Here is a 57,671-nt window from a genome sequence, read left to right as displayed (position 1 = left end):
ACTGACAGCAAAGATGCCAATGCTTATTGGAGAAAGCTGAAGCAGAGGCTCAAAAAAGAAGGTAATGAAACCGTGACAAATTGTCACGGGTTAAAACTTCGTGCCTCAGACGGCAAATTGCGCATGACTGACGTTGCCGACACTGAGCAACTCTTCCGCATTATCCAGTCGATTCCTTCACCGAAGGCAGAGCCTTTCAAGGTATGGATGGCACAGGTGGCAAGCACTCGTTTGGAACAGATGCAGGATCCTGAAAAGAGCATAGACCAAGCCATTGTTGACTACAAACGTTTGGGATATTCCGATGCTTGGATAAACCAGCGTATTAAGTCTATAGAAATCAGAAAAGAACTCACCGATGAATGGGCACGCACTGGTGTACAGCAAGGCCTGCAATATGCTTCTCTTACCGACATCATTACCCAAGAGTGGAGCGGAATGACGACCAAACAGTACAAGAGTTTCAAAGGCTTGAAGAAGGAAAGCCTGCGCGACAATATGACCAACATGGAGATAGCTCTCAATATGCTTGCCGAGGCATCTGCCACGGAGTTGTCCAAACAGCGCAACCCTAATGGATTCCATCAGCAGAAGCAAGTTGCTAAGGATGGTGGCAGCGTGGCGAAAGCGGCACGCACGCAGTTGGAGTCAAAGCTGGGACACGGAGTGATAACACAGGCTAAAGCCAGTGATTATCTGCCAAATATAGAAGATAACGATGAATAAGAATATTTTTGCTGTCCGCTAAAACTCTAAAGAGCACAAATACCTCGCCCGGAGTCCTCTGAAAATGGGATTTCGGGCTTGTTTCTTCAAAAAGTAAGCCCCACTCTAATCAAAACTTGGAGAATGTTATTGATTGAGTGTAAAAAGCGTTAGGTTATGACCACAAATAATCAACCTCTAATGACCGATTTCCTCTATAAATAGTATATTTTTATCCTACTGGTGTAAAAGGGGTTTTATATATGTTTGGGTTTATAGTGGGTTGTTGTCTTGCGCTGCTGCAGCGTTGCGCTTGCGTCTCAGCTCTTCGACCGAGTCGGTAAGGTTGACGATGCCTGTGGTGGGGTCGAGCCTCAGATTGTATTCCTCGTGGCTGCGCTTCCAGCGGTTGTGGGTCCAGAGATAGCACTCGGGCTGCCGGCGTATCGACGCCTCAAGCAGCTGGAAGTAGCGGTCGGTGAGCTGCCACTCGGTGGTCTGCTCGGGATGGTCGGTGATAGGCACGAAGTGGGCCTCGTAGTATCCGCGTCGTATGCGGCGCACGTCGATGTAGAAGACTGCCTGCCGGGTGCCTCGCATTATCTTCTCGGTGCCCGTGAGCACAGGCGTATCGTGGTGGAGGAAGTCGAGCCAGTGGTGGATGTTGTTCCAGAAGGGTATCTGGTCGGATATATATCCCATGATGATAGGCTGGTGCTCGGCACGGTAGCGCGCGATGCGTCTCAGAGTCTCTGCCATAGGTATGCTCTCAGACCCGAAGCGCGAGCGCAGATGCAGGAAGAGGCGGTCGAACTCCTTATTCTCCAGTACATGGTATATCTGTGTGCACTGTGCTGCCTGTGTCACCCACAAGGGTAGTGAGGTAATCCACTCCCAGTTGCAGAAATGTCCGAGATAGATGCCCACGGACTGTCCGCGCTCGATGGCCTCGTTGACCTTGTCTGTTCCGGTGAAGCGCATGTGGCGCATCATCCATCGGCGGTTGACGGAGAGGAGCTTGATGGTCTCGACCAGATAGTCGCAGAACCATGAGTAGAAGCCCCGTTCTATGGCGCGGCGCTGTGTCTCGGACTTCTCGGGGAACGACTCTGCCAGATGCCTGCGCACGAGTCGCTTGCGGTAGCCCACAACGTGGTAGACGAGCAGATAGAAGAAATCTGACACGATGTAGAGTACCCGTAGCGGGAGCAGCGAGAGCAGGTAGAGCAGTCCGAAGATGAACTTGTATAAGATACGCATCATAGTGGTAGTCGTGGGGTTAAACTTGCTGCATGTCGTGCAGCTTCTTGTAATAGCCGTCTATCTGGAGCAGCTCGTCGTGGGTACCCCGCTCTACGATACGGCCCTCGTGGAGCACGCAGATTTCGTCGCTGCTCTTGATGGTAGAGAGTCGGTGGGCTACGGCGATGGTTGTGCGCGTCTTCATGAGTCGCTCCAGCGCCTCCTGAACCAGTCGCTCGCTCTCGGTGTCGAGCGCCGAGGTGGCCTCGTCGAGGATGAGTATGGGCGGGTTCTTGAGTATGGCGCGGGCTATGCTGACGCGCTGTCGCTGTCCGCCGCTGAGTCGTCCGCCGCGGTCGCCGATGTTGGTATCGAAGCCGTGCTCAGACTCGGTGATGAACTCATAGGCATTGGCTATGCGTGCGGCGCGCTCTACCTCTTCCTTGGTGGCGTTGCTCACGCCGAAGGTGATGTTGTTGTAGAACGAGTCGTTGAAGAGGATGGCCTCCTGGTTGACATTGCCGATGAGCTGTCGCAGGTCGTGTATGCCCAGGTCCTTGACATTGATGCCGTCGATGAGCACCTCGCCCTCCTGCACATCGTAGTAACGGGGGATGAGGTCGAGCAGGGTAGACTTGCCCGAGCCGCTCTGTCCCACGATCGCGATGGTCTTGCCCTTGGGTATGACGAGGTTGATGTCGCGCAGCACCCACTGCTGGTCGTAGCGGAAGGACACGTGGCGGAACTCAATCTGGTGCTCCAGCCCGCTGATGTGTACGGGGTCGCTCTTCTCGCGGATGTCGATTTCGGCATTGAGTATGCGGTCGATGCGCTCCATGCTGGCCAGACCCTTGGGGATATTGTAGCTGGCGCGCGAGAACTCCTTGAGCGGGTTGATGATGGAGTAGAGGATGACGAGATAGTAGATGAATGTGGGGCCCGTCATGACGTGGCTGCGCAGCACCATGATGCCGCCAAACCACAGCACGATGACAATCATGAGTGTGCCCAGGAACTCGCTCATGGGGTGGGCGGCCTGCTGGCGCACCTGCACGCGGGCGAGGTTGTCACGGTAGCTGGAGTTGGTGCGGTCGAAACGCTGGTTCATCTTCTCCTCGGCGCAGAAGGCCTTGATGATGCGCAGTCCGCCGAGGGTCTCCTCGACCTGGCTCATGGTGTCGCTCCATAGCGCCTGGACCTTGATGCTGCTGGCCTTGAGCTTGCGTCCCACCACGCCCATGAACCATCCGAAGAGGGGCACGAAGCAGAGGGTGAAGAGGGTGAGCTTCCACGAGATGAAGAGCAGGGCGCAGAAGTAGAAGAGTATAAGGATGGGGTTCTTGATGAGCATGTCTATCCATGCCATGATGCTGTTCTCAATCTCCTGCACGTCGCCGCTCATGCGGGCGATGATGTCGCCCTTGCGCTCTTCGCTGAAGAAGCCGAGCGACAGCGAGGTTATCTTCTTGTACAGCGAGTTGCGGATGTCGCGCACCACGCCTGTACGCATAGGTATGATGGCTGCCGAGGACAGGAAGTAGGCGGCCGTCTTGAGGAAGGTCATGAAGGTGAGAATCAGACCTATCAGCAGCAGAGTGGTCACGGGGTTGGTGATGCTGATCAGTTCGCGCACGTAGTAGTCGGCATTGTTGGACAGCACGTCCTTGATGTTGCCGCTGCCCCAATCCATGAGGTGGGTGGCTGTGGCATGTCCCTTGACGTCGAAGAGTATTTGCAGGATGGGGATGATGGCTGCAAACGAGAAGATGTTGAGTATGGCTGCCAGGATATTGAATATCACCGAGCCTACCAGATAACGCTTATAGGGCGGTACGAACCGTCTGATAATTTGTAAAAACTCTTTCATAATTACAAAGGTATGTCATTTATGAATATAAAACAACAAAAGGGGTAATGTTTTTTACGCCTCGGCGTGTATTTCTTCGCCGAAGAGTGTGGCGCTGGTGCTGCCGGTGATGCGCACGCGTATGGTTTCGCCCACGTGGTGGGTGCCCTTGTCCACAACTACCGCCTTGTTTTGCGGGGTGCGTCCCATGAGCTGTTCGCGGCTGCGCTTGCTCACGCTCTCGAGCAGCACGTCGAACTCGCGGCCCACATCCTTGCGGTTCTGCTCGGCGCTGACCTCGGTCTGGAGCTGTATGAGCTGGTTGAGTCGGGCAATTTTGACCTCCTCGGGCACATTGTCGGGCAGATGTTTGGAGGCGTAGGTGCCGGGTCGCTCGGAGTACTTGAACATGAAGGCGCTGTCGAAGCCCACCTCGCGCACGAGCGAGAGGGTGAGCTCTTGATCTTCCTCGGTCTCGTCGTGGTAGCCCACAAAGAGGTCGGTGGATATGCCGCAGTCGGGTATGATGCGCCGTATGGCGGCTATGCGCTCCAGATAGTCCTCGCGGGTGTACTTGCGGTTCATCAGATGGAGTATTTTGTTGGAGCCGCTCTGTGCCGGGAAGTGTATGTGGTGGCAGAGATTGGGCTCCTCGGCAATGGCGTAGAGTATGTCGTCGGTCATATCCTCGGGGTTGGAGGTGGTAAAGCGCACGCGCATATCGGGCACCGAGCGCGCCACAAGCCGCAGCAGCTGGGCGAAGGATGTGGAGCCCTCCTCGCGCTTGCCGGCGGGCGAGAGTCCATAGGAATTGACGTTCTGGCCAAGCAGCGTCACCTCGCGGAAGCCCCGGTCGCGCAGGTCGGCAACCTCGCGCAGGATGCTGTCGACATCGCGTGAGCGCTCGCGGCCTCGGGTGTAGGGCACGATGCAGTAGTGGCAGAAGTTGTTGCATCCGCGCATGATGCTGACAAATCCGCTGATGTGGGCGAGGCCTATACGCTGCGGGATTACATCCCGGTAGGTCTCGGTCTTGCTCAGGGCGATGTCGATGGCATTGTGGCCGGTCTCGCACTGCGCCATCATGTCGGGCAGATTGAGATAGCTGTCGGGCCCGCATACCAGATTGGCGTGGTGGTGGTCAATGAGTTCGTCCTTGACGCGCTCTGCCATACATCCCAGTACACCCAGGATGAGGCTGCGGCCCTTCTTCTGCTCGGCATGGAGGGTCTCGAGGCGGTTGTATATCTTGTTCTCGGCGTTCTCGCGTATGCTACAGGTGTTGAGGAAAATGGCGTCGGCGTCGGCCTCATTGTCACACAGGTCATAGCCCGCCATCTTCATGATGGAAGCCACCACCTCAGAGTCTGCCACGTTCATCTGGCATCCGTAGGTCTCTATATACAGTTGTTTCATTATCTTGAATATTCTATAGGTTTTCTATCTGTGTCTGCGTTCAATCATGCCGCGCGAAACGGCCATGAACAGGGCGAAGAAGAGGGCTCCCGTGGCCAGACCTGCCAGTGCGTCGATGGCGTAGTGGGCCTGGATGTAGACCGTGGCGAGGCAGAGGAACACGTAGAGCGGCAGCAGGCATATCAGGAGCTTGCGGCTGCGCACATGCCACAACAGGAGCATGCACACGGTGGATATGCCCACATGAGAGCTGGGGAAGGCTGCCGTGGGGCGTTCTCCGGCGGCTTTGGCGTCTTCGACCATCTGGTAGAAGATGCCGTCGGTATAGCCCGGAGTGGCGAGGCAGTCGGTGTGGGTGCTGAAGTAGTGGCCCAGGTTGGGGAACACGCCTTCGGCGATATGGCGCAGACCTACCGCCTTATAATAAAAGGTGGGGCCCACGACCGGCACCAGGTCGAAGATGACATAAAAGGCCATAAACGATGCCATGATGACGAATATGCAACGCTGGAACTCGGCATAGTGGCGGAGGAAATAGACCAGAGCCACGCAGGCTATCATGGGGTAATAGGCGGCGTAGCCCATGCTCATCAGCTCGGAGATGACGGGCGAGGAGAACTTCTCGGCAAACACCAGCGCGGGCTGGAAACCAAACAGCGCCTGCTCCCACTGGGCAAAGACGTGGTCCAGATTGGGCAGCACGCGGTTGAGCTCATAGGTATCGGGATACCACCATGCCAGCAGCGCCATCTGTCCCACAACTCGGGCAAACATAGTGGCACGGCAGGGCACGATGCGATAGACTGTCCACAGGGCAGCCATCATCGCCACCACGCGCATGCGGCCCCAAATCATCGAGTCGGGGTTGGCGAGCTTGGTATAGGTAAACAGGATAAAGAGCAGGGTAAACACCAGATAGCCCAGCACCACCCACTCCATCGCCAGGAGTCCGCGGCGCGGCTGTTTCTCTATGCGGAAATAATCTAACAGTTTTTTCACTTCTTGTATGTATTATGATATGCAAGCCGATGGCTTCAGAGCCATCCCTCTTTCTTGTACCAGTCGATGGTTTCGGCCACGCCGCGGGCGAGGTCGTAGTGGGGGTGGTAGCCCAGCTCGTCCATAGTGGGCTCGATGTCACAACGCCAGTTGCGCTGGCGCAGGATGTTGAACTTATCGTGGTTGAGGGCTGAGATGCGTCCGGTGGAACGCGCCACGAGTTCGCCTATGGATGTCACAATCCTCAGCACCCAAACCGGCGCAGTGATGCGTATCCACCAGGGGTTGCCCAATGCCTTACGGATAAGGTTGCTGAAATCGGACGAACGATAGACATTGCCGTCGCTGAGGAAGTATTTGCGACCGTTCATGCCGTGGTCGAGGGTGAGGAATATGGCTTGCACCACGTCTTTGACATAAACAAAGGTGATGTCCTGACGCTGGAAGCCTACGGCGAAGTCGATGTGGTTGCTGATGGATTTCGCCATCATGAAGTAGTCTTTCTCCCGAGGGCCATAGACGCCCGTGGGTCGGAGAATGACGTATGGAAAGTTGTTGCCTACGGACTCGAGGAACCTTTCGGCCTTGAGTTTGCTCTTGCCGTAAGCAGTATTGGGGCGGGGGTAGTCGTGCTCGGTTATCTCCTGATAGGGCTGCTCTTCGCGTATGGCTCCCATCACGCTGAGCGAACTGAGATAAACAAAGCGGTGGATGGGCATCTGCAGGTTGAGTATCGCCTTGACCAGCCGCTTGGTTCCCTCGGTGTTGACCTCATAGAACGTGTCCTCGTTGAGGCACTTCGTGGCTCCGGCGGCATGGATGATGTAGTCGAAGGAATGGGGGCTTAACGCCTCTTCCAATCGCTCTTGCGAAGAGAAGTCCAGCTCGATAAAGTGGATACGTGGGTCGGCGAGATACTTACGCGAACTCGATGGGCGCACGGCTGCCCAGGTCTCCATGCCAAGGCGCAATGCCTCCTCAACGATAAAGCTGCCTATAAAGCCGCTCGCACCCGTTATAAGTATGTTCATTAATGGTGAATTATGTAATCAGTATGCAAAATTACATGAAAATAAGCGTATTACAAAATAATTGCACCATTTTGTTGGTTTTTGCCCCATTCGCCACCACATTTGGGGGCTTGCGCCCCCTGTCTCCCATGCCTGTGGGTGGCGTCTTGGTGGTGGCGGCGATAGTGGCTACTTCTTGATATGACGATGGGGAATGTCCCACTTCTGGCACTGCTCGCACCAGGCGCGCTCGGTATTGCCGGTATAGTTGGGCTCGTCCACGCGCACATCCATCTTCTTTCCAGCCGGCTTGCGGGTATTTTTCCGCTGCTGCCCACTGCTTGACGGGCTGTTGCTTCGCATCTCCCGGGCGCGGCGGTTATTGTACTCAGCTTCCTGTCGCTGGTGGTTGGCGTCATACTCAAACAAACCATGCTGGGCATGGTATCGATTGATGTTGGCTTCATGTTGCCTGTATACCGACTCGGCAATGGGGCGGTCGTACAGTTGTTGCTGCCCTTTGAGCGGGATATAGATAATGTGGCTCCAGTCTTTGGCTATCTTTATGGTCGGCGCATCGATGTAGGCGCCCTGGCTATAACTAAGGAATCCCGGTTGGTAGAAACGTCCACCCACGACGATGTAGTCGCTCTCATACTTCACGTTGTCGGGGCCGAAATCGCGGGCAAGGATACCCAGGTTGTAGGCTCGGAGCTGTATCCAGCAGCCACCATTGGCGTGGCCCGTGATGTTGAGGCTCACCTCGCCAGCCTTGCCGCCCGATTTGGCATAGAAGTAAGTGGTGTTGGAAGCGGGTAAGGTTCCGAAGGCGGGATGGACGATGCCTGCCGATGTCTGCGCCACGTGACGTTTAGCCTGCGACTGCGTGGCCGCACTGCGTGGAGTCTGCGTGGAAGTAGAGCGATTTCCATTCCGCGCCTGTGCCTGCTGTCGTTGCCTATTGGCAGTCTCCTTGCGCTGTTGCCGAGCCAGCAATCGGTCTTTCTGAGCCTGGTCGGCCTGTGCCATGGCCAGCAGGTTCTGCGTCTTGGCCGTCTTGGGTATCTCGGTGATAAAACACTTGTCTACACGGGCGATGAACTCGTAGAAGGGAGCCGTTATCCGAGTCTTCCACAGTTTGTCGTTGTCGTTGGCACGTGCCAGATAGGGCCCCAAGTACTTCACCATGTTCTTAGCCATGTGCTTGACCATGTGCTTGGGTTTCTTCTGTTCCGGGATGACCGTCTGCCCCATGGCATCGATTACCACGATGGTGCCCCGGTCGGTCTTGCAGGTGAAGAGAGCCGTCCGCTCAATCTGTTCGGGTGTACACTGAGTGCCCTTGTACTTGGTTTGGGTGTAGATGTCATCATCCAGATACAGGTTGTCTATATCGGCGTATATGGGAGGTACAATGACCTCGCCGGCCATGTTCATCAGGCCGTAGTGACGGTCCTTTACAAACCGTATCAGCCCTATTATATTCTCGTTGTGACCGTCAGCGTTGTTGCGCAGAGGGTATGGCCATACATCGTACATACGGTCACCATACTGTCGGTCTCCATCTACAGGGCCGTTGCCTATGCGCTGCATGTCGGCACCCAGTATGTCCCATTTGCCATTGTCCTTGCGTCGGCAGAAGAGCAGTTCGCCCTCCCAGTCGGTGCCATAGTCCCATATCTTTATCTCACTATAAATGTCGCTGATGCGTTGGCCTCGGGCATTGATAACATAGCAGTTGGGGTGGTCATTGATGATAATGTAGTAGGGCGTAATATCGGCAAAGGGATAAGTGCCGTTTCCCACAATGTTAAAGTCGCGGTCTATAATATAATAGTCGTTGCTCCCCTTGTACCGTGCCTCGCCTAAATAGCATCGATAGGGGAAGAAGAGGAAATCGAAGTAAGGCTGGACAACCCATTGGCCAGAGCTGTCGACGATACCCTGCAGGCCATTGGGGCCTTTCTTGGTGGTGCAGGAAGGTAACTTCCACTTGTCGAACCGTGACTGTGCGCTGGAGACTACTGTCGACAGACCCAGAAGGGCAATGAGTAGGCTGCGTTGAATGGAGATTGTGGGCATAAGCTATATTTTATAGAGTTAGATATACTGCATCAGCACATCCCATACACAGATGATATGGCACACCGAACCGAGGAGCACGAAGAAGTGGAAGATGGTATGGTTGTACTGCCGCTTGTGTAGCGTATAGAAAAGCGCGCCGGTGATATAGGCCACTCCCTCGGCGATAAGCCATACCACTGCCGAGGTACTCACGGCGTCCATCAGCGGCTTGAAGGCTGCCAGCACCGACAGGCCCATCAGCACGAAGCACAGAGTTTCGAGGTTGCTGTGGGCCTTGAGCTTGCGAAATGCCATGATGGTGCCGGTGATGGCGCAGAGCCACACGAAGACAAACAATCCCCATCCCCAGTAGCCCTCATCGCGCAGAGCCACGAGGGTGATGGGCGAATAGGAGCCGGCTATGTGCCAGTAGATGGCAGCATGGTCCCATCGGCGCAGCCGCTCTTTCCATACAGACTTGGCGCTGAGGGCGTGGTAGACGGTGGATGCCGTATAGGAGCAGAGCATGCCAAAGAGGTAGAGTATCACGCCCGCCGTGGCCCAGCCGTTGTGGGCCTGGGCGCACCATACCAGAAAGATGGTGCCTATCACCACGCCGAGCATGATGCCGCCGGCGTGGCTCCACGAGTTCCAGAGTTCCTCTGTGTGCGTGTACTTTATCTTCATCTCCTATGGCGCATCTTGACCACGGGCTTGTCATTGCCGACAAGCGTGAAGTCGAGTTGTTTCTTTTCGAGATTGGTCTTGGCCACCTGGATGCGCACAGCGTCGCCCAGCTGGTACTTGTGGTGGCGACGACGGCCCACGAGGCAGAAGTTGCGCTCGTCAAACTCGTAGTAGTCGTCGTCCAGGTCGCGCATGGGTATCATGCCTTCACAGTGGTTCTCGTCTATCTCGGCATAGATGCCATAGGCTGTGATGCCGCTGATGTGGGCGTCGAACTGCTCGCCCAGGTGGTCGCCCATAAATTCCACCATCTTGTACTTGATGGAGTCGCGCTCGGCGTTCTGTGCCACCAGTTCCATGTCAGAGCAGTGCTCGCAGAGCTCCTCATAGTGCTTGGCGTTGGCCGAACGGCCGCCCTCAGCGTAGCGGGTGAGCAGGCGGTGGACCATGGTGTCGGGATAGCGGCGGATGGGACTGGTAAAGTGGGTGTAGTATTCGAACGCCAGACCGAAGTGGCCTATGTTCTTGGTGGTGTATTTGGCCTTCATCATGGCTCTCAGCGCCACCTTCTGTATCAGGTTCTGCTCGGGGTGTCCGTCACATTCCTCCATGAGTCGGTTGATGCTCTTTGCCATGGCTTTCTTGGTGCCGTCGGTCTTTACCCTGTATCCGAACTTGGCTATAAACTCACGCAGCGTCTCCATCTTTTGTGGGTCGGGGTTGTCGTGTACGCGGTAAGGCAGCGTTTTGGCCTTCCTGCCTTTCGCCGTCTTGCCCACGCTCTCAGCCACAGTCCTGTTGGCGAGCAGCATGAATTCCTCTATCAGCTTGTTGGCGTCCTTTGAGCGCTTGAAGTAGCAGCGTATGGGTTTGCCCTTTTCGTCGATGTCGAAGCGCAGTTCCTCTGAGTCAAACTTCACTGCACCATTCTTGAACCGGGCAGCGCGCAGCCTCTTGGCCAGTCTGTCGAGAGTCACTATCTGTTCGGCGTTCTCGCCACGGTATTTGCCGTCCTTGGGCTTGGGAGCCGGTTCGCCGGTGCCATCCACCACTCCGTTGTCTTCCAGTATCTTCTGCGCGTCTTCATAAGCATATCTGCGGTTAGACCGGATGATGGTATGCACGATGCGGTAGTCTCTTACCATGGCGTCTTCGTCGAGGTTGAAGACCACGCTGTAGCAGAGCTTGTCTTCGTCGGGGCGCAGCGAGCAGACGAAGTTGCACAGCCGCTCGGGCAGCATGGGGATGGTGCGGTCTACCAGATAGATAGACGTGGCGCGACGCTCGGCCTCGCGGTCTATGATGTCGCCCTCGTGCACATAGTGAGACACGTCGGCGATATGTACGCCTACCTCCCAGAGTCCGTTGTCGAGGCGCTTGATAGACAGCGCGTCGTCAAAGTCCTTGGCGTCCTTGGGGTCTATGGTACAGGTCCAGGTGTTGCGGAAGTCCTCGCGCTCGGCCTCGTCCTGCTTCGTGATTTCGCCCGTTATCTTGTCGGCGGCATCTTCCACAGCCTTGGGGTAGCGGTAGGGCAGTCCGTACTGGGCGAGGATGGTGTTCATCTCCACATCGTTGTCGCCACACTTGCCCAGGATGTCCACCACTTCGCCTATCATGTTGGTGTGCTCCTCGTCGGGCCAGCTCACAATCTTTACCACCGCCTTGTCGTCGGTCTGACCTTTCTTCAGCCTCTTCTTGGGGATGAGTATGTCGCGCGCCAGATTGTCGTTGGTCTTCAGGAAGGCGATGTCCTTGCCTACCACCAGCTTGCCCACGAAGGTGTCTTTCTTGCGCTCCAGTATCTCTATCACCTTGGCCTCCTTGATATGGTTCTGGCGACGCGCCATCACCGATACCCTCACCTTGTCGCCGTCGAGCGCGCCCATGGAGTTGCGCTCCGACACGAAGATGGGCTGCTCGCCGTCGGAGGGTACGAATGAGTTCTTGCCGTTAGACTTCCGTCTGAATACGCCTTCCTGTACCTGGCCCTTGGTGTTGAGCTGATACGAGTTGATGGACGTGCGCACGAGGAAGTCGTCCCACGCCATCTCTTCCATCGTGTCTACTGCCAGCATCTTGGCAGGATGGGTGTCCAGGTGTAGGGCTCTGAATATCTCTTTGAATGTATAGACTCGTTCCGGATTTGCGGAGAAGAAATTAACCAGCATCTCGGACAGCTGCCGTTTGGTGATGCGCTTCCCGCCTTTCTTTGCTTTTCCCATAATGGTAGTGTTTTAGAATTATATTGCAAATTAAGGGAAAAAAAATGATATAACGAAGAAAAAGTTGATAAATTTCGGTTACACCCTCGTCAGCCCTGCCGTTATGGTGACGACGATGCCGCCCTCCGCCATATATATTAATAAGGTGTAGGCAGTCTCCTTGCCCCTTGCCCTTGCCCCTACGGTGGCGGCAAGCCCCTCTGATGGCGTCGCCAGCCCCCCGACGCGCGCCGAAATTAGGAAAATGCACATAATCGTCACTCCCTCAGTCAATTTCTTGGTAGAAAGCATCTCGCAATTCAAGTTTTTTATCTAACTTTGTCCCATACGAATATTTATAACCACTTTTACAGAGCACAACTAATTCATGAAAAAAAGAGGAATTACCACATTGTGGCTTCTGATGGTGGCGCTGGTCATGATGGCCAAGAGCTATACCGTCACATCGCCCAACGGGCAGCTTACCGCCCAGGTAGAGGTAGGCACAGTCATCAAGTACAGTCTCAAGGACGCCAGCCAGCAGCTCGTGCTGCCCTCGGCCATAGCCCTCAAGACCGACAGAGGCACATGGGGAGAGAACTCCCATCTGCGCCGTGCCGTGAAGACAACCCACCGTGGCCAGATAGCCGCCTTTGCCTACAAGCGCAACGAGGTGAGCGACTGCTACAACCAGTTGCGCCTCCAGTTCAAGGAGGGATTTGACCTCATCTTCCGCCTCTACGACGAGGGCATGGCCTACCGTTTCGCCTCGACCCTCAAGAGCGAGGTTACCATCAACGACGAGCAGGCGCAGATGCGTTTTGCCCGCGACTGGAAAGCGCAGATACCCTATGTGCGCGACAGTGGCGACCGCGAAGACCAGCTCCACAACTCGTTTGAGAACAACTATACCCACACCGCGCTGTCACAGCTCATGGACACCCGCCTCATCTTCACCCCGCTCATCGTCGAGGCCGACAAGGGCGTGCGGCTCTGCGTGGCAGAGAGCGATGTCGAGCACTATCCCGGGCTCTTCTGGCTGGGCAACGGCAAGACGCCCGAGCTCACCGGCGTGTGTGCCCCCTATCCCAGCGGCATCAAGATTGGAGGCTACCGACTGCTCGAGCAGCTGCCCACAGGTCGCGAGAACTATCTCGTCAAGGCCCATGCGCAGCAGCAGTTCCCCTGGCGCATCATCTGCTATGCCACTGCCGACGAGCAGTTGCTCGACAACGACATGGTATACCGCCTTGCCTCACCCTCTCGCCTCGCCGACACCTCATGGATACGCCCCGGCAAGGTGGCTTGGGACTGGTGGAACGACTGGGGAGTATACAAGGTAGACTTCCGGGCCGGTATCAACACCGAAACCTATAAGTACTACATCGACTTTGCCCACCGCCACGGCATAGAGTACATCCTCCTCGACGAGGGATGGGCCAAGCGCCGTCGCAACGACCTCTTCGCCATCGTGCCGGGCATAGACATCAAGGCCATCGTAGACTATGGCAAGGCCAAGGGCGTCGGCGTGATCCTCTGGGCCGGCTACTATCCCTTCGACAAGGACATGGAGCGCGTGTGCAAGCACTACTCGGAGATGGGAGTCAAGGGCTTCAAGGTCGACTTCATCAACAGCGACGACGCCCGCATCGTAGACTTCCACTACCGTGCCGCCGCGATGACCGCCAAGTACCACCTGCTCATCGACTTCCACGGCACCTACAAGCCCACCGGACTCAACCGCACCTATCCCAATGTCATCAACTTTGAGGGCGTCAACGGACAGGAGCAGACCAAGTGGTGTACCATCAAGGAGTACAACCAGCCTCTCTACGATGTCACCGTACCCTTTGCCCGCATGCTCGCCGGACCTATGGACTACACCCAGGGAGCCATGATCAACGGCACCCAGACCACCTATGCCCCCAACAACTCACGGCCTATGAGCCAGGGCACCCGCACCCACCAGCTGGCGCAGTATGTGGTCTTCCTCTCGCCCCTCAATATGCTCTGCGACTCGCCCACCCACTACAACCAGGAAGAGGAGTGCACCCGATTTATCGTGTCGGTACCCACCGTCTGGGACGAGACCATCCCGCTCAAGAGCGAGATAGGTGAGTATGTGGCAGTGGCACGCCGCAAGGACGGCAAATGGTTTGTGGGTGCGCTCACCAACTGGACCGCGCGCGACCTCACCCTCGACCTCTCGCCGCTCAACATCGCCGGTCGCCAGGCCGACGCGTTCTACGACGGCATCAATGCCGACCGTTCGGCAGAAGACTACAAGCGCTGCCAGATTACCATCCCCGAGGACGGCAAGCTCAAGGTGCACCTCGCCCCCGGCGGTGGATTTGTCATGGCGGTAGAGTAGGAGAGCGCCACTATCTCCGCCACGGCGGAATGCCCCGATACAGAGCCTCGGGCGTAGCATACGGGTTTGCCCGATTGCCCCGAGGCCGATACTGATGGAAATACGGATATCGCTGATTTGCCTGATAGCATTTGCCAAGAATATCAGACCAATCAGCGATATCCGTATTCGTTTTGTAGGAGCAGATATAGATGCGGTGATTGGTTTAGGGGTTGATACTTGTGCTGGATGCGGGGACGGGTGATTGGTTTGTGGTTGATGCTTGTGATGGATGCGGGGGCGGGTGATTGGTTTGGGGTTGATGCTTGTGATGGATGTGGGGTTTCCGATTGGTTTGGGGTTGATAATTGTGATGGATGTGGGGTTGGGCGATTGGCCTGATTTTATGGGCATCATCCCCAAGGCATAGCAGGTCCATTCCAGCAGCAACTCTGTAGGAGTTGCGATTTCCCAGCCCAGGGTTGCGGGCGAAGCACGCTACCCTGGGTATATATACAATAAGGTATAGCAATGCTGTAAGTATTGCGTTTAGCCGAAGGCGTTACCCCGACGCAAACCCATCGCTACCTATATGTAGGGGAATTATCCAACTGAGTATAACGCCTACGGCTAAGCGCAACTCTTACAGAGTAGCAATATTAGTGGGTGCATTACCCAGGGTAGCGGGCCATGCCCGCAACCCTGGGCTATGTAATCGCAACTCCTACAGAGTTGCCGGGGGTTGCGTACCATCCACAACGGACTAACCATACATGCCCCATCGGTTCGCACCATCCACAATGTGCTAACCATACATGACGCATAGGTGCGTACTATCTATAATAAATGGAGGCCCGTCAGCAGCGGCAACTCCTACAGAGTTGCCAGGGGTGCGTACCATCCACAACGGACTAACCATACATGCCCCATCGGTTCGCACCATCCACAATGTGCTAACCATACATGACGCATAGGTGCGTACTATCTATAATAAATGGAGGCCCGTCAGCAGCAGCTACTCTGTAGGAGTTGCGATTTCCCAGCCCAGGGTTGAGGGGCGAAGCACCTCTACCCTGGGTAAGGATATAAAAAGAGATGGCAACTCTGTAGGAGTTGCGATTAGCCGAAGGCGTTACCCCCGACGCACCCCCATTCCACTTCACATATTATCAGACCACCCCCAACGCAGATAATCATAAAAAATGTTTGATTTCTGTAATACATATTCAAAAATATGCGTAACTTTGTCTGTGAAAACAATATACGCGATATGAACGACAACCACAACAGCCGACGGGGAGGACGACGCGAGGGCGCCGGACGACCATCGACAGACAGCAAACTCTTTACCTTCAGGGCACCACGACAGGTGGCGACGCTGATAGACAGCCACCCCAACAAGAGCGAGTTTATCACCCGATGCATCCGACAGGCTGCCAGCGCCACCACAGCGCTCGGGCGGATGGGCACCGTGGTGAGCGCCACCGAACTGGACGACCTCGCGCTGCCCTACTTCGACATAGGGCTGGTGGCGGGCTTCCCCATACCGCTCGACAACGACGAGCGCAGCCAGGACATCAACCTCCTGCGCATGCTCTGCCCCAACCCCGAAGCATCGTATCTCATACGCGTCGAGGGCAACTCGATGATAGACGCCGACATCCACTCGGGCGACATCGTCATCGTAGACAAGAGCCGCCGCAACCCCTCGGAGAGCGAGGTGGCGGTATGCGAGCTCAATGGAGAGTACACCCTCAAGCGCTTTGTACGGCGGGGCGACGAGGGATGGCTCGTTCCCGCCAACCCCGACTTCCCCGAGATACGCGTGACGCCCGCCGACTCCTTCAGCGTATGGGGTACGGTGACGTATATCATCCACCGGCCCAGAGACTGACGATATGTGGGCACTGGTAGATTGCAATAGCTTCTTCTGTTCGGTAGAGAAGGTGTTCCACCCGGGACTCCAGGGACGACCCGTGTGCGTGCTGTCGAGCAACGACGGCTGCATCGTGGCGCTCACGCCCGAAGCCAAGGCCGTGGGACTGCGCCGCGGCGACCCGCTCTTCAAGGTGAGCGACATCGTGGAGCGCCACCAGGTCAGGGTGTTCTCGACCAATATGCAGCTCTACGCCGCCATGAGCAAGCGGGTGACCAACATACTGCGGCAGAGCATCATGCGCGTCGAGAACTACAGCATCGACGAGAGCTTCTGCGACCTCGGAGGATATGAGCGCCACCACAACCTGACGGAGATGATGCGCGACATAGCCGGGCGCATACGCCTGTGGACCGACATACCCGTGAGCGTGGGCATAGCCCCCTCCAAGACCCTCGCCAAGATGGGCAGCAAGTTTGCCAAGCAGTATTGCGGCTACCACGGCGTGTGCTGCATAGACAGCGACGACAAGCGGCGCCGCGCACTGCAGCTCTTCGACCTCGCCGACGTGTGGGGGATAGGACGCCGTACGCTGGAGCGGCTCAACTATTACGGCATACACTCGCCGCTGCAACTGGCAGACAAGAGCGAGGCGTGGGTGAAGAGCCATCTCGCCAAACCGGGAGTGCAGACATGGATGGAACTCAACGGCCAGCCCTGTATAGACACCACCGAGGTGAGGCGCAACCAGACGGTGACCACCTCGCGCAGCTTCGGCAGCATGGTCGAGAGCATGGAGCAGCTCAAGTCGGCGGTAGCCACCTTTGCCGCGTCGTGCGCCAACAAGCTGAGAGGTCAGCAGGCCGTGGCGCGACAGGTCACGGTGTTTATCGCCAGCAACGCCTTTCGCGACGACCTGGCGCAGTATGCCAATGCCGCCACCGTGACGGTGCTCACCCATACGGCCGACACCATGGAGATAACCGCCGCCGCTCTCCAGGCGCTGGCGCACATCTACCACCACGGGGTGATGTACAAGAGGGCAGGGGTGACGGTGAGCGACATCATCGCCGCCCACGCCGCCACAGCCGACCTCTTCGACCCCATCACCAACAGGGCAGAGCGGGCACAGCTCATGGCAGCCACCGACAACATCAACCAGCGCTACGGGCTGAAGACCATCAGACTGGCAGCCGAAGGCGACGAGCAGCAGCCTTGGAAGGTGAAATGCGAGCACCGCAGCCCCAACTACCTCACGGATATCAGAGACATACTCGTAGTGGGATGACCCTACGCGCCGTGCAGACTACCATGGCCGGCGCGCACCGTAAGTTACGAGCCCTCGTGTCGTACGAAACGAGCCCACGTATCAACCGTCACGAGCTCACGTATCAACCGTCACGAGCCCGCCATGACCATCGCCATGGCAGCCAATGCGGTCGCGACAACCCTAAGGACGGTCGCGCCGTTCCCCGAGGCCATCATAATCATTACCATGACAGTTATTATTTTTGCAGAGTTGGATATAAGGATTGCAGCGTTGGCCATAAATAATGCAGAGCAGCCAATAAGTGTTTCAAGGTTTGATACACATTTTCCCACGGTGTTCAAATGTAAATGCAAATCGATTGATTTGAGCGCATTTGGCCGGTACGCACCCCCGGCAACTCTGACGGAGTTGCGATTACATAGCCCAGGGTTGCGGGCCATGCCCGCAACCCTGGGTAATGCCCCCACTAATATAGCTACTCTGTAAGAGTTGCGCTTAGCCGTAGGCGTTATACTCAGTTGGATAATTCCCCTACATATAGGTAGTGATGGGTTTGCGTTGGGGTAACGCCTTCGGCTAATCGCAACTCCTACAGAGTTGCTATCTTTTTTTATATCCTAACCCAGGGTAGAGGTGCTTCGCCCCTCAACCCTGGGCTGGGAAATCGCAACTCCTACAGAGTTGCCGCTGCTGACGGGCCTCCATTTATTATAGATAGTACGCACCTATGCGTCATGTATGGTTAGCACATTGTGGATGGTGCGAACCGATGGGTCATGTATGATTAGTCCATTGTGGATGGTGCGAACCGATGGGTCATGTATGATTAGTCCATTGTGGATGGTGCGAACCGATGGGGCATGTATGGTTAGTCCATTGTGGCTGGTACGCACCCCCGGCAACTCTGACGGAGTTGCGATTACATAGCCCAGGGTTGCGGGCATGGCCCGCTACCCTGGGTAATGCCCCCACTAATATAGCTACTCTGTAAGAGTTGCGCTTAGCCGTAGGCGTTATACTCAGTTGGATAATTCCCCTACATATAGGTAGCGATGGTTTTGCGTCGGGGTAACGCCTTCGGCTAATCGCAACTCCTACAGAGTTGCTATACCTTATTATAAATATACCCAGGGTAGAGGCGCTTTGCACCTCTGCCCTGGGCTTGGAAATCGCACCTCCTACAGGGTTGCTGTAGGAATGTGGCTGGTATGTGATAACTGGCTCTATGAGAGCCGTGACGGTTGCGGAGTTTTGGGCCGCATCATGCGCCGTGCTGGCGTACGCCCATGCGGGCTTCGACTACGTTGACGATGTAGTCGCCCAGCTTCTCGCACTCCTGGATGATATCCATATACATGGTACCACAAGCGTAGGAGTAGGCGTGTTCGTTGACATCGTTGATGTTCTGGGTCTTGAGCTGTCCGCGATAGTTGTTGATTTCGGTCTCAAGGTTGAACGAGGTGTTGGGGTCGAAGTTCTCCTTGTGGCGCTTGAACATGGTGTTCATCTGGGTAAGTGCCGAGTCGATGAGTCCAAACATCTGATGCGTGTGGTCGTACTGCTTCTCGGTGAAGTCTTCCTTGCTCTTGAACTTGCGGTTGAGGGTGCGCGCAATGTTGTAACAGCTGTCGCCGATAGACTCTATTTCGCTTATCTCGCGCAGCATGGCGCGTATCTTGGCCTTGGTCTCGTCGCTGAGGTGCGAGTCGCTGACGTTGTCGAGGTAGTTGCCTATCTCAATCTCCATGTGGTCTGATATGCCTTCATACTTCTCGATGCGCGAGAAGAGCTTGATGAACTTATCGCTATCCTTCTCGTAGAGCAACTCATTGACCATGCCAAACATGCGCTGTATACGCTCCGAGTAGCTCTGTATTTCTTTCTGCGCCTCAAGCACTGAGAGCTCGGGGGTCTTCATGATACCGCTCTGGATGAACCGCAGGCGGAAGTCTTCGTCCTCGGCATTGGGTTTCGGCTTGATGAGTCGGCACACGAGTCGCTCTATCTGCGGGATGAACCACACGAGGATAGAGGTGTTGGCGAGGTTGAAGGTGGTGTGGAAGGCAGCGAGCACGAAGCTGAGCTTGGCGGCGTTGGCGAGGAAGCCGGGGTCGCCCTGGTGGAGCGACTCGTCGTAGCCCACAAATCCGCAGACCATGTCGACAAACGGGCGGAACACGAGCAGTATCCAGCACACGCCGAAGAGGTTGAACACCATGTGTGCAAGGGCGGCACGGCGGGCCTGGGCGTTGGCGGTGAGCGCAGCCACATTGGAGGTGACAGTGGTACCGATATTCTCACCCATCACCAAGGCTATACCCTGATAGATGGGCAGCACGCCGGTAGAGCAGAGTATCATGGTGATGGCCATGATGGCTGCCGAGCTCTGCACACACATGGTGAGCAGACTGCCGATGATGAGGAAGGTCACGGTGGTGAGCAGGCTGTTGGGGTCGAAGCTCTGGAAGAAGTCGAGTACAGCCTGGTTGTGGGAGAGGTCCATGTCGATACCCGTCTGGCGCAGGGTGCCCAGTCCGAGGAACATGAAGGAGATACCGAAAATGAAATCGCCGACCATCTTCCGCTTCTTGGAATAAATCAAGATGATAGCGATGAAGAAAGCCGGCCATACGAAGTCGGTAATGTTGAAAGAGAAACCCGCGCTCATAATCCATGCCGTAAGCGTGGTGCCGATATTGGCTCCCATGATGACGGAGATGGCTTGGGCCAAAGTGAGCAAACCGGCATTGACAAACGATACCGTCATTACGGTAGTGGCGGTAGACGACTGTACCGCGGCTGTAATAAACGTACCGGTAAGGATGCCCATTAAACGGTTGGTTGTCATGGCGCCAAGGATATGGCGCAGCTGTGGTCCTGCCATCTTCTGCAGGCTGTCGCTCATCGTTTTCATACCAAACATAAGCAAGGCTAATGAACCGATAAGCTTAAAAAAAATCCAAATCGACATATTTTTGATAAAAAGTTTGTAAGAAGTCGATAATAATTACTAATTTAGCCCTGTCAATCAAAAGAATCTATCCAATGATGAAACAGATGCTACTTATACGTTGCAAAAATAATAAAAAAGTTTTAAAAGTCAACGTTGGAAGTACACTTTCTGAAGTTTTTTCTGCTTCGGAGCTTAAAATGGACCATGGTCCGGTGTGCGCAAGGGTAAACAATAAGGTGCAAGGCATGCACTACCGGCTCTACAACGACAAGGATGTGGAGTTTCTGGATATGCGGTCGGGCTCGGGGTCACGCACGTACACGCGTACCTTATTTTTTATATGTTGCAAGGCCATCAACGACCTCTACGGCAATGTGGAGGTGCGTATAGACATACCGGTGTCTAAGGGTTACTATGTACACGTCAAGCTGGGAAGAGACATTACCGCCGACGATGTGGCACGTATACGCTGCCGCATGCAGGAGATAATAGACGCCGACACGCCCATACGCCGCCGCATGGTGACTGCCGAGGAAGCCATACGCCTCTTCAGCGAGAAGGGCGACATGTCGAAGGTGAAGCTGCTCAAAGGCCAGGGCAAGCTCTATACGGTGTACTACCAGATAGACGACTTCATCGACTACTTCTACGGTGCCCTGCTGACCAGCACCAGTGAGGTCTATCTCTTTGACCTCGTGGCCTACAGCGATGGAATGCTGCTGCGCGTCCCCTCGCGCGAAGATCCCGGCCAGTTGTGCCCAATGCCCCGCCAGCAGAAGATGTTTGATGTGTTCAAGGAGCACCACGAGTGGCAGAACATCATCGGTCTGCGCACCGTGGGCGACCTCAACGACGCCGTGGACAAGGGGTTTGCCACAGACATCATCAATGTGAACGAGGCTCTGCAGGAGAAGAAGATAGCCCGCATCGCCGACCAGATAGCCGCGCGCCACGATGTGAAGCTGGTGCTGCTGGCCGGTCCGTCGTCGTCGGGAAAGACCACAACCTGCAAGCGACTGAGCATACAGCTGCTCACCTGCGGACTCAAGCCACTCCAGATATCGCTCGACGACTACTTCATAGACCGCGACAAGACTCCGCTCGACGCCAATGGCGAGTATGATTATGAGAGCATACACGCCCTCAACATAGCCCTCATCAACGAGCAGTTTAATGCCCTCTTCAAGGGCGAGGAGATAGAGTTGCCCAGATACAACTTCCAGACGGGCAAGAGCGAGAAGAGCGGCAAACGGCTGAAGCTGGGCCCCAATGACATAGTGGTGGTCGAAGGCATACACGCCCTCAACCCCGAGCTTACCGCCCAGATTCCCGAGCAGCAGAAGTTCCGCGTGTATGTGTCGGCACTCACCACCATCCTGCTCGACGAGCACAACTATATCCCCACGACCGACAACCGGTTGCTGCGCCGCATCATACGCGACTACAAGTATCGTGGCGTAAGCGCCCAGGAGAGCATACACCGCTGGCCCAGCGTGCGCGCCGGCGAGGAACGGTGGATATTCCCCTACCAGGAGAATGCCGACGCCATGTTCAACAGTGCCATGCTCTACGAACTGGCCGTCATCAAGCAGCAGGCTGAACCGCTGCTCGAGCAGGTGCCCGAAAACTGCGAGGAATATGCCGAGGCACACCGCCTGCTCAAGTTCCTGCGCTATTTCCATGCTATCTCTTACCGTCAACTGGCTCCCACCAGTCTGCTGCGCGAGTTCCTTGGCGGTAGTTCATTCAAATACTAAAACTAAAACAGTTATTCATTTTACCTTGACATCCTGTTATGGAAGAAGACATCGTGATCAAAGAGTTGGACCAGGTTGTAGTAAGATTCTCTGGCGACTCCGGTGACGGCATGCAATTGGCCGGCAACATCTTTTCTACCATTTCTGCCACCGTGGGCAACGACATCAGTACCTTCCCCGATTATCCTGCCGACATCCGTGCCCCGCAAGGCTCGCTTACGGGTGTTTCCGGATTCCAGGTGCACATCGGCGACGGCACGGTATATACTCCCGGTGACCGTTGTGACGTGCTGGTGGCGATGAATGCCGCTGCGCTGAAGACCCAGTACAAGTATACGAGGCCCCAGGCCACCATCATCATCGACACCGACAGTTTCGGTCCCAACGACCTGCGCAAGGCCGATTTCCTCACCGACGACTATCTGGGCGAACTGGGCATAGACCCCGACTGCGTGGTGGCTTGCCCCATCACCACGATGGTGAAACACTGTCTGGAAGACTCGGGTATGGACAACAAGAGCATTCTCAAGTGTCGCAACATGTTTGCCCTGGGAATGGTGTGCTGGTTGTTTGACCGCAACCTTGAACTCGCCGAAGAGTTCTTGCACCATAAGTTTGGCAAGAAGCCCCAGGTGGCTGAGGCCAACATACGCGTGGTGCATGCCGGCTACGACTATGCCCACAACACCCATGCCGGCGTGCCCGCCACCTATCGCATAGAGACCCACTCCAAGGTGCCCGGACGCTATATGGACATCACCGGCAACAAGGCTACCGCCTACGGACTGATAGCCGCCGCCGAAAAGGCAGGACTGAAGTTGTATCTGGGTTCATACCCCATCACTCCCGCCACCGACATACTGCACGAACTGTCCAAGCACAAGTCGTGTGGCGTCATCACGGTGCAGTGTGAAGACGAGATATCGGCTTGCGCCAGCGCCATAGGTGCCTCGTTTGCCGGAGCACTGGCAGCCACCTCTACCTCGGGTCCCGGCATCTGTCTGAAGAGCGAGGCCATCAACCTGGCTGTCATCGACGAGTTGCCGCTGGTCATCATCGACGTTCAGCGTGGCGGTCCCTCGACCGGTCTGCCCACCAAGAGCGAGCAGACCGACCTGCTGCAGGTGCTCTACGGCCGCAACGGAGAGAGTCCCATGCCCGTAATCGCTGCCACCAGCCCCACCGACTGCTTCTCGGCAGCCTACATGGCAGCCAAGATAGCCCTGGAGCATCTCACCCCCGTGGTGCTGCTCACCGACGCCTTCATCGCCAACGGTTCGGCGGCATGGCGTCTGCCCAAGATGGACGACCTGCCCGAGATACATCCCCACTATGCCACCAGCGACCAGCGCTACAGGTATACCCCCTATCAGCGCGACCCCGAAACCTGTGTGCGCTATTGGGCTATACCCGGACAGGAAGGCTATACACACATTCTGGGCGGACTGGAGAAGGACGGCAAGACCGGCAGCATATCGACCGAGCCCGAGAACCACGATCTGATGGACCATCTGCGCTCGCGCAAGGTGGCTCGCATCGAAGTGCCCGACCTCGAGGTGCAGGGCGACAAGGACGACGCTGAACTGCTCATCGTGGGATTCGGTTCGACCTACGGCCATCTGCTCTCCACGCTCAAGGAACTGCGTGGCAAGGGTTACAAGGTGGCACTGGCACAGTTCAAGTATGTCAACCCGCTGCCTCACAATACCGTCGAGGTGCTCAACCGCTATCCCAAGGTAGTGGTGGCCGAACAGAATCTGGGTCAGCTGGCTGCGCTGCTGCGTATACGCATCAACAACTTCTCGCCCTACCAATATAATAAGGTGAAGGGCCAGCCCTTTGTGGTCAGCGAGCTCACCGAAGAGTTTGAGAAGATACTGCTTGCGCCCAACCGCACCAAGACCGGCCTCACCTATGAGGACAACATCATCGCTTAACCCTTAACAGAAGTCATTATGAACGAATATACAGCCAACGATTACAAGAAAGGGCAGCCACGATGGTGCCCTGGATGTGGCGACCATTTCTTCCTGTCCAGTCTGCACAAAGCCATGGCCGAACTGGGCGTTCCTCCCTATCAGACGGCAGTAATCAGCGGCATAGGTTGCTCCAGCCGTCTGCCCTATTACGTCAACACCTATGCCATGCAGACCATCCACGGACGTGCGGCAGCCATTGCTACCGGTACCAAGATAGTGAACCCCGACCTCGCCGTATGGCAGATTAGCGGCGACGGCGACGGACTGGCCATCGGAGGCAACCACTTCATCCACGCCATGCGCCGCAATATCGACCTCAACATGATACTGCTCAACAACCGTATCTACGGACTCACCAAGGGTCAGTACAGTCCTACATCGCCACGCGGTTTCGTCTCCAAGTCTTCGCCCTATGGTACGGTGGAAGACCCCTTCCGCCCCGCCGAACTCTGCTTTGGCGCCCGCGGACGCTTCTTCGCCCGAGCTGTGGCCAACGACGGTGCCGGCACTGTGGAAATCCTCAAGCGTGCCTACCAGCACAAGGGAGCCTCGGTGTGCGAGATTCTGCAGAACTGCATGATATTCAACAATGGTTGCTATGCTCCCATCTATACCCGCGAAGGTCGTAGCCGCAACGCCATCTACGTGGAAGACGGCAAGCCGCTGGTTTTCGGCGAAAACCATGAATATGGACTCGTGCAGGAAGGCTTCGGACTCAAGGTGGTCGAGATTGGACGCGACGGTTATACCCTCGACGACATCCTCGTACACGACAGCCACTGCGAGGACAACACCCTGCAGCTCAAGCTCGCCATGATGGACAATGAGCACGGTTTCCCCGTGGCTCTCGGCGTGATACGCGATGTCGAGGCTCCTACCTACGACAGCTGCGTCAACCAGCAGGTGGAAGAAGTCAAGGCCCAGAAGCCTTATCACAACTTTGAGGAACTGCTTGAGACCAACGACATCTGGGAGGTGAAGTAGCAACGTCATCTCCGCACCATCCACCCTTACCGCCGCCGGTGCCGAGATACTCTCCTTCGGCCCCGAGATGGTGAAATATAAGGCATCTTGGTGAAAAACAAGCGAAAACATTTGCAGAGTTGGGAAAATATGCGTAACTTTGCATCGTTCAGTGGAATGAGGGACTCCAACCGGAGTTCCTCATTTTTTAATAATAACCGTATGATAGATAAAAACGTTGTAAAAAGCGTAGTAGAGGAATGGCTTAAGGATAAGGAGTATTTCCTCGTGGATGTAGAGATTAGTACAGACAACCGTATCGTAGTCGAAATCGACCATGCCGATGGCGTGTGGATTGAAGACTGCGTAGAGCTGAGCAGGTTTATCGAAGACCATCTGAGCCGTGATGAAGAAGATTACGAGCTTGAGGTGGGTTCAGCCGGCCTGGGCCAGCCTTTCAAGGTTCCCCAGCAATACATCAACTTCATTGGCGAAGAGGTCGAGGTGCTCGATGCCGACGGTATCAAGGTGCGCGGCACGCTGAAGAGCGTTGACGGCAACGACTTTGTGGTCAGCGTGAGCGAGAAGGTAAAGGTAGAGGGCAAGAAGCGCCCCCAGCTCATGGATGTCGACCACCACTATCAGATGGATAAGGTGAAATATACTAAATACTTAATAAGTTTCAAATAAGCTATGGCAGCAAAGAAAACAAACGAGGTGACAATCAGTATGATTGATACCTTCAAGGAGTTTAAGGATACTAAGAACATAGACCGCACCACACTGGTGAGCGTGCTTGAAGAGAGCTTCCGCAACGTGTTGGCCAAGATTTACGGCAGCGACGAGAACTTCGACGTGATTGTCAACCCCGACAAGGGCGACTTCGAAATCTATCGCAACCGCGTGGTCGTTAACGACGGTGAGGTGCAGGACGAGAATAAGGAAATCAGCCTGACCGACGCCCGCAAGATTGAGCCCGACTACGAGGTGGGCGAGGACGTTTCGGAGAGCGTGAACTTTGCCAAGTTCGGCCGCCGCGCCATCCTTACCCTCCGCCAGACCCTGGCGTCCAAGATACTGGAGCTGGAGCACGACTCGCTCTATAATAAATATAAGGACCGCGAGGGCCAGGTTATCTCTGCCGAAGTATACCAGATATGGAAGCGTGAGGTACTTCTTGTCGATGACGAGAACAACGAGCTCATCCTGCCCAAAGCAGAGCAGATACCCTCCGATGTGTACCGCAAGGGCGAGACCATTCGTGCCGTGATAGAGCGCGTGACCAATGACAACAACAACCCCAAGATCATCCTGAGCCGTACCAGCCCCAAGTTCCTGGAGCGATTGCTCGAGGCCGAGGTGCCCGAGATAGCCGATGGTCTGATTGTCATCAAGAAGATTGCCCGCATGCCCGGCGAGCGCGCCAAGGTTGCCGTTGAGAGCTTCGACGACCGCATCGACCCCGTAGGAGCCTGCGTGGGAGTCAAGGGAAGCCGCGTGCATGGCATCGTGCATGAGTTGGGCAACGAGAACATCGACGTCATCAACTGGACCGCCAATACCAAGCTTTATATCCAGCGTGCGCTGAGTCCTGCACGTATCAACAGCATCAGCGTGAACGAGGAAGAGCACAAGGCCGAGGTCTATCTCCAGCCCGAGGAGGTCAGCCTGGCTATCGGTCGTGGCGGTATGAACATCAAGCTGGCTTCGCTGCTCACCGAGTACACCATCGACGTATTCCGTGACGTTACAGGCAACGAGGTCGAGGAAGACATCTATCTGGACGAGTTCTCCGACGAGATCGACCAGTGGGTTATCGACGCTGTCAAGGCGCTCGGACTCGACACAGCCAAGCAGGTAATCTCGGCTCCACGCGAGATGCTTATCGAGAAGGCCGACCTCGAAGAAGAGACCGTCGACCACATGCTCGATGTGCTGCGTGCTGAATTTGAACAATAATAGAAAACAATTAAGAGAAAGGAAGAGGTAATTAATGAGTATCAGATTAAATAAAGCATTAAGAGAACTGAACATCGGACTCCAGACGGCAGTGGAGTTCTTGGAGAAGAGAAAAGAACTGGGCGAAGTGAAGTCAGAGCCCAGCTTCAAGCTGAACGACGAGCAGTACAATGCTCTTCTCGAAGCGTTCAAGCAAGATGCTGATGTAAGAAACAAGGCAGAGCTGATGTCCCACAAGAAGCAACAGGACAAGAAGCAGGCTGCCGAAGAGAAGAAGCAGGCTGCCGAGGACAAGAAGCAGACCGCCGAAGCACAGCCGAAGACCAAGTCGCAGACCTTTAATGTGATTGGCAAGATAGACCTTGACAGCCTCAATAAGAAGCCAAAGTCACCCGCGCCAGCTGCTACTCCTGCCTCCGACAATACCGAGAGTAAGACCGCTGCCGTAAGTCAGAAACCGGAAGAGAAGAAAGCCGAACCCAAGGTGGAAGCACCCAAGGAGGAAAAGCCCGTAGCCAAGGAGACCCCCAAGGCCGAGAAGCCTGTGGCTGCACCCGTGGCAGAGAAGAAGGAAGAGAAGCCCTCCGCAGCCCCCGTGGCCGAGAAGGCTCCCGAGGCTCCTGCCCAGGAAAAGGCTCCCGCCGAGATGGCTCCTGCCACAGCCGGAGTCTTCAAGCTCCCCACCGAAGCCAAGAACCCCAATGCCCCCAAGGTCAATGTGCTGGGCAAGATAGACCTTGACGCCATCAACCAGAGCACCCGACCCAAGAAGAAGACCAAGGAGGAAAAGCGAAAGGAGCGTGAGGAAAAGGCACAGGCCAAGAACGGCGAGAAGAAGAAGCGCCAGCGCATAGGAAAGGAGCGCGTGGACATCAACGCCGAGGCTGAGAGCAACAACGGCCGCAACAAGAAGAAGAACGGTAACGGCAACAACAATAACCCCAATGCCAACAACGCCAACAACGCCAACAACGGTGGCAACGGCAAGAATGTCAAGAACCGCAAGCGCAACCAGAAGCCTCTCGAGGTAGACGACGAAGCCGTAGCACGCCAGGTGAAAGAGACGCTTGCCCGCCTTACCAACAAGAACCAGAACAAGAAGGGCGCCAAGTACCGCAAGGAGAAGCGAGAGGCCGTCCAGGAGAAGCTCTCCCAGGAGGCAAAGGCTGAGCGCAAGGAGAGCAAGACGCTCAAACTCACCGAGTTTGTTACCGTGAGCGAGCTCGCCACGATGATGGACGTGAGCGTCACCCAGGTCATCTCTACCCTCATGGGCGTAGGCATCATGGTGTCTATCAACCAGCGCCTCGACGCCGAGACCATCAATCTGGTGGCCGAGGAGTTCGGCTTCAAGACCGAGTATGTGAGTGCTGAGGTTCAGGAAGCCGTGAGCGTAGAGGAAGACGACGAAGCCGACCTCGTGTCGCGTGCGCCAATCGTTACCGTGATGGGCCACGTAGACCACGGTAAGACCTCGCTGCTCGACCATATCCGCAACACCAACGTGATAGCCGGCGAGGCCGGAGGTATCACCCAGCACATCGGCGCCTATAGCGTGACGATGAAGAACGGCCGCAAGGTGACCTTCCTCGATACCCCTGGCCACGAGGCGTTTACCGCCATGCGTGCCCGTGGTGCCCAGGTTACCGATATCGCCATCATCATCATCGCTGCCGACGACTCTGTGATGCCCACCACCAAGGAGGCCATCGCCCATGCCCAGGCTGCCGGCGTGCCCATGGTGTTTGCCATCAACAAGATAGACAAGCCCGGAGCCAACCCCGACAAGATACGCGAGGACCTCGCCAACATGAACCTGCTGGTCGAAGAGTGGGGTGGCAAGTATCAGTGCCAGGAGATCAGTGCCAAGAAGGGCATCGGTGTCGACGAACTGATGGAGAAGGTGCTGCTCGAGGCCGACATGCTCGACCTCAAGGCCAACCCCAACCGCAAGGCTGTGGGCACCATCATCGAGTCGTCGCTCGACAAGGGCCGCGGCTATGTCAGCACCGTGCTGATTGGCAACGGTACCCTCAAGGTGGGCGACTACGTGATAGCCGGTACCAGCTGGGGACGCATCAAGGCCATGTTCAATGAGCGCAACCAGCGCATCGACAGTGCCAAGCCCGCCGAGCCCGCCATCATCCTGGGTCTCAACGGTGCGCCCACTGCCGGCGATGCCTTCCACGTGCTCGATACCGAGCAGGAGGTGCGCGAGATAGCCAACAAGCGCGAGCAGTTGCAGCGCGAGCAGGGTCTGCGCACCCAGAAGCGACTCTCCCTCGACGACATCTCCCACCGCATCGCCCTCGGCTCGTTCAAGGAGCTCAATATCATCGTCAAGGGTGATACCGACGGTAGTATCGAGGCTCTCAGCGACTCGTTCATCAAGCTCTCTACAGAGAAGATCAATGTCAACGTCATCCACAAGGCTGTGGGCCAGATTTCGGAGAGCGATGTTACCCTCGCCGACGCGTCCGATGCCATCATCGTGGGCTTCCAGGTACGTCCTTCGGCTGCCGCGCGTAAGCTCGCCGACCAGGAAGGCGTAGAAATCAATACCTACTCCGTCATCTACGACGCCATCGACGACGTAACCTCTGCCATGGAGGGTATGCTCGACAAGGTGAAGAAGGAAATCATCACCGGACAGGTAGAGGTGCGCCAGGTCTACAAGATTTCCAAGGTGGGTGCCGTTGCCGGATGTCTCGTTACCGAAGGCAAGGTACACAGCAAGGACAAGGCGCGCGTCATCCGCGACGGTATCGTGGTCAAGACCGCTCCTATCGACTCGCTCAAGCGCTATAAGGACGATGTGAAGGAGGTACCCACAGGTATGGAGTGTGGTATCAGTCTGGTCAACTACAACGACATCCTCGAGGGCGACATCCTCGAGACCTTCACCGAGATAGAGGTAGAGCAGAAGCTCTAAGTCCGGCAGGATAGCCATACTATTGACTTAATAAGGCTATAAGCGGAAATATAGGTAGTGGCATCCTGTTCGTAGAAGAGGGTGTCACTATCATGGTTAATACGACAGAGTGTATCGGGGAGATGTGTATCCAGCCCGTTCGCTCATATGTCATGACACATTAAATCAATGGCAGACAAAGAGAAAAATGAGTTTGTAAGACAGGTGGCCGACCAGAAGTACGAGTTCGGGTTTACCACCAATGTGCATACAGATATTATCGATAAGGGACTCAACGAGGATGTGGTGCGCCTTATCTCGCAGAAGAAGGGAGAGCCCGAGTGGCTGCTCGACTTCCGCCTGAAGGCATTCCGCTACTGGCTCACCCAGCCCCAGCCCACGTGGGGCCACGTGCATTTGCCGGAGATAGACTACCAGGCCATCTCCTACTATGCCGACCCGCTCGCCAAGAAGCCCAAGGACAACAAGATAGACCCCGAGCTCGAGAAGACCTTCGACAAGCTCGGCATACCCCTCGAAGAGCGGCTCGCGCTCAGCGGCACCGCCGTCGACGCCATCATGGACTCCGTGTCGGTGAAGACCACCTTCAAGGAGCAGCTCCGCGAGAAGGGAGTCATCTTCTGCAGCATCGGCGAAGCCGTCAAGGAGCATCCCCAGTTGGTGCGCGAGTACCTGGGCTCGGTCGTTCCCTACCGCGACAATTTCTTTGCAGCACTCAACAGTGCCGTCTTCAGCGACGGCTCGTTCGTCTATATCCCCAAGGGCGTGCGCTGCCCGATGGAGCTGAGCAGCTACTTCCGCATCAACGCCCGCAACACGGGCCAGTTTGAGCGCACGCTCATCGTAGCCGAAGACGACAGCTACGTGTCCTACCTCGAGGGCTGCACCGCACCCATGCGCGACGAGAACCAGCTCCATGCTGCCATCGTCGAGATTATCGTCAAGGACAACGCCGAGGTCAAATACTCCACCGTGCAGAACTGGTACCCCGGCGACGAGCACGGCAAGGGCGGCGTGCTCAACCTTGTGACCAAGCGAGGCGACCTGCGGGGCAACAACTCCAAGCTCAGCTGGACCCAGGTCGAGACTGGCTCGGCCATCACATGGAAATATCCTTCCTGCGTCCTCCGTGGCGACGGTTCTCAGGCCGAGTTCTATTCGGTTGCCGTCACCAACCACTATCAGGAGGCCGACACCGGTACCAAGATGATACACATGGGCAAGAACACCAAGAGCACCATCATCTCCAAGGGTATCTCTGCCGGACACAGCCAGAACTCCTACCGCGGACTGGTGCGCGCCACCAGCAATGCAGACAACGCCCGCAACTACAGTTCCTGCGACTCGTTGCTGCTGGGTTCCGACTGCGGAGCCCACACCTTCCCCTATATGGATATCCACAATGACACAGCCATCGTGGAGCACGAGGCTACCACCTCCAAGATTTCGGAAGACCAGTTGTTCTACTGCAATCAGCGAGGCATACCCACCGAGCAGGCCGTAGGTCTCATCGTCAACGGCTATGCCAAGGAGGTGCTCAACAAGCTGCCCATGGAGTTTGCCGTTGAGGCTCAGAAACTGCTCAGTGTATCACTCGAAGGAACCGTAGGTTAGACCGTTATGCGACAGATTGTTACCCTATTGATGCTGGTCATGGCTGCCTCGGTGCAGGCCCAGGACGACGACAGCCCCCGTTGGTCTGTCGACGCCCACATTGGTGGCAACGCCCTTGTCAGTGGCTCCGCCTCGGGCGGCGATGTGCCCATCTATCGTTCGGGCTCCACTTCCCAGTCGGGTCTGGTCACCCGGCTTCATGTCGAGTACCTTCTGCCCATCTATTTTCCCCTCAGCGTCAAGGCCGGATATGAGCACGAAGAGATTACGATGCTCAAGGGCGACGCCTCCTACGACCTCAGCCAGCTCTCCCTTGGTGCCCGCTGGCGCCCGGCTTCGCCCCTGTGGCACGTGCAGCCCTATGCCGGCTTCGATGTGCTCTGGGCACCGTCGGCAGAGCGCGGCGGCATGGATATGGAGACCCGGATCGGCTCTCTCAACTATTCCTACCGCGCCCGAGGCGTGGTGCGCATGCCCCGATTCAGCATGGGCCCCGTCGTAGGCGCCGACATCTATCTTTTTTCCCACATAGCTCTCCAGGCAGAGTACAGCTACCGCCTGGGACTTGGCTCCCATTATCATGTCGATTACTCCGACAGCCGTTCCCACACCGTTTCAGCCTACTGTCATGGACAGCCCCATCGTCACGTGTTGACCGTGGGACTCAAGCTCGACTTCCCCTTCCGTTTCGACAGCGACGATGTGCGCGGACTGTTGCAGGGGCTGTTAGATTTGTATTAATTCACCATAAACCATTACATATATGTTAGAGGTAAGAAATCTGCATGCTACCATAGCAGGCAAAGAGATATTAAGAGGCATCAATCTCACCATCGGCGACGGTGAGATCCATGCCATCATGGGCCCCAACGGTTCGGGCAAGTCCACGCTCAGCGCCGTCCTTACCGGCAACCCGCTCTACACCGTTACCGAGGGCGAAGCCATCTTCAACGGCAAGAACCTCTTGGACATGAAGCCCGAAGACCGCGCCCGCGAGGGACTCTTCCTCTCCTTCCAGTATCCCGTCGAGATACCCGGCGTGTCGATGACCAACTTCATGAAGGCCGCCGTCAATGCCAAGCGCGAGTACCAGGGTCTGGAGCCACTCAACGCCAGCGAGTTTATCAAGCTCATGCGCGAGAAGCGACAGATAGTAGAGCTCGACAGCAAGCTCTCCCACCGCAGCGTCAACGAGGGCTTCTCCGGCGGCGAGAAGAAGCGCAACGAGATCTTCCAGATGGCCATGCTCGAGCCACGGCTGAGCATCCTCGACGAGACCGACTCCGGTCTGGATGTCGACGCCATGCGCATCGTGGCCGACGGTGTCAACAAGATGCACACCCCCGAGACCTCCGCCATCGTCATCACCCACTACGAGCGTCTGCTCGATATGATCAAGCCCAGCGTGGTCCATGTGCTCTACCGCGGACGCATCGTCAAGACCGCCGGACCCGAACTCGCCAAGGAGATAGAGCAGCGCGGCTACGACTGGATCAAGGCTGAGGCCGGCGAGTAAGCCTCTCCCATCACCTTATTATATATATAGATATGAATAGCGAACAACAGTATATCGATCTCTATACCCAGAGCTCGGGTATCATCAACGCCCACTCGGCACCGGTGATGAACGCATTGCGCGAGCAGGCCTTCGCCGACTTCAGGCGTATGGGCTTCCCCACGCGCAAGGTAGAGCGATATAAGTATACCGACGTGGCCAAGCTCTTCGAGCCCGACTACGGGCTCAACCTCAACCGCCTCGACATCCCCGTCAACCCCTACGACGCCTTCCGCTGCGATGTGCCCAATCTCAGCACCTCGCTCTACTTCGTGGTCAACGACAGCTTCTACACCCGCCAGCTGCCCCAGGCCCATCTGCCCGAGGGAGTCATCGTCGACAGCCTCTGCCGGGTGGCAGCCACGCAGCCCCAGCTCGTAGAGCCCTACTACGGACGCCTCGCCCAGACCGGAGCCGACGCTCTCGTGGCGCTCAACACCATGCTTGCCCAGGACGGACTCTTCATCTACGTGCCACGCCATGTGCGCATGGACCGCACCGTGCAGATTATCAACATCCTGCGCTCCGATGTCGACCTCATGGTCAACCGCCGCGTGCTCATCGTCGTAGAGCAGGGCGCCGAGGCACGGTTCCTCTTCTGCGACCACGCAGCCGACGACCGCCGCTTCCTCGCCACCCAGGTCATCGAGGCATACGTGGGCGACAACGCCAGCCTCGACCTCTACTGCATGGAAGAGACCCACATACGCAATACCCGCACCAGCAACGTCTTCATCGAGCAGCAGGCCAACAGCCGCGTCAACCACAATGTCATCACCCTGCACAACGGCACCACCGTCAACCGCCTCGACCTCACCTTCAGAGGCGAGGGAGCCGAGTGCTGCTGCAACGGATGCGTCATCGCCGACAAGACACAGCGCGTGGACAACAATACGCTCATAGACCACCAGGTGCCCCACTGCACCAGCAACGAGCTCTACAAGTATGTGCTCGACGACAACGCCGTGGGAGCCTTCGCCGGACGCGTGCTCGTGCGCCACGGAGCCCAGAAGACCTCCTCGCAGGAAACCAACCAGAACCTCTGCGCCTCGCGTACCGCCCGCATGTACACCCAGCCCATGCTCGAAATCTATGCCGACGATGTCAAGTGCGCCCATGGCAGCACCGTCGGCCAGCTCAACGATGCCGCCCTCTTCTATATGCGCCAGCGCGGCATCAGCCTCGACGAGGCACGGCTGTTGCTCGAGTTTGCCTTTATCAATGAGGTTATCGACACCATCCGCCTCGAACCCCTCAAGGACCGGCTGCACTACCTCGTAGAGAAGCGTTTCCGCGGCGAACTCAACAAGTGTGAGGGATGTAAACTTTGTCATTAAGCCTATGTATGATATCCATCAGGTGCGCGCCGATTTCCCCATCCTCTCGCGCACCATCTACGACAAACCCCTGATTTATCTCGACAACGGCGCCACCACCCAGAAGCCGCTGTGCGTGCTCGACGCCATGCGCGACGAGTATCTCAATGTCAATTCCAACGTACATCGAGGCGTACACTGGCTCTCCCAGCAGGCCACCGAGCTCCACGAGGCAGCCCGCGAGACCGTGCGACGCTTCATCAACGCCCGCTCCACCTCAGAGATAGTCTTCACCCGAGGCACCACTGAGGGCCTCAATCTCGTGGCTTCATCCTTCGCCGAGGCCTGCATGACCGAGGGCGACGAGGTCATCGTCTCTGTCATGGAGCACCACTCCAACATCGTGCCCTGGCAGCTCCAGGCACGCAAGCGCGGCATCGTGGTCAAGGTGATACCCATCAACGAGCGCGGCGAGCTGCTCCTCGATGGGTATGAGCGCCTCTTCACCCCGCGCACACGCATCGTCAGCATCTGCCATGTCAGCAATGTGCTGGGCACCGTCAATCCCGTAGAGCAGATGGTAAGCATCGCCCACGCCCACAACGTGCCCGTGATGGTCGACGGCGCCCAGAGCGCACCCCACATCCCCGTCGATGTGCAGCAGATAGACTGCGACTTCTTCGCCTTCAGCGGCCACAAGATGTACGGCCCCACCGGCGTCGGCGTGCTCTATGGCAAGGAAGAGTGGCTCGACCGCCTGCCTCCCTATCAGGGCGGTGGCGAGATGATAGAGCACGTCAGCTTCGAGCATACCACCTTCGAGCGCCCGCCCCTCAAGTTTGAGGCAGGCACCCCCGACTATATCGCCACCCACGGTCTGGCCACAGCCATCGACTACATCGAGCGGCTGGGCATGGACAACATCAGCGCCCACGAGCACCGACTCACCAGCTATGCCATGGACCGTCTCGGTGCCATACCCGGCATGCGCATCTTCGGAACCTCCGACCGCAAGGACGCCGTCATCAGTTTCCTCGTCGGCGACATCCACCCCATGGACATGGGCACCCTGCTCGACCGCCTGGGCATCGCCGTGCGCACCGGCCACCACTGCGCCCAGCCTCTCATCGACCACCTGGGCATCCTCGGCACCGTGCGCGCCTCCTTCGGCCTCTACAACACCTGTGAAGAGATAGACCGTCTGGCAGAGAGCATCGAGCGCGTCGCGCGCATGTTCTAATCCCCGCCCCCTCATGGCAGAGCCACGGGCCCAGCAGCACCCTACGCGTCCTGCTGGGTCCGTGGCTCTGCCGTTTCTTGCCCTCAGCCGCCCCGCGAGTCCCAGCCACCGTCCCCATTAGTCCTCTCAGCAGCCGCGAGTCCCCTCTGTTCTCCCATTAGTCCCCTCCGCCGCCGCCCCAGTTAGTCCTCTCAGCAGCCGCGAGTCCCCTCTGTTCTCCCATTAGTCCCCTCCGCCGCTGCGCGAGTTTTCTCCGTTCTCTCACGACTCCTCTCCGCCGCCGCGCAGACCGCCGTTGCCCATGCGCAGACCACCATTGCCGCCGCGTATCGTAAGTCACGTGCCCACGTATCGTACGAAACGTGCTCTCGTGCCGACCGACGCGCGCTCCCGTTTCAACCGTTACGAGCCCGCCATGACCATCGCCACAGCAGCCAAAGTGGTCACGCCAACCCCCAAGACGGTCACGCCAACCCCCAAGACGGTCACGCCAACCCCCAATACGGTCATGCCGTTTCCCGAACGCGTCATAATCATTACCATGGCAGTCATCAATATTGCAGAGTTGGATATACATGTAGCAGAGTTGCCCATAGACAATGCAGAGTTGGCCACAAGTAATGCAAAGCACAAACTGTCTTTTAAGGTGGCAGTAGAGATGTAATGGTGGCTGTCGGTGTGACAGAAGCCCCATGTCGGTTTTCGCCTTGGCTGCCTTCCGTGGTCGGCAGCAGCCCTCTGCTACTGATAAATGACCATTGGCAGTCACTTTTTCTGATTGTCATTTGTTGTTATCCTTGTTATATTCTAATTTTGTAGGCAAAAGCCAGAGACAATGATAGCTATCAATGACAAGCTCGACGAACGGCTGCGCCAACAGATGGACGGCTGTCTGGATGAAGATGAGGAACTGCAGTTCCGCTTCATCGCCAAATCGTATGCGATGTGCGAAAACTCGATTGCCGTATTGAGCAATCTCCGCACCGACAAGAGCCATATATACTATGGCAAGACCAGCGATATCCTGGGCTTCGAGCCGGCGGGCAGCTATGAGAAGATAGACACCATCTGGGAAGAGAAGATACTGAGCCGCATTCACCCCGACGACCAGTGCCGCCGCCATCTGCAGGAACTGGTCTACTATCAGTTTGTGAGCACCTCTCACTCGGACCGGGCCTTCGACTGGTATCTCGAAAACACCATGCGCATGTGCGACAGTCACGGCAGATATCTCCCCACCCGCCACCGCATATTCTACTTCAAGGGCCATGGTCAGCGTGGCGTGTGCTATGCCATCTGTCTCTTCAACCTTGCCCCCAAGACCAGCCATCTTGCCCTGATGCGCAACTCTCTCAGCGGCGAGGAACGGCAGATAGACATCGACGAGAAGCAACTGCTCAGCGAGAGAGAGATTACCATCATGCATCTGGTCAATGAGGGACGCTCGAGCAAGGCCATCAGCGCCTGTCTGGATATCAGCAAGAACACGGTAGACCGTCACCGCCAGAACATCATCAACAAGCTGCAGGCATCTAATATGGTCGAGGCTTGCCACAAGGCCAAACAACTGGGATTACTGGATTGATACAACAACAAATGATATGAAAAAACTATTGGCAATCACCGCGTTTGCTGTTATGGCTATGACAGCTGGCGCACAGAGTCTGAACAAGATGACATGGTTCAACGAACCAGCAAGTTATGACATCAAGGGCAACACCCTGGTCATGGATGTACCCGGTCATTGCGACTATTGGCGCATTTCGCATTATGGATTCACCGTCGATGACGCACCATTATGCCACCTATGGGGGTGAGTTTGAGGCCAAGGTCAAGATATCCGGCGACTACAAGGTACGCTTTGACCAGGCTGGTCTGATGATTCGCATCGACAAGGAAAACTGGCTCAAGGCCGGTATCGAGTATGTCGACGGCAAGTACAATCTCAGCACTGTCGTCACCCATCACACCAGCGACTGGAGCGTCATCGCCCTCGACCGCTCCGTCGACCACGTGTGGATCAAGGCCGTGCGCCGTCTCGACGCCATTGAGATATTCTATTCCTTTGACGACAAGACCTACACCATGATGCGCAACTGCTGGATGCAGGACAACACGCCGGTACAGGTGGGTCTTGCCACCGCCTGCCCCGACGGCGAAGGATTCAAGGCCAAGTTTGAAGGCTTCCAGGTAAAGCACCTGCCCGACCAGCGTCGCCTCGAGTGGCTCAAGGCCCACGCCGACAATTGATATTGTACCTCCCCCAGTGTTAAGATGCGCAGCGTCTCTACCCTATGTATACATAGCCAGTATTTACAACCGATTATTACTCAATATTTTATAGATAATAAGTCAGAAATATGGTTGTTATTTTTAATTGCACATTCTAAAAGGTGAAGATTTAACGCTTTTATTGATTATTAACTCAAAAAGGACATCAACTTGGGTCGTTTCTTCTCTTTTCCTTGCTATTCGTTTCCGATATTCCACTTTTGTTTTGGTCTATCTCATATGTACTGCAAAGGTATTGATTTTTGTTTGATATTGCTCCTTGCTTGCTCCTTGTCGTAGATTAATTTTCACACAGGAATTTTTGTTCTCTTTCTATAGGGGCTTGAAACAATCCATTTATTGGAAACAATTAAAGACGGAGCTGGTTTGCCCCAGTGCTTTTTAAGAAACAGGGCAATTATTTTATCTCCACAAAGGCTCTTGTTCCCAATTATGAGGAAAGCCTAATAAACGGGTTCTTACTGATGGGTATTTCGATAAAAGCTGCTTGAAATCTGCAACAAAAGTGTTGCCCATAGAAATGGAGTTAAGCCAATACACCACATAGCAGAGTTGCGGATAAAGTGTTTGTTCACGGAACGAGAAATCCGTAATCCATGTGTTTGGCATACGCATAGGCATCATTGGCTTGACAGGAAAGACCCGATTTGACAGTCTTGAATGATGGGCGCAGCAATTACGAAGTACGGGTCTGGGTACGGATTAAAAGGCTAAGTGATTATTTTCAGTCATTTAGCCTTTTTAATTATCTAATTTTTCCCCACAGCTGTCTATTTATATATTTTAGAAACATATTTTTCCGTAAAGTTATGTACCTTTGTCGGCAAATAAAGATATTCTCGTCAAACAAATATAAATAATATAAACATGGGAAAAAACAGAAAAAAACAAATCGTAGTTTTGTGTATAGCTTTAGTTTGCATTTTCATCTTGGTATTTTCATTGTTCCATAAATCAGCGACAAAAGATAGCGCAAATCCTCCTTTAACAAATGTTTTGACTGATAGCATTTCTCAAATTGTCTCAGCTTGTCCTGGCGAAATTGGTGTGGCGGTTATTGTTAATAACAGAGATACGGTTAAGGTCAATAATAAGAGTGTTTATCCTATGATGAGTGTGTTTAAGGTTCATCAGGCATTAGCTCTTTGTAATGACTTTGACAATAAAGGAATTTCACTTGATACCTTAGTAAATATAAATAGGGATAAACTTGACCCAAAGACTTGGAGTCCTATGCTGAAAGATTATTCAGGGCCAGTCATATCATTGACAGTGAGAGATTTGCTGCGTTATACTCTTACTCAGAGTGACAACAATGCAAGCAACCTTATGTTTAAGGATATGGTTAATGTCGCTCAAACAGATAGTTTTATAGCCACACTCATTCCTCGTTCAAGTTTTCAGATAGCTTATACGGAAGAGGAAATGTCGGCTGACCATAACAAGGCTTACTCTAACTATACATCTCCTCTTGGTGCTGCAATGTTGATGAATCGTTTGTTTACTGAAGGTCTTATCGATGATGAGAAACAAAGTTTCATTAAGAATACGTTAAAAGAATGCAAAACAGGTGTAGATAGGATAGCAGCTCCACTTCTTGATAAAGAAGGGGTTGTTATAGCGCATAAGACAGGTTCAGGTTCTGTTAATGAAAATGGTGTTCTTGCAGCTCACAATGATGTTGCCTATATATGTCTGCCTAATAATATCAGTTATACCTTAGCGGTATTTGTTAAGGATTTCAAGGGAAATGAATCACAAGCGTCACAATATGTTGCGCATATATCAGCTGTAGTATATTCTTTATTAATGCAAACTTCAGTAAAATCTTAAACTGCACTTGCTTTGATAATTAATGATTAGTAATCTAAAAGCACTCTAATCGTTATCGGAGTGCTTTTAGATTACTAATCAAATTGCTTCTATTATAATTTGAATCCTCTACTTTTTCTTTCTTCCTGTTGCGGCACTCTTGCTCCATATCTAAGCCTGTGCCATTGCTCCCTGAACCAGTCGGCAATCGGCTTCCTGTTTATTGTCAGGTTCAGCCTGCTTTCATCGTCAGGGTCATTTTCCACCCTTAAAATATCATCCTTTATATCAAAGTTCCGCCTGTGTTGCTCGGAATAGATTTTACCGCTACATTTCAGGGCTTCTTTTTTGACTATAAGACTTTCAGTCATTTCTTTAGAGAATCCCAGCATGGCACAAAACTTTTCCATGCGCAGCATTTCCCTGAACATCGGAAACCACCTAAAAGCCTTGTCTATGATTCTGGCGAGCCGTGACAGTTCTTTTTCTTTCATGTCAAGTTCCTGCCTGTGCATTTCTCTGAGATTGTGGATTTGCGTATCATGCTGTTTCTGCATCTGCTGTACTTGGCTCTGCAATTTTTCAATATTGGTGTTCCGTTTTGAAACCTCGTCTTGCAGTTTTTCGTTGGCACGTTCCAGTTCTTTCAGTTTTCCACTCCCGAAAAGAGAAGCAACTCCACTAGTTATGGCTGTCGCTGCCGTGGTGGCTGTCTTCTTTAACTTGTCAGTGCGTATTTCTGATTTCACCTGTTTCAGTTCCTGCTCGGCAAGATTTATCTGTTCTTCTTTGTGCCGTTTGGCTGCATCCATGCGTTGCAGTTCAGCTTTCTGCTTCTCAATGATAAAGTCGTTCCGTTCCAGATGCTCCTTACCAGTGACAACCTTTGACTGCCCGCGTTCCATCAGCAGGATGTCGGATGCAAGGGTCTGCATCTGCATCATGTCATCGTCATTGAGCTTTCGGCTCTTTCCTGTTTCGTGGTTCATCCAGTCGAAAACGATATGGGCATGATAGTTCGGCTTGAACCATCTGTCCCCGACTTTGAAGCTTTCCCTGTCTTCCGCTTCCGGCTGACCGTTCAGCCAATGCCCTTCATCCTTGCGCAGGAAGATTTGCAGCGGTGTGATTCCCCAGCGTCTTTGACACTCCTCACCGAATTTACGCACGTCTGCCAGTGTGGTGTCCGACCTGACAAGCAGCACTCCTTCACGTATGGGGGAGCATCCCGCAATCTTGACTATTTTACCGTTCTTGCCTTTGCGTTCACGCTCCTTTTCCTGCATGGCACGTCCGGTCTTTTCCTTTACCATCTGTCTGATATTGTCATAATGCGTCCGCAAATCCGGACTGCCGAAGTCGGGATTTATCCACTGTTCGTTATCGGTGGATAGTTCAGGAACGACATAGATTCTGGACTCTCCGATGTGGCGCATGTATTCGGCAGTCCTCCTGTTGTGAGCCTCGCTCGATGCGATGTTGCAGGGCTTGATATGTATGCTTGATTTTGTTGCCATAGATACTTGTTTTTTGGTTTGTACTTTATTGTTAGCTTTTCCGCTGTCCGTAAACGCATGGGGTTCTTAGGGGTGCAACCCATAAGCGGAGATTGCAAAGAGAGGGTCACTCTTTGCTCTGGGTTCTCAGGGGAGAAACGCCCTGAGTGGGTTATTAGGGTAAAACCCTAATCCTCTCGGGAGAGCCCACAACTACGTAAGCGAAGCGTGTAGTTATAGTGGGCTATATCAATGGCAAGCCATTGTCCGACACTACAACCTCCGGTTTCCGCTCTCCTCCGTTAAGGAGGGTTTCCGTCACCGCTGCCGATTAGGGATGCACTGACCAGCACAAGCCCCAGATCATCTATCAGCTTTTGAAGGGCGGGGTTCTTTCCTGTCATTCTTAGCAGGATTCTTTCCGCTTCCACCAGATGGTCAGCTGTACAATTTATCCTGCTGTCCCGTATCTGGTAAATTATCCAGTCGGCTATGTCGATATGTGCCGCCTTCTGCTCCGGCGTTGCGTTCTTCTCTATGAGGTCAGACACCATCACCTGGCAGAAGGTCATGCCGTCGGCACGCTCTTTCCATTCGGCATAGGCATCGGCATCTGGAAAGAGAAGTAGGGTCCGTCCGCTCAGTACACGGAGCTTTTCCTCCCGCAACTGGCTTTTGCCTCCTGCCGCCAGCCATACATAATCGGGGAAGAGGGCGGAACCGATAACGGCACTCTTCTCGGATTCCACCAGAACCGCCACCTTGTCAGGATAGACACTCAGCAGGTGTTCCCCGAAAAGGCATTGGGAAAGCTGCCATTCCTCCGCCAGCACCCGCTGCCTTTTCAGTATGCTGTGTATCCAGTTCACTGCCGATGCATGTCCGTCCTTTACACGGTGTCCGTCCCCGGGATTGTACTGCATCACCTTGCCAGTCCGCACCTTGTTCTCCCGGTCAATCTGCCAGAAGATGACCGCACCGTCACGGGTAGCTCCCAGACGGTAATCCTCCATCAACCGTTCCAGCACTTCCTTTGCCTTGCTGCCGTAATAGGAATCAAGCAGTACTGAAAGGAAACGGCAGAAGTTGCTATGCACGCTCTGCGATTTCTCCACATAGTGCGGCGGTATGTAACCGATGGCTGTCTATTGCAGCGGTTGCTTGGGCTTCTGCGCCATACATTGTCTGCCGGAAGAGAAATCACCGGCGGTCCGGCATTCGGGGTGGTCGTGAAAATACTGTCTGGGCGTATAATGATACCCGCAACCGCTTTCGTGGTTGCATCTGCCGACTGACGGGTGAAGGGGCGTACCGCTTTCGTCCACATAGTAGGCAAAGGAACGTCTGTCCCCGCAATTCGGACAGGTATGCCGTGTTGACGTTCCTTTATATTTCTGTAATGAATAGTTGCTCATGACTTTTTTTGATGTTTGGTTTTCTACTGTTGTCCCGCTGTCCCGTCCCCTAAAGGCTGGGACAGTGGGACACTTGGGACACCCCGGGACACTCTGGAAAATCAGGGCCCGGTTTGTATGCTCCCATGTTCTGCAAATGATACGGTCGGCTGGCATACAGCCGTGTGCAGGCTGCTTTTTCATGGTTTGTCCTCCTTTTCATGTCCTGCAAACAGCTCCGCCTGCCTTGCTTCTCCTGCTGTCCCGCTTGTCCCATCTGTCCCATGCTGTCCCACCTGTCCCATTGTCCCGTTCTCCTTGGGACGGGACAGCGGGACAGCAGGGACAGCTGCGTTCCTGTCCTCCTTGCTGCGCTGGATTATCCGGCTGACGGTGGACTTGCCGCAATTGACCTGCGAGGCTATCTCCCGGACTGACTTCCCGGATTGGGACAGTTGCAGGATAAGGCAATCCCTTTGTCCCGATTCGTTGTCACCCGGTTTCTTCAGGTGTTCCTTTTCGGTTGAATAGCCCCTGAACACGAATTGCAGGAAGGCATCCGTTTTCTCAATCTCATAGACAATCACATTGTCGGCATCATACGAGAATGTCCCGTAACGGACCTTAAGCTGCTTCACATAGCGGAGTCCCCCGTCCAGTGCGCTTTTCCCGATGACAAACACGCTGTCAAAGAAATTGTAGAGCCGCTTGCTTCCGGCAAGGTCGTTGGACGTGATGGGACAGTCCAGTGAACGCTTTGGGGTGTGTGCCAGGACAAGGATGGAAAGCCCGTATCTCTTTTTGAGATTGTTGAGCTGTATCATCAGCCGTCCCGCCGCATCGCCTTTCTCCATGGCACAGCACAGGTAAGTAAGGTTGTCAACGATGAAGATCCTGCAGCGGGTCTGCTGTGCCATCTGTTCGATGCTGCCGATGATTGTCCCTTCAAAGTCGGCATCCAGAAGGGCGTCGCTGTCAAGCGATACCCGGTACAGCCTTTCGGGAAAGGTGTAAGGCTTTCCGTACTCGTCGGTATAGCGGAGCTGGAACTGCTTTTCAGAGAGTTCAAAGTCCAGATAAAGCACGTTGTCAGTCCGGGCGATACGGTCGGCTATCTGCACGGCAAGGATGGATTTCCCCACGTTGGAATCCGCAAAGAGGCAGGACAGTTCCCCCTCGTACCAGAAACTGTCCCACAACGCACGGGGCGTGGGCAGCTGCGATGCTTCGAGTATGGTCCGGTTGGCGGTCTTTATGCTCATCACGCCGATATTTTCCGGCATACCGTTCTGCATCTGGGCTGCCCTTGTCAGGTCGCCATGGATCATGCTGATATAGTTCTTGTCCTCTTCCATGGCTTTTACCAGTTACGTTGGCCGGGCTTGCGGCGATGGGAGGAGGACATGGACTCGCTGAGTTCCTCATCGGACAGGGGTACGGGATTCTTGCGGGAGGATTCCAGCCATCTGTCCAGTTCGTCACGGTAAAGGCAATAGCGTTTGCCGGGCTTGGTGGCCGGAATGCTTCCGTCCGACAGTTTCATGTAGAGCGTTCCCTTGGGAATACCGAGATATTCCGCCGCTTCATCCACGGACATGGGGACATGGGTGTCCACCGCCTTTGCATTGTTCACACTGCGCTGCTCGGTAAGCAGGCTTCTCAAGCTCATCACTTCGTCCCGAAGCTGGGCTACGACCTCCGGTAGGTCGTTGAATGTAATCACTGTTTTTTCCATTTGCGTACTCGCCTCTTTTGTAAGGCTTGGCGCAAAGGACCGCAATGATATGGCCGTGAAGATATTCACGGGATGTCATTGCAAAATAATTCCCAAATAACGATGCCCAACCGTGAATGACGGGCAAAGCTATTCGGGAAACAATGAGATACAGGCTGTTACGTGTTGCCTGATACTTGTCGTTATTGTTGTTATATCCCCGGGAAACGGTCAACTGTTCACTTTCCGTGCATAATCTTCGGGATAATGGAAGTCCAGACTGCCGTTTTCGGGTTCGTCAATGGGAATAAGCGTCTTTGACGGATCGACCTTGAAGTTCTTTATGGTCGCTATATCCGTGTCGGCAAACTCACGTGGAAAAAGGGTCTTGATAAAATTGGCACGGTTGTCCCCGTTGTAGTATTTCTTGTACATGAAACGCTCGGAGATGTTCCACACGAAATGGCGGAGCGGAATGTTGGTAATCTCCCTGGTCAGCCGTCCTGTTATCGGCTTGGGCTTGTAGCTGTGAAGGCACATCCACTTGTTGACCTCGGCACAGATATGGTTGACGGTCTCCTTGTCGGCAATACGGGGCATGACGAAGTGGATGTACTCCATGACCATGCGGATCCGTTCCGCCTCTTCCTGCTTCTGTCTGTCCTCATAGCTGGCACGATTCTTTGCGTGCAGTTCCGGGGCAATGGCAATCTCTACCGGTTTTATATCCGGGGTTGCTTCCCTGTTTGTCGGCATTGGTGTCGGAGCTGCAGGTTCATTTGCATCCTGTAGCTGTTCTTCCTGAGCCCTTATGATTCCGGCAGATGCCTTTTTCTTGCTGGACTTGAGTTTCCAGATCTCGTATGAGTCGAAAATGACCGTCTGGAAAGAGAGATAGAGCAGCCAACCGAGAATGTTGCTGCATACAAAGACTATCAGCCTTACAAAATTGTCCTGATTGAAACTTGCGGAGACAATCAGCGTGATAAAAAAGGAAATCAGGCAGATGGCAACGCCGATGAATCCCAGAATGATGTATTTGTCCTTTATCGTTGGTTCCATATCGTTTTTTTCGGTTATTACTTGTAACTGTCAGGTCTTTGCAAATTTAATGGTATTCTTCCAATTATTGCTCATTAGCCTTGGTTGGCGGTTTCTTTTTCAATGTTTTTCACCAAAAGTCCGGAATCATACCAAAATATCATACTATAATGACTTTTTAAGGAATGGTGCCATCAGAAACTGAGGGAGCGGTTAAAGCCTGCACGCAATAACCGCTCCCCCTGAATATCCTGAAACAAGGCCTATGCTTCCTTGTGTTTCAGGGTTATCTTGTCCACCACCTCGCACATCTGTTGTGCAGCCATCTTGGAATAGATTTGTGTGGTGGTAATGTTCTTGTGTCCCAGACAGGCTTGTATGACAGCCATGTCCGTGCCCATTTCCACGTGCAGGCTTCCGAATGAATGCCGGGTACAATGGAAGGTTATCTTCTTGGTTATGCCTGCCGCCGACAGCCAACGCTTCAGGGGCCCCTGCAGCATCTTGTCCTTGAAGCCCTCAAAGATAAGTCCTTCATGCCGTTCCCCGAGCAGTCCGTAGGCTTCATCACTGATGGGGTTGTGTACAATCTGCTTCGTCTTCTGCATACGGGTGGTCACGAACATCTTGCCGTTGGTATACGGCTGTATCTGCTGCCAGGTAAGCTGCCTGATGTCGCTCTTCCGCAATCCCGTCAGGCAGGCGAAAAGGAAAGCTCTTTTCAGAACCTCTTCCTCGCATGGCGTTTCGGCAAGCCGTATCAGTTCCTCCTGGCTCAGATGCTCTCTCATGGTGGGAATACTCTCGATACGGTCCAGAAAGCCGTTGGGATTCTCCTTTATCTTCCTGTCACGGTAGGCCGTGTGCAGGACGGCACGGAAAGCCGACCAGTAGCCCGCCGCAGAATTGATATGCAGCTTTTGGTTGGTATGTATGGTCTGGGGAGCGTTCAGCAGGTACTCCATGAACTTGCGGCACAAGTCCACGTCCACCTCTTCAAAGGTGCATTTGCCATTTACAAACCGTTCAAAGTGTTTGTAGACGTGCTGCCACTTGATATTCCTTCTGTCTGCCAGTTCCTTGAAGTAGGCGAGGAAATCCCCTTTCATCCTGGCCTTGTCAAAGAAGCCGTTGTTCTCGTTGAAGATGGCTTCGTAACGCCTGTTGCGGAGTATCTCTGCCTTCTTCATCATGCGTGCGTTGAAGTCACGCTCCTGCTGGTTGGCAGGTTTGGCAAAAATGTAAATACCCAGAGCTTCACGTGTTATCACTTTCATGGTGGTGTTGTCACGGTAGCCGGGATAATAGTCCAGACACAGCGAATACTGTGTACCGTTCTTGATCTTGCGCTTGCGCAAGGTTACTGTCTTGCATTTACTCATATTGATGATGTTTTAACTGGTTGTACATTTCCGGAGGTGTCTCCGTGTTCACGGTGGCAAAGGAACAACGTGAAACAGCCGTGAATATCTCCACGACAATCATTTTAAAATAATTTTCGAGTAATGGCGGTTGCTTGCGGTTATTTGTTCCTTTCAGCCATGACACGCTCCACGTCGGAGCGTAGAAGCAGGTTCTTCACGCCGACCTTTATCTTTTCGATGTGCCTAACCTTGACGATATGGCAGATGTTGGCTGAGGAAAGTCCGTAAATCTGCCGGACCTGTTCCACGGTGTAATAACGCTCGTCGTTCACAAGGTCGGTTCTGCGGAGTTCGTCCAGATGGGACTTGGAGTAATAGGTGCGGCCGTATTCTCTTTTGGTCGGTATCCTGTGCCGGTAGGCGTATGCCCGGAGTGCGGCAGGCTTCATGCCGAACTGCTCTTCCGCTTCTTCGGTCAGGAGCCAGTCGGTGATACTGTCCATATCAACAGCCGTACCGAAGAACTCGTCAACATGCTTCTTGCTGTAATAGTTCTTTCCAGCGATACGGCAGATGGAAATGCGATTGCGTTTGGCGGTGGTATAGAGCCATGACTGTTTGACCTTATAAAGGGACATCACCTCTTCACCGGAATAGAAGTCCGGCACTTCATCGGTTACCTTTTCCCTTTTTTCTTTTTTCGCCGGGAAGGAAGATGAAGCGGATTTTTTCGGTGTGGAAGTGCTGCCGGGCAGGATGCGGTGGTAGGGATTGCTCTCCAGCATCCGCTCGATGTCGGCTCTGCGGATGAATGCCATGCGGTTGCTGATGCGTGAGGCTTTCAGCTTGCCCATGGCTACAAGTTTATAGATGTACTGTCGGGAACAGCCCATGAGTATGGCTGCTTTGGAAAAGGTGAGATACTCCTGATGCTGTATCTCCATGATTGGCCGGACGGCTTTGAAGAGGTTGTTCTTCTGTGTCATTCTGGCTCGCCGGGCTTCCGCCTGACAAGCCTCGCTGCAATACCTTTGCATTCCGCTGCAGGTTACAAAGGACTTGCCGCAAAAACTGCATTTTCGGGTTGCTTTCATACTGCTTTATCGTTTACTGGTTCATTTCTTCAATCCTATATTCCTGAAGTGGTGAACGGATGTAAACGGCAGTCAACGGTTGTCGCCTTTCTACACGATGTGACCGTCACTGAATGTCGGGGCGGATATTGTCGCTTGTCGTAAACGGTTGTAAACCCTTGTCAACTGTCTGCACGGTGTGACAAAAAACAAGCCCCGCAAATTCTCCACGTCAGAAATACGTCTCAAAAATATGTGGAAATTTGGGAAGCATCAAAAAGCAGCCGAAAAGTGTTAATTTTTAGAATGTACTGATAATTAAATGTTTATGTTTGGATATTTCTGATTGTTTTTGGTTGTTCTACGCTTCTAAATACATAGCCAAAATGCAACGCTGTAAGTGTTGCGTTTAGCCGTAGGCGTTATGTGTCTCATGCGCTTCGATATTCTCTGGATATACTCGCATAAGAAGCTACAAAAAGATTTGTGGCTTTTCAGGGCTTCGCCCTGTGCGTCCGTGTGTGTCGTGTAATATCTCGAGAGCGAGCTCTCGGCTATTCCCCGCCACCCCCAGCCGCGCCTGCCTGATGGCAGGCTGAAAAGCCGCAAATACAAAAAGTCCGCCGTTGGCGGTAAAAAAAAGTCCGGCTTGCGCCGGTACAAAAAGTGATTAGCTTTTTTTCCTATCGGCAGGTGTCAATCAGATGGAATAACACAAGCAACTGTTTTTTTACCGCCAACGGCGGATTTTTTGAACGTGGCTGCTGTTGTCGCCATGCAGCGCATGGCGTTGGGGATGGTGGTGATGACAAGGAGGAAAACTCGTTTTCCGACTGGCGTCGCTACCGTCACCAAAAAGGCGAAGCCGACAACAGCCGTCATGGCTTTTTGTGTTTATATCATCCTATATTATATCCTGCTGTGGGTAACGCCTACGGCTAAACGCAACACTTACAGCGTTGCTATGTTAGCGGGTGTCTTACCCAGGGTAGCGGGCCATGCCCGCAATCCTGGGCTGTGGAATCGCAACTCTTACAGAGTTGCAGTTGGGTGCGTACCATCCACGATGGATTTCCCACATATTGCCATTGGGTGCGTACCGTCAACGATGTACTTTGGGTTAAAGTTTCATACGGAGAACCTTATAATAATACCTCATGGCATGCCATGGGGTATTATCGTTCTTATCCTCATGACACCAGCCTTGCCGTGTTTGTTGTTTCCTCTCATATAATTCACAAACCACGGAATTAAAATCCATATTTTACGGAATTTTAATCCACATTTTACGGAAAAATGCTTGTTTTATGTTCTTTTAGAGTTGCCGTTGTGGGCGTGCCATCCACGATGGATTTGCTGTATGTTACCGTCGAGTGCGTGCCGGCATCGGTGGATTTCCCAGCTCGTTTGTCCTTGGCAACTCTGTAGGAGTTGCGATTTCCCAGCCCAGGGTTGAGGTGCGCAGCGCCTCTACCCTGGGTAAGGACAAAAAAAGAGAAAGCAATGCTGTAAGTATTGCGATTAGCCGAAGGCGTTACCCGCAGCAGGTTAATGGGCAGAAATGGGTTGGCGGAAATAAGAAGATTGAGTATAACGCCTACGGCTAAACGCAACTCTTACAGAGTAGCAATATTAGTGGGGCAGCTACCCAGGGTAGCGGGCCATGCCCGCAACCCTGGGCTGTGTAATCGCAACTCCTACAGAGCTGCCGCTGCAGATGGGAAGCCCCTCCCCAACCCTCCCCAAGGGGCGGGAGTCCCTACTTGCTGTGTTTAAGGGCGTTTGATGTGGCTCCTTCCCCTTGGGGAAGGCTGGGATGGGGCTTCTATGTTGGCTGGTACGCACCCCCGACAACTCTAACGGAGTTGCGTTTACATAGTCCAGAGCTGCGGTTGCCCTCTCCCCTTGGGGAGAGTTGGAGAGGGGCTTCGGCGTTCTATCTCCTGTCCCACTACACAAAGCGAGGGGCCACCCGCCGCTTTCCTCCTACTTGGTGTGGACTGCTGGCGAGGCCCCCTCGGTGTTCATTGTATTAGATTATGGGCATCCTGTCTGACTGGGATGCCATTATGGATTGGGAGAGATAAAGATAATTGCTACGTATAGGGTTATCCCGCTTCTATTGTGACAAGATGAGATTGGCGGGATAGCCCTACGAGGTATATCATAGATTAGTTGGTAAGTATGTTGCGACATTTCTTGACGGCATGCCATAGCCATGCGGCGCAGAGGGCACGAAGGACGAGCGGGCCGTCGACGGGAAAAACGGCGAAGACAAAGGCTGTCTGCGCATTGAGAAGCATGAGGGTCTGGCGGATGTTGATTTCGCGCTCCAGAACCATCGAATAATAGCGACTCAGTGCCACCAGCGGCATGCGTACCGCTGCGGCTATTCTACTGCTGATGCTCTTGAACTCAACTGCTGGCTGTGCCGAGGAGATAACCATTTCTCTTTTCATATTGTAATGCTTTAGGTGTTGTTTCTACACGCAAAAGTATTGCAATAGTTTGCACAAAAGGTTCAAAAGCACAACTTTGTTAGTTAAATGTTATCTTGCTATAACAATTGTTAACTAAAACGCGCCTATAATCCACACTTACGCAGCAGTTTGGCTGCGCGGTCGTCGTGCTGGCGATAGGCTCTGCGCATCATTTCGACGCCGTCGTTGTAGGAGTATCTCCTGTTGTCGCATCGGCCCTGGACTATCATGTAGCCATAGAGAGCGTCGGCGTCAAAGTGTGGATAGCCGTGGTAGTCGCGCACTATCTCGAGCAGCTGTTGCGCCTTGCGGTCGTAGGCGTACGAGTTTAGCCCGATGTAGATGTCTGCCAGATTGACACAGGCCATGGACGTCCTGACCGTGAGGGCGCCGTTTCCCTCTATATCGAGTTCTTCGACCATGTCTTCATAGTATTCGCGTGCCTGTTGATAGTCTTGGCGGCCGTATTTTGGGTCAAAATGCATCAGACCCAATAAGGCGAGCGCCCTGGGCTGATACTCCTGACACCGGCAGAGCAGCTCGTAGGCCTTGTCGTAATCCTCCGCCACCGGCGAGCCATAGATGAGCGCCACCGCCTGGTGGAACATGGCATAATAATACCCATGCTCTGCCGCTATGGCAAAATAGTGGTATGCCCGTCGGTTGTACCAATCTTGGCTGAAGTGCTCTTCCAGCTGTCCGATCTCATAGTCCTCGTAGTTGGCGAAGCACTCGTCGAAGATATTAGCAAGCCTGAACTCAGCCTTGCCCCTGTCGCTGCCCCTGTAGTCATTGCTGATGAGTATCGCGATGTCGTGGGCTGCGCGGGTGTTGTAATAGGGCGCGTTGTAGTCGTCGTCGCCTTTGCCGTCCATGAAGTAAACCCACGCCAGCTGCACGAGCACGTCTTCGTAGAGGTCGCTGCCGCCCACGTTGTTGGCTATGGTCGAGACGCAGCGCCTGAGCAGCGTGCGCGCAGTGTCATACTCCTCGTTGTCTATCAGCTCGTCGGCCAGTTTCCTGACATTGACATCGTCGAAGCGGAAGTCCAGGTCGATACACATCTTCATGTTGTCTATCATGTACTGCGCCATCCTCTTGCGAGCCGCTACGGGACAGAGTTTGGTCATCATCTTGCCCGCCCTGGGGTGGAATCTGTGGTACGCCTTATCCCACCAGTCCATGGCACGCCCCTTGTCCTGCTCGCATCCCAGGCCTGTGGCATAGCATCGTCCAAGGATGCCCATGCAGTCGATATTGCCCTGGTCGGCACCTTCACGATAGGCGGCGAAAGCCTGGTCGTGGAGCCCCTGCAGAGCAAGTGCCCTGCCTCGGTAGACCCATGCGTCGTCGTAGCCATTGCGAGCGGCGCGGTCGAACCACAACGCAGCCACCCTGAGGTTGCGCGCCTCACCGTCGCGGCCCTCCATGAGCGTCCATCCCCTTCTTACCATCTGGTAGGGAGTCATGCCCTCTGCCTGGCGTGCCACCTCGTCTTCGGGGAAGTAGCCAGCCATTATCTCGTCGATGCCCTCGTAGCCATGGCTCTTTGCCATGAGCAGAAACTGTCGGGCTCCGGCTTCGTCCTTTGCCCATCCTCTGCCGTAGAAGAGGTTGTTGGCGAGGTTTACCATAGCTATCTTGTTGCCCAGGTTGGCAGCCTTGAGATACGCCTCATTGGCCTCGCTCATCCGGTCTTGCTCTGCCAGTATCCAACCGATGTTGCACCAGGCGCCATCGTAGTCGCGGCTGGCGGCGGCATAGTAGCAGCGCAGCGCCAGTACGTAGTTCTGGTTGTAGCCGTTGGTGCCGTTGGTCCAGTTGCAGCCTCTGTTGAACATATCTATGGTCGTCATGCCTTGCCACTCTTCTTCGGTCATCGGTCCGAACCATTCGGCCATCAGCCGCTGCGCCTTCTCGTGGCCGTTGTCGGCTGCTGCCTTGAGGTTGCGGTAGCAGAAATGGAGCAGCGGGGGATTGGCTTGCGCCTCGGCGTGCTGCTTGACGGCGAGGGTGTAGCGGGCAGGGATGTAGCCCTTGTTGGCAGCCTGCTCCAGCCAGTAGCGGGCATTCTTCGGGTTGGCTTCACACCCGAAGCCCGAGCTGTAGAACGAAGCCAGGTTGTACATGGACTGCGCATCGTTCATCCGCGCAGCGTGGAACGTCAGGTCGTGACACCGCATAGCGTTCTTTGCCGTGCCCCAACCGTGGTAGTAGCAGAGTGCAAGATTGTGGAAAGTGCCCACATAGGGGTCTTTCTGCCACGCCTGTTCATAGAGCCTTACGGCCTCGGCACAGTCCTTGAGGTCGTACTTCTGCGTAGCACTGGTGTAGAGTCGCTTGGCGGCGTCGGCATTGGTCTCGTTGTAGGGGTTGGTAAAGTCGGAAGTGCCCATATATATAATAAGGTAGGAAATAGTTATTTTGACAAAGATAGATATAAATTCCCAACCCGTGGGGATGATGTATGTTAAATATCAATAAAAGGCCCACGCCGATGCTCCTCATTGCGGGGCTGTCGGCGTGGGCCTCTATGCGTGGTGGGGGATTGGACCTATCGGCGATAGGTCTTCAGACCCTGCTGCAGATAGTCGATATAGGCAGCCACATCCTCCTTGAAACCATAGGCATGGTTGAGCGGACGGCCGTCGTTGTCGATGGCGATGTAGTAGGGCTGGGCGTTGGCGCCAAACTTGCTTGCCTGCAGATAGCTCCACTTGTCGCCGACGGTGCGCAGGGTTTGCTGCTGTCCGTTGAGGCTCACCTCGACGGGTTCTGCCAACGGCGTCTTGTCATCTACATAGAGCGAGATGAGCACGTACTGGTTGTTGAGCATATCTGCCACGGTGGGGTCGGTCCATACGGCAGCTTCCATCTTGCGGCAGTTTACGCAGCCGAAGCCGGTAAAGTCAATGAGCACCGGCTTGCCCTGTGCCTTGGCAGCCGCCATTCCCTCTTCATAGGAGTGGTAATGTGCTTCTACGGTCTTGGTGTTGAGGTTGAAGTCCTGGGTGTTGATGGGTGGTGCAAAGGCGCTGATGGCCTTGCAGGGCGCTCCCCAGAGTCCGGGTACCATGTAGATGGCGAAGGCTATGGCGCAGAGTCCTGCCATGATGCAGGGCACGGGCATGGGCTTGTCTATCTCGCCGCCCACAGCGTCTTCCTGGAACTTCAGCTTGCCGATGAGGTAGAGGCCCATGGCTCCGAAGATGACAATCCACAGCGAGAGAAACACCTCGCGGTCGAGCAGATGCCAGCCGTAGGCCAGGTCGGCAACGGAGAGGAACTTCAGCGAGAAGGCGAGTTCGACAAATCCCAACACGACCTTGATGGTGGTCATCCACGAGCCCGACCTCGGTGCCGACTTGAGCCACGAGGGGAACAGGGCAAAGAGTGTGAAGGGCAGAGCCAATGCCAAGGCGAAGCCCAGCATGCCTATGGTGGGCGCCAGCCAGTCGCCGGTGGTGACAGTCTGCACCAGCAGCAGACCTATGATGGGCGCGGTGCAGGAGAATGATACCAGCACGAGCGTGAATGCCATGAGGAATATCGAGATAAGACCTGTGGTGCTGCTGGCCTTGCTGTCTACGGCGTTGGCCCAACGGTCGGGCAGCTTGATTTCAAACCAGCCGAAGAAGGAGAAAGCGAAGACGAGCAGCAGCAGGAACAGGATGACGTTGAACACGGCGCTGGTGCTGAGCTCGTTGAGCTTGCTCGGGCCGAAGATGGCGGTGATGAGCAGGCCCAGACCCAGATAGATGACGACGATAGACAGACCGTAGGTCATGGCGTCCTTGATGCCCTTGCGGCGGTCGTCCTTGGCACGCTTGAGGAAGAAGCTGATGGTCATCGGGATGATGGGCCAGATGCAGGGCATGACGAGGGCGAGGAGTCCACCGATAAATCCTACGATGAAGATGTACCACAGCGAGTGGTTGGCTATGTTGGCCTCGCTGTCTAACGCCTCGAGCTGCTCGGTCACGGGTTGCCACCAGAGGGTCTCGGTGCTGGCGGTGACGGGAGCCACGGCGCTGTCGGCAGGAGCCACAGTGCTGTCGGCCACGACTGGGGCTGCAGTCTCGGCCACTTCGGCAGCTGCGGGCTCGGTGGCAGCAGCCACGGCGGGCGACTTGCCACTCTTCTTGAGCGCTACCTCACCCGGCGGCAGACAGTTCTCGTCGCTGCACACGCCATACTCCAGGTAGGCGTCGATGGTGTAGGTCGGCTTGGTAAACCGTATCTTCTGGACAAACTGTGCGGTGCCTTCAAAGTAGCGCACGTTCATGCCAAACATCTGGTCGAAGTGGCTCTTTTCCTTGCCGCGGGGCATGAGCTTGCCTACGAGTTCTATACCGTCGGCCTTGTTGACATGGAACGAAGCCTCGGTGGGTCCGCTGCTGCCCAGGTCGGTCGAGTAGATATGCCAGCCGGCCTCGATGCGCCCGCTGAACACTATCTCTGCCTCTGCGGTCTTGCCGGTCTTGATTTCGGCGGTAAACTTTACGGGGTCTTCCATTTGGGCCATGGCTGTGAGTACCATCAGGAGCATGGCGCCCATTGCTATTATTCTCTTCATTTCTTGTAAGTGGTTGTTGCTTATTGGTGTTGGATATCTATGAATACGGGAACGGCGGTAGCGGTGCTCTCAGCCTTGAACCCTATCTGCCCGGGGGTGTAGGTGATGGCCGAGGCTGCTACGGCGCGCGAGCCCAGAGCCTGTCGCACGCGCTGGCTGAAGGAGCCTGCCGACCTCTCTGCCTGTGCCATCAGCGCCTTGATGTCTATGGGCTTGGCCGAGTAGATGACGCACACGTGGTCGGTGCCTCGGGTGTCGTCCATCTCGATATACCACTTCTCGTCGGGTATGGCTATGTTGCTCGAGCTGTAGAGCAGGGCAGGGCTGATATTGTCGGTCGGCGGGAACACACGCGTCACCTTGTTGGTGATGTCCGAGCCGATGATGTAGACATAGGCGGGGGCGCTGTTGGTGACATACAGACGGTAGCGGGTACCGGAGATGTATGCCGACTTCATGCGGTAGATGCCAGCGTTGAGCGTGGCTGCCATAGTCTCGCCCGTGGAGAGCTGGAAGCGCAGTGAGCCTGCCAGTCTGTAGGTGGGCACGACCGGCTGGGGGCGTGGCTGCGGTTTGGGCTGTGGCTGCGGCTTGGGCTGGGGTTGAGGCTGCGGTTTGGGTTGTGGCTGCGGCTTGGGCCTCTTGGCCACATACATCTCAAAGGCATAACGGGTGTTGTCGGCAAAGTCACGATACTTCACCCAGGTATAACCGTTGTTGCCCCATGCGGTGCCCCAGCTGTTGAGGATGAGGAAAGCGCCGCCGTACTTATAGTCGTCGTAAGCCACCACACACATGGCGTGGCCGCCGCCGTCATTGTTGGGCTCGGTCTTGACCCACACGTCCTTGCACTTGAAGAACGAGTTGGGCACCGACATGCCGATGATGACCGGCATGTCTTGCGACAGCGCCTTCTTGACCGTCCTCACCTTCTCATCGTAGGTGTCGAAGGGGTAGAAGAGGGTGTTGTAGTCGTCTATAGTGTGGTTCCGCGCCTTGTCGAAGAGCGCTGCGGGGATGTAGTCGGCACAGAGCACGTTGAAGTCTCTGAACTTGGGCGCGCCCTTCTCGGTGAGCAGGTCCAGGGCGTCCTGTATGGATGTGCCGTCGCTGCATCCGGGCTTGTTGCTGCCCTTGATTTGCTTGTAGACGAATATGGGCGAGAACGCCTCGCGGTCTATCACTATCTGCGATGTCCACCCGTTGCGTATGGCGTCGGCTATTGTGCGTGCAGCGTATGATGTGGCCCAGCTGGTGCAGGTTCCAAACTGTCCCTGGTTGCGGGCGACGGGGCAGAAGCGCCTCAGAGAGTAGGCCTTGGGCAGCACGGTGTAGTCGCGGGTAAGCAGGGTGGCTTGGCGCGGTATGCGGGCGTAGGCGTCGTCGTCGAAGACCAGTCCGGTGCCATATTCGCTCTGCGCCATCATGCCGGTGGCACAGAGCAGGGTTATGAGGAGTGATGTAATTCTCATGTCTGTCTACTTGTTGTTGAAGATAAAGTCTCCCTGGAACAGCGAGCTGGAGTACCAGGGCGTCTGCTGACGGTTGGTGGCGGTGAACACGCTGGCGGCGACACGCTTGAACACCGTCTCGATAGACAGTCCGGGCGTGTCGAGCGTCTGCAGCAGTGCTGTAGTGTATGGACTGTTGCGGTTCTGGCCGTCGGCAGCCACGCTACCCGGGCTTGTGGCGTAGGAGATGAATGTTCCCACGGGCGCATTGACAGCCGAGAGACCCCTGTCGGCGCTTCCGCGATACCAGCTGCGCTCAAAGGGGTTGTTGCGGCAGGCGTCGAGAGCGATAATCTTCATCTTGCAGCCCGACTCGTCGAGCTTGTCGAGCACGCGGCCCAAGTCGGTACACTCATACTCCACATCGCTCGCCGAGTGCATATTGGCGTTGATGGGGATAAGGTAGTTGGCGCCCTTGTACTGTATGCCGTGACCGGCGTAGTAGAACATGGCGGCGTCGTAGCCCTGTGCGCGCTGTCCCAGCTGGTTGATGGCGTCGTCCATCTGCCGTTTGGTGCCGTTCTGGAGCAGGATAACCTCGAAGCCCAGCGTCTTGAGCTTGGCAGCCATATCTGCGGCGTCGTTCTGCGGGTTGGCGAGCCGCTGGGCAGGGTATGCCGAGTTGCCTATGACGAGGGCGATGCGCTTGCCCTGGGTCGCCGTCACCGGCTTGGTGGTCTGGCGCACTACGGTGCGCTCGGAGGTGGCGGTGCCGTCGGCATTGGTGGCGCTCACCTTGATGATGTTGCTACCCTCGACGAGGGGCACGGTTTGCTCGATGCGCATATCCGAGCCATCGTTGGTCACCGCCTTGATCCCACGATACATCTGACCGTTGACATAGACATGTGTGGCGGTAATCTGGCTCTTTGAGCGTATGCCCACCGATATCTTCACGCTGGTCAGCGTGGTGGTGGCGGGGAGGGTGGTCCAGGTGAATGTGGGCACAGCCTTGACGGTCACCACGGGAGCGGGCTTGGG

The 57,671-nt window shown here is 54.9% G+C and carries 40 protein-coding genes and 2 pseudogenes (1 of these 42 running past the window's edge); 19 read left to right on the top strand and 23 right to left on the bottom strand.

Annotated elements, in window-relative coordinates; all coding sequences use genetic code 11:
- Positions 1–726 carry the 3' portion of a Bro-N domain-containing protein gene (locus CIK87_RS08120; protein ID WP_094386769.1) on the top strand. The gene continues 111 nt to the left of window position 1, outside the view, so the window shows 726 of its 837 coding nt (coding positions 112–837); its start codon lies beyond the left edge, outside the window; it ends in the stop codon at positions 724–726.
- 252 nt (positions 727–978) lie between these two features.
- Here CIK87_RS08120 and CIK87_RS08115 read toward each other — a convergent pair whose 3' ends face one another.
- The 9 genes from CIK87_RS08115 to CIK87_RS08075 form a co-directional block, all read right to left on the bottom strand.
- Positions 979–2,019 carry a lysophospholipid acyltransferase family protein gene (locus CIK87_RS08115; RefSeq protein ID WP_371327115.1) on the bottom strand — a complete coding sequence of 347 codons (1,041 nt, stop codon included), beginning with the start codon at positions 2,017–2,019 and terminating at the stop codon, positions 979–981.
- A complete protein-coding gene (locus CIK87_RS08110; RefSeq protein WP_094386768.1) occupies positions 1,985–3,814 on the bottom strand; it encodes an ABC transporter ATP-binding protein in 1,830 nt (609 codons plus the stop codon). The genes CIK87_RS08115 and CIK87_RS08110 overlap by 35 nt, the downstream gene beginning before the upstream one ends.
- 54 nt (positions 3,815–3,868) lie before the next feature.
- Positions 3,869–5,209, bottom strand: a complete 1,341-nt coding sequence (gene miaB / locus CIK87_RS08105; RefSeq protein ID WP_094386767.1) for a tRNA (N6-isopentenyl adenosine(37)-C2)-methylthiotransferase MiaB — start codon at positions 5,207–5,209, stop codon at positions 3,869–3,871.
- A gap of 24 nt (positions 5,210–5,233) precedes the next feature.
- Entirely contained in the window at positions 5,234–6,148 is a 915-nt protein-coding gene (locus CIK87_RS08100; protein ID WP_094386766.1) for a phosphatase PAP2 family protein, read from the bottom strand.
- 95 nt (positions 6,149–6,243) lie between these two features.
- Positions 6,244–7,239 carry an NAD(P)-dependent oxidoreductase gene (locus CIK87_RS08095; protein WP_094386765.1) on the bottom strand — a complete coding sequence of 332 codons (996 nt, stop codon included), beginning with the start codon at positions 7,237–7,239 and terminating at the stop codon, positions 6,244–6,246.
- A 168-nt stretch (positions 7,240–7,407) separates the two neighbouring features.
- The gene (locus CIK87_RS08090) at positions 7,408–9,300 is read right to left on the bottom strand and encodes a hypothetical protein (RefSeq protein ID WP_094386764.1); all 1,893 of its coding nucleotides are present in this window, start codon (positions 9,298–9,300) and stop codon (positions 7,408–7,410) included.
- Between the two features lie 18 nt (positions 9,301–9,318).
- Positions 9,319–9,969, bottom strand: coding sequence for a hemolysin III family protein (locus CIK87_RS08085; protein WP_022310455.1), 651 nt, complete (start codon positions 9,967–9,969; stop codon positions 9,319–9,321).
- On the bottom strand, positions 9,966–12,194 hold the full coding sequence (rnr, locus tag CIK87_RS08080; protein ID WP_094386763.1) for a ribonuclease R: 2,229 nt from the start codon (positions 12,192–12,194) through the stop codon (positions 9,966–9,968). Before rnr ends, CIK87_RS08085 begins: the two co-directional genes overlap by 4 nt.
- Positions 12,195–12,272: 78 nt before the next feature.
- A complete protein-coding gene (locus CIK87_RS08075; protein WP_144008153.1) occupies positions 12,273–12,497 on the bottom strand; it encodes a hypothetical protein in 225 nt (74 codons plus the stop codon).
- A gap of 64 nt (positions 12,498–12,561) precedes the next feature.
- Between CIK87_RS08075 and CIK87_RS08070 the strand changes: the two genes are divergently transcribed.
- From CIK87_RS08070 to CIK87_RS08060, 3 genes are all read left to right on the top strand, one after another.
- Complete coding sequence (locus tag CIK87_RS08070; RefSeq protein WP_094386761.1) at positions 12,562–14,544, top strand: glycoside hydrolase family 97 protein; 1,983 nt, start codon at positions 12,562–12,564, stop codon at positions 14,542–14,544.
- 1,213 nt (positions 14,545–15,757) lie between these two features.
- Positions 15,758–16,417, top strand: a complete 660-nt coding sequence (locus CIK87_RS08065; protein WP_022310450.1) for a LexA family transcriptional regulator — start codon at positions 15,758–15,760, stop codon at positions 16,415–16,417.
- A gap of 4 nt (positions 16,418–16,421) precedes the next feature.
- The gene (locus CIK87_RS08060) at positions 16,422–17,687 is read left to right on the top strand and encodes a Y-family DNA polymerase (protein ID WP_094386759.1); all 1,266 of its coding nucleotides are present in this window, start codon (positions 16,422–16,424) and stop codon (positions 17,685–17,687) included.
- 1,243 nt (positions 17,688–18,930) lie between these two features.
- On the opposite strand, the gene CIK87_RS08055 is transcribed toward CIK87_RS08060, so the two are convergent.
- Positions 18,931–20,640, bottom strand: a complete 1,710-nt coding sequence (locus CIK87_RS08055; RefSeq protein ID WP_022309866.1) for a Na/Pi cotransporter family protein — start codon at positions 20,638–20,640, stop codon at positions 18,931–18,933.
- Positions 20,641–20,717: 77 nt separating this feature from the next.
- On the opposite strand from CIK87_RS08055, the gene CIK87_RS08050 reads away from it, so the two are divergent.
- The 15 genes and pseudogenes from CIK87_RS08050 to CIK87_RS07975 all read left to right on the top strand — a co-directional run bounded on the left by CIK87_RS08050 (position 20,718) and on the right by CIK87_RS07975 (position 40,062).
- A complete protein-coding gene (locus tag CIK87_RS08050) occupies positions 20,718–22,379 on the top strand; it encodes a nucleoside kinase (protein WP_094386818.1) in 1,662 nt (553 codons plus the stop codon).
- A gap of 38 nt (positions 22,380–22,417) precedes the next feature.
- Complete coding sequence (locus CIK87_RS08045) at positions 22,418–24,316, top strand: 2-oxoacid:acceptor oxidoreductase subunit alpha (RefSeq protein ID WP_094386758.1); 1,899 nt, start codon at positions 22,418–22,420, stop codon at positions 24,314–24,316.
- Between the two features lie 18 nt (positions 24,317–24,334).
- The gene (locus CIK87_RS08040) at positions 24,335–25,342 is read left to right on the top strand and encodes a 2-oxoacid:ferredoxin oxidoreductase subunit beta (protein WP_022309869.1); all 1,008 of its coding nucleotides are present in this window, start codon (positions 24,335–24,337) and stop codon (positions 25,340–25,342) included.
- A 201-nt stretch (positions 25,343–25,543) separates the two neighbouring features.
- Positions 25,544–26,011, top strand: coding sequence for a ribosome assembly cofactor RimP (rimP, locus tag CIK87_RS08035; RefSeq protein WP_094386757.1), 468 nt, complete (start codon positions 25,544–25,546; stop codon positions 26,009–26,011).
- A gap of 3 nt (positions 26,012–26,014) precedes the next feature.
- Positions 26,015–27,280: a transcription termination factor NusA gene (gene nusA / locus CIK87_RS08030; protein ID WP_022309871.1), complete on the top strand. Its 1,266-nt coding sequence runs from the start codon at positions 26,015–26,017 to the stop codon at positions 27,278–27,280.
- A gap of 34 nt (positions 27,281–27,314) precedes the next feature.
- On the top strand, positions 27,315–30,212 hold the full coding sequence (gene infB / locus CIK87_RS08025; protein ID WP_094386756.1) for a translation initiation factor IF-2: 2,898 nt from the start codon (positions 27,315–27,317) through the stop codon (positions 30,210–30,212).
- Between the two features lie 168 nt (positions 30,213–30,380).
- On the top strand, positions 30,381–31,826 hold the full coding sequence (sufB, locus tag CIK87_RS08020; RefSeq protein WP_022309873.1) for a Fe-S cluster assembly protein SufB: 1,446 nt from the start codon (positions 30,381–30,383) through the stop codon (positions 31,824–31,826).
- A gap of 6 nt (positions 31,827–31,832) precedes the next feature.
- Positions 31,833–32,567 carry an outer membrane beta-barrel protein gene (locus CIK87_RS08015; protein ID WP_094386755.1) on the top strand — a complete coding sequence of 245 codons (735 nt, stop codon included), beginning with the start codon at positions 31,833–31,835 and terminating at the stop codon, positions 32,565–32,567.
- Positions 32,568–32,589: 22 nt separating this feature from the next.
- On the top strand, positions 32,590–33,342 hold the full coding sequence (gene sufC / locus CIK87_RS08010) for a Fe-S cluster assembly ATPase SufC (protein ID WP_022309875.1): 753 nt from the start codon (positions 32,590–32,592) through the stop codon (positions 33,340–33,342).
- Positions 33,343–33,374: 32 nt separating this feature from the next.
- A complete protein-coding gene (gene sufD, locus CIK87_RS08005; protein ID WP_094386754.1) occupies positions 33,375–34,718 on the top strand; it encodes a Fe-S cluster assembly protein SufD in 1,344 nt (447 codons plus the stop codon).
- Positions 34,719–34,722: 4 nt separating this feature from the next.
- Entirely contained in the window at positions 34,723–35,937 is a 1,215-nt protein-coding gene (locus CIK87_RS08000) for an aminotransferase class V-fold PLP-dependent enzyme (RefSeq protein ID WP_022309877.1), read from the top strand.
- Between the two features lie 301 nt (positions 35,938–36,238).
- A complete protein-coding gene (locus CIK87_RS07995) occupies positions 36,239–36,601 on the top strand; it encodes a hypothetical protein (protein ID WP_144008152.1) in 363 nt (120 codons plus the stop codon).
- A 171-nt stretch (positions 36,602–36,772) separates the two neighbouring features.
- Positions 36,773–37,522, top strand: a complete 750-nt coding sequence (locus CIK87_RS07990) for a response regulator transcription factor (protein ID WP_022309628.1) — start codon at positions 36,773–36,775, stop codon at positions 37,520–37,522.
- Positions 37,523–37,538: 16 nt separating this feature from the next.
- A pseudogene (locus CIK87_RS07985) lies at positions 37,539–38,187 on the top strand (DUF1349 domain-containing protein).
- A gap of 909 nt (positions 38,188–39,096) precedes the next feature.
- Positions 39,097–40,062 carry a CfxA family broad-spectrum class A beta-lactamase gene (locus CIK87_RS07975; RefSeq protein WP_094386752.1) on the top strand — a complete coding sequence of 322 codons (966 nt, stop codon included), beginning with the start codon at positions 39,097–39,099 and terminating at the stop codon, positions 40,060–40,062.
- A gap of 92 nt (positions 40,063–40,154) precedes the next feature.
- On the opposite strand, the gene CIK87_RS07970 is transcribed toward CIK87_RS07975, so the two are convergent.
- The 13 genes and pseudogenes from CIK87_RS07970 to CIK87_RS07900 all read right to left on the bottom strand — a co-directional run.
- The gene (locus CIK87_RS07970) at positions 40,155–41,558 is read right to left on the bottom strand and encodes a mobilization protein (protein ID WP_094386751.1); all 1,404 of its coding nucleotides are present in this window, start codon (positions 41,556–41,558) and stop codon (positions 40,155–40,157) included.
- A 281-nt stretch (positions 41,559–41,839) separates the two neighbouring features.
- A pseudogene (locus CIK87_RS07965) lies at positions 41,840–42,952 on the bottom strand (DUF6371 domain-containing protein).
- A gap of 179 nt (positions 42,953–43,131) precedes the next feature.
- Positions 43,132–44,286, bottom strand: a complete 1,155-nt coding sequence (locus CIK87_RS07960) for an AAA family ATPase (RefSeq protein ID WP_057259283.1) — start codon at positions 44,284–44,286, stop codon at positions 43,132–43,134.
- Positions 44,287–44,291: 5 nt separating this feature from the next.
- Entirely contained in the window at positions 44,292–44,666 is a 375-nt protein-coding gene (locus CIK87_RS07955; protein ID WP_007758558.1) for a helix-turn-helix domain-containing protein, read from the bottom strand.
- Positions 44,667–44,876: 210 nt separating this feature from the next.
- The gene (locus CIK87_RS07950) at positions 44,877–45,707 is read right to left on the bottom strand and encodes a transposase (protein WP_094386750.1); all 831 of its coding nucleotides are present in this window, start codon (positions 45,705–45,707) and stop codon (positions 44,877–44,879) included.
- Positions 45,708–45,949: 242 nt separating this feature from the next.
- The gene (locus CIK87_RS07945) at positions 45,950–47,068 is read right to left on the bottom strand and encodes a site-specific integrase (protein WP_057259280.1); all 1,119 of its coding nucleotides are present in this window, start codon (positions 47,066–47,068) and stop codon (positions 45,950–45,952) included.
- Positions 47,069–47,208: 140 nt separating this feature from the next.
- Positions 47,209–48,144 (bottom strand): helix-turn-helix domain-containing protein, encoded by a 936-nt coding sequence (locus tag CIK87_RS07940; protein ID WP_044072647.1) that lies wholly within the window; start codon positions 48,142–48,144, stop codon positions 47,209–47,211.
- 675 nt (positions 48,145–48,819) lie between these two features.
- A complete protein-coding gene (locus CIK87_RS14015) occupies positions 48,820–49,005 on the bottom strand; it encodes a hypothetical protein (protein WP_144008151.1) in 186 nt (61 codons plus the stop codon).
- A gap of 1,289 nt (positions 49,006–50,294) precedes the next feature.
- Positions 50,295–50,582, bottom strand: a complete 288-nt coding sequence (locus tag CIK87_RS07920; RefSeq protein WP_254046061.1) for an ATP-binding protein — start codon at positions 50,580–50,582, stop codon at positions 50,295–50,297.
- 125 nt (positions 50,583–50,707) lie between these two features.
- Positions 50,708–52,999 (bottom strand): SEL1-like repeat protein, encoded by a 2,292-nt coding sequence (locus tag CIK87_RS07915; RefSeq protein WP_094386747.1) that lies wholly within the window; start codon positions 52,997–52,999, stop codon positions 50,708–50,710.
- 158 nt (positions 53,000–53,157) lie between these two features.
- Positions 53,158–55,179 (bottom strand): cytochrome c biogenesis protein CcdA, encoded by a 2,022-nt coding sequence (locus CIK87_RS07910; protein WP_094386746.1) that lies wholly within the window; start codon positions 55,177–55,179, stop codon positions 53,158–53,160.
- Between the two features lie 20 nt (positions 55,180–55,199).
- Positions 55,200–56,651: a C1 family peptidase gene (locus CIK87_RS07905; RefSeq protein WP_094386745.1), complete on the bottom strand. Its 1,452-nt coding sequence runs from the start codon at positions 56,649–56,651 to the stop codon at positions 55,200–55,202.
- A gap of 6 nt (positions 56,652–56,657) precedes the next feature.
- Positions 56,658–57,671, bottom strand: a 1,014-nt coding sequence (locus tag CIK87_RS07900; protein WP_173823493.1) for a caspase family protein, incomplete at its 5' end; no start/stop codon positions are given.

Source organism: Prevotella sp. P5-64 (assembly GCF_002251285.1).
Taxonomy (GTDB): Bacteria; Bacteroidota; Bacteroidia; order Bacteroidales; family Bacteroidaceae; genus Prevotella.
The sequence above is the reverse complement of the archived record's forward strand: the minus strand, read 5'-3'. Positions and strand labels throughout refer to the sequence as shown.

Bases quoted from the DNA above. Each gene is read 5' to 3' on its own strand.
- CIK87_RS07905 (WP_094386745.1), bottom strand. From the start codon at position 56,651: ATGAGAATTACATCACTCCTCATAACCCTGCTCTGTGCCACCGGCATG.
- rimP (WP_094386757.1), top strand. From the start codon at position 25,544: ATGATAGATAAAAACGTTGTAAAAAGCGTAGTAGAGGAATGGCTTAAG.
- CIK87_RS08100 (WP_094386766.1), bottom strand. From the start codon at position 6,148: ATGGAGTGGGTGGTGCTGGGCTATCTGGTGTTTACCCTGCTCTTTATC.
- CIK87_RS07990 (WP_022309628.1), top strand. From the start codon at position 36,773: ATGATAGCTATCAATGACAAGCTCGACGAACGGCTGCGCCAACAGATG.
- CIK87_RS08045 (WP_094386758.1), top strand. From the start codon at position 22,418: ATGGAAGAAGACATCGTGATCAAAGAGTTGGACCAGGTTGTAGTAAGA.
- CIK87_RS07945 (WP_057259280.1), bottom strand. From the start codon at position 47,068: ATGAGTAAATGCAAGACAGTAACCTTGCGCAAGCGCAAGATCAAGAAC.
- CIK87_RS08055 (WP_022309866.1), bottom strand. From the start codon at position 20,640: ATGTCGATTTGGATTTTTTTTAAGCTTATCGGTTCATTAGCCTTGCTT.
- CIK87_RS08050 (WP_094386818.1), top strand. From the start codon at position 20,718: ATGAAACAGATGCTACTTATACGTTGCAAAAATAATAAAAAAGTTTTA.
- CIK87_RS07995 (WP_144008152.1), top strand. From the start codon at position 36,239: ATGCGCAGACCACCATTGCCGCCGCGTATCGTAAGTCACGTGCCCACG.
- CIK87_RS07950 (WP_094386750.1), bottom strand. From the start codon at position 45,707: ATGGAACCAACGATAAAGGACAAATACATCATTCTGGGATTCATCGGC.
- CIK87_RS08065 (WP_022310450.1), top strand. From the start codon at position 15,758: ATGCGTAACTTTGTCTGTGAAAACAATATACGCGATATGAACGACAAC.
- CIK87_RS08090 (WP_094386764.1), bottom strand. From the start codon at position 9,300: ATGCCCACAATCTCCATTCAACGCAGCCTACTCATTGCCCTTCTGGGT.
- CIK87_RS08000 (WP_022309877.1), top strand. From the start codon at position 34,723: ATGTATGATATCCATCAGGTGCGCGCCGATTTCCCCATCCTCTCGCGC.
- CIK87_RS14015 (WP_144008151.1), bottom strand. From the start codon at position 49,005: ATGACGGCTGTTGTCGGCTTCGCCTTTTTGGTGACGGTAGCGACGCCA.
- CIK87_RS08015 (WP_094386755.1), top strand. From the start codon at position 31,833: ATGCGACAGATTGTTACCCTATTGATGCTGGTCATGGCTGCCTCGGTG.
- CIK87_RS08085 (WP_022310455.1), bottom strand. From the start codon at position 9,969: ATGAAGATAAAGTACACGCACACAGAGGAACTCTGGAACTCGTGGAGC.
- CIK87_RS08095 (WP_094386765.1), bottom strand. From the start codon at position 7,239: ATGAACATACTTATAACGGGTGCGAGCGGCTTTATAGGCAGCTTTATC.
- CIK87_RS08110 (WP_094386768.1), bottom strand. From the start codon at position 3,814: ATGAAAGAGTTTTTACAAATTATCAGACGGTTCGTACCGCCCTATAAG.
- sufC (WP_022309875.1), top strand. From the start codon at position 32,590: ATGTTAGAGGTAAGAAATCTGCATGCTACCATAGCAGGCAAAGAGATA.
- CIK87_RS07970 (WP_094386751.1), bottom strand. From the start codon at position 41,558: ATGGCAACAAAATCAAGCATACATATCAAGCCCTGCAACATCGCATCG.
- CIK87_RS08060 (WP_094386759.1), top strand. From the start codon at position 16,422: ATGTGGGCACTGGTAGATTGCAATAGCTTCTTCTGTTCGGTAGAGAAG.
- CIK87_RS07920 (WP_254046061.1), bottom strand. From the start codon at position 50,582: ATGAAAAGAGAAATGGTTATCTCCTCGGCACAGCCAGCAGTTGAGTTC.
- CIK87_RS07940 (WP_044072647.1), bottom strand. From the start codon at position 48,144: ATGAAAGCAACCCGAAAATGCAGTTTTTGCGGCAAGTCCTTTGTAACC.
- CIK87_RS07915 (WP_094386747.1), bottom strand. From the start codon at position 52,999: ATGGGCACTTCCGACTTTACCAACCCCTACAACGAGACCAATGCCGAC.
- CIK87_RS07955 (WP_007758558.1), bottom strand. From the start codon at position 44,666: ATGGAAAAAACAGTGATTACATTCAACGACCTACCGGAGGTCGTAGCC.
- rnr (WP_094386763.1), bottom strand. From the start codon at position 12,194: ATGGGAAAAGCAAAGAAAGGCGGGAAGCGCATCACCAAACGGCAGCTG.
- CIK87_RS07975 (WP_094386752.1), top strand. From the start codon at position 39,097: ATGGGAAAAAACAGAAAAAAACAAATCGTAGTTTTGTGTATAGCTTTA.
- CIK87_RS08070 (WP_094386761.1), top strand. From the start codon at position 12,562: ATGAAAAAAAGAGGAATTACCACATTGTGGCTTCTGATGGTGGCGCTG.
- nusA (WP_022309871.1), top strand. From the start codon at position 26,015: ATGGCAGCAAAGAAAACAAACGAGGTGACAATCAGTATGATTGATACC.
- CIK87_RS07910 (WP_094386746.1), bottom strand. From the start codon at position 55,179: ATGAAGAGAATAATAGCAATGGGCGCCATGCTCCTGATGGTACTCACA.
- miaB (WP_094386767.1), bottom strand. From the start codon at position 5,209: ATGAAACAACTGTATATAGAGACCTACGGATGCCAGATGAACGTGGCA.
- CIK87_RS08040 (WP_022309869.1), top strand. From the start codon at position 24,335: ATGAACGAATATACAGCCAACGATTACAAGAAAGGGCAGCCACGATGG.
- sufD (WP_094386754.1), top strand. From the start codon at position 33,375: ATGAATAGCGAACAACAGTATATCGATCTCTATACCCAGAGCTCGGGT.
- CIK87_RS07960 (WP_057259283.1), bottom strand. From the start codon at position 44,286: ATGGAAGAGGACAAGAACTATATCAGCATGATCCATGGCGACCTGACA.
- sufB (WP_022309873.1), top strand. From the start codon at position 30,381: ATGGCAGACAAAGAGAAAAATGAGTTTGTAAGACAGGTGGCCGACCAG.
- infB (WP_094386756.1), top strand. From the start codon at position 27,315: ATGAGTATCAGATTAAATAAAGCATTAAGAGAACTGAACATCGGACTC.